Here is a 57671-nt window from a genome sequence, read left to right as displayed (position 1 = left end):
CCTGGCAAAATACTTGCGATAACGACAGAACCATTATTTAAAAACGCGTTAAAAGCAATAGATTTACAAGTGGCACACCTCTTTGTAAAACCCATTGATTTAGAAGTGTTGAAGCAAAAGCTCACTGCTATTTCTCTTCATACACCTCACATTCAAAAGCCTAGTCTTGATGCTAAAGATGAATCTTTTTACTATCAATTATTTTTAGAAAGCACACCAAGCACTTTATCAACAAATATTCAGTTTACGATGATTGAACCTGAGCATTTAGAAACGTTAAATAAATTGTACATATGGCTCCAACAAACACCTATTTATTATCAAATGAGCATTTATCCATTGTCAGATTCAATTATCTGCTTGTTTCAAACAAGCGATTTAAAAATTATTGAAAAGGATATTCGATCATTATTAAAAGAATGGCAAATGACTAATAACGGATCTTTAAATATAGGGATTTATGATGGTACACCAACATCTTTAAAAGAAATGTATGCCTTAACAAAACGCGCCCTTCTTCAAAGCTTTTACGAAGGCTTTGGGCATATTTTTTATGCAACGAAACAATATCAAACACAGCCACTAGATCCTTTACTCACACCAGAGGAACAGCAGCTACTTATTAAGAGTTTAGAGGAAGGAAATATCGAGGCAGTAAAAGCATTTTTATATCGATTATCAAACGGAAGCATCTACTACGAGCAAGATGATTTGCGCATTCACCTAACAAGTGTATTAGCACAAATTCGCCGCTTTATGTTGAAATATAAACTTCATGAGAAAGCTGCTATTGAACAAAACTATCGTCAGCTTTTTCATTTAATTATTGAACATCCGATATTCTATACAATTCTCAATGGCATAATTTTATTCACACAAAGACTTATTGACTTGGCACGAGAAGCTCGAATGGAGAAAAAAGCAGACTATGTAGAGTTAGCTTTAGATATAATCGACCATCAATATCATAACAGCGAATTATCCTTACCTTTTATCGCCCAAAAGTTGGGTATTAGCCCAAATTATTTAAGTACTATATTTGCAAAGAAGCAAGGCCAACCATTTAAACGCTATTTACAACAGGTTCGTATACAAAATTCGACTAAAATGCTTATGGAAACGGATTTTGCTATTAGTGAAATTGCACTTTTAAACGGTTTTGATGATCCAAATTATTTTAGTAAATTATTTAAACAACTAATCGGAACTACACCTAATCGCTATCGCAAAGGTTGGAAAATCTAATGAGAAGACACATTATCGCCATTTTCAATTAGCCAATTATATTTTCAATGTAAATAGAAAAATCAATAAAATTATTATACTTCACACAGGTTGTTACTTATATAATAGTAAATCGTTTTTCCTTACAAAATAGCTAAAAACACTATAGAAACAGTGAAAACATTTTAAAAAACTATGTATAATCTTTAAAAATCCCGCATATATTTATACTTTATATCTTACAAGATAAATTCTTTAACAATAATTATTATAATGTACTAGAAATTCTATTTTATATTTGTTATAGTTATTTACGAGGAGTTTGACTCACAATATTTTTCAGGAGGTAAACTAATATGACAAACGCAAATGATCGTAGCCGTCGTTTTACAACAGCAGGTGGTGCTCCAGTAGTAAGCAACCACGACTCTATGTCAGCAGGTCCTCGTGGTCCTCTTTTACTTCAAGATGTATGGTTAGTTGAAAAATTAGCAAACTTCAACCGTGAAGTTATACCTGAACGTCGTATGCACGCAAAGGGTTCTGGAGCATTTGGCACATTTACAGTAACACATGATATTTCTCAATATACGAAAGCAAAAATCTTCTCTGAGATTGGGAAGCAAACACCAATGTTCGCTCGTTTCTCAACGGTAGCGGGAGAGCGCGGTGCTGCAGATGCAGAGCGCGATATTCGTGGTTTTGCACTTAAATTCTATACTGAAGAAGGTAACTGGGACTTAGTTGGTAACAACACACCTGTATTCTTCTTCCGTGATCCGTTACACTTCACAGATTTAAACCATGTAGTTAAGCGTGACCCACGTACAAATATGAAAAACGCAAATTCCAACTGGGATTTCTGGACTTTATTACCAGAGGCATTACATCAAATCACAATTGTAATGTCTGACCGTGGTATTCCTACAGGTTACCGTAATATGCATGGTTTCGGTTCACACACATATAGCTTTATCAATGCTCAAAATGAGCGAGTATGGGTGAAATTCCACTTCCGCACAGAGCAAGGCATTAAAAACTTAACAGGTGCTGAAGCAGCTGAAATTATTGGTAAAGACCGCGAATCATCACAACGTGACTTGTACGAAGCAATTGAAAAAGGCGATTTCCCGAAATGGAAAATGTACATTCAAGTTATGACAGAACAACAAGCTCGAGAATTACCTTATAACCCATTCGATTTAACAAAAGTTTGGTATAAAAAAGATTTCCCACTCATTCCAGTTGGCGAATTTGAGTTAAATAAAAACCCTGATAACTACTTTGCAGAAGTAGAGCAATCATCATTTGCTCCATCTAACATTGTGCCTGGTATTAGCTACTCTCCAGACAAAATGTTACAAGCACGTATTTTTGCTTACGCAGATGCAGCTCGCTATCGCTTAGGCGTTAACCACCATATGCTACCTGTAAACGCACCAAAATGCCCATTCCGTTCATTCCATCGCGATGGTGCTATGCGTTTTGATGGCAACCTAGGTTCTACTTTAAGTTATGAACCAAACAGCTATGGTGAATGGGAGCACAATTTAGACTATAAAGAGCCACCATTACGCATTGATGGTCATGCTGATATCCACGACTTCCGTGAAGATGACAATAACTACTTCGAGCAACCAGGTAAATTGTTCCGTCTTTTATCTGCAGAAGAGCAACAACGCTTATTTGAAAATACTGCAAACGATATGGCAACTGTTGAAGAATTCATTAAACGTCGTCACATTCTACACTGCTACCTAGCTGATCCAGCTTACGGAGAAGGTGTAGCGAAAGCGATGGGTCTTTCATTAGACGGAATGAATCTTACAAATCCATATGTAAAACAAGAAGTAAAACAAGTAGCAAACATTTAATATTCCACTTTATTGATATCCAATATAGCTTGTCGTCGTCGGCAAGTAGACAAAAGGTACCGAGAAACAATATCTCGATGCCTTTTGTCATTTGTAGTTCTTTTTTATGCTAGTCCCTTTAAGATTTTCAATAATCTTTGTACTATTCCGTTACTATTCAGTTGATTGGAGCCAATTACTACAAATCGCACTGGAAGGTATCTCCCCCATTCACTGACAAAGTAACACAGTGGCATTCATCGTTTTAATTCACCTATAATTATTGTCCCTTTTAAATTGTAAATCCCCCATTGTCATATAGGTGTTTTTATCAACTTTATCGATAAATTCCACAAATATGTATTACACATATTTCTAAATAACCATATTGATATTTGACAACTACAACAAATTGAAATGGAGGAACATTTCCATGTCAATTCGAAAGAAACTATACATTGGATTTGGTACAATTATTCTCTTATTACTAACTATCTCCTCAATCTCTTACTATCAACTGAATCACATTAATAATTTAAATAAAGAGCTATTTGAGAACCGCGTTTATAAACTGATTCAAATCGATAAAATCCTTACCGCCGCTGCTTTGCAAGGAAACTATATTCGTTCATATATGCTCGAACCAGATGACGTAACAATACAAAAGCTTGAGGAACAGGAGCAACTAATCCAAGCTAAAATAACAGAGCTTGATAAAATATTTACTAGTGAAACGACACAAGAGCAAATGAAAATTATTAAAACGAACCAAGCCATTTTTGAAAAAGCAGCATTAGAGATTATTAATACATATAACCCAGATGATTTACAATCTGCTATCGACATTCTTAGGACAAGAGCACATCCTGCAAGAGAAGCAATACAACAGGCAGTCCATGATATTGCCCTTTACGAAGAACAACAAATACAAATAGTCCGTGCTGAGTTGTCCAATGCGGAGAACGTCAGCTCTGTTATCGTTCTAAGCATCTCCGTCATTTCGATTATTTTCTCCTTCATCGTTGTATTCTTTATGACACGAGCTATTACAATTCCAGTTAATAAACTAGCCACAGCGGCAAATGTAATTGCTACTGGAGATTTACGTCAAAAAAATATAGAAGTAAAAACAAAAGATGAAATTCGAAATTTAGCGAACTCATTTAATGTCATGAAATTTAATTTACGCTCGCTTATTAATAATGTTGCAAAAAATGTTGAGTATACTACTTCTAGCTCAGCAGAATTATCGGCAAGCACTGATGAAGTTTCTTTATCTTCTAGCGACATTGCAAAGCGTATACAATTGATGGCAAAGGACGGTAACCAAGCTGTCATTACAGGTCAGGAAACCTCTAGTGCCATGGACGAAACTGCTCGCGGTGTTCAACGCATCGCTGAAGCAACGCAAATGCTCCATTCGAAGGCAGTCGATACACAAAGTGTTGCAAATAACGGTGAGAAAATGTTACAAACAACTGAAAGTCAAATGATGGTTATTCAGCAATCCTCAGATAAGACGAATGAACTTATTAAACAGTTAAGTACACAATCAGCTGAAATTGAAAATATTACAAAAGTTATTACTGATATTACCGATCAAACTAACCTACTCGCCCTTAATGCAGCCATCGAAGCTGCACGAGCAGGCGAACACGGGCAAGGCTTTGCAGTCGTAGCTGATGAAGTACGTAAGCTTGCTGAAGAGTCCAAAATATCCGCTAACCAAATTATCAATTTAACTACAAATATTCAGCAAAACACAAGAGAAGTAGAGAAGGCAGTGGGCGTAACAGTGCAAAAAGTTGATGAAGGCGTTACTTACATTCATGATGCCCAAACGGCTTTTAATAAAATAATGGACGCCATTGAACATATGGCATATGAAATCGAAGACGTTTCCGCTTCCACACAGCAAATTTCTGCAGCTACAGAGGAGGTTGCTGCATCAGTTAACGAAATGTCATCCGTGGCAAAAAATGCGGCCCAGCAATCTGAATTAATAGCTGCTGCCATTCAAGAGCAGGCAGCAATCATTCAAGAGGTTAACGATGTTGCGAAATCATTAAGTGATGAGGCAATAACCCTTCAAGAAGAGATCAATAAATTTAAAGTCTAAAAGCAGGCAAAAAAGAAAAAGTGTTAGATTGATTGCCATCAATCTAACACTTTTTTGCCGTAAAAATGGTTATCCGCTCCGATGAATACTTTTCGCTTCAACTACCGTGCTCTAGTTTCTAGTTCTTTATCACTGATATAGTCTGCTCCCAGCGTCTTGAAATTCTTTTGCCTTTTCCTGCATCCCTTGATGAATAGCTTCTGTCGTATTTAAATCTTTTTCTTTCGCATAGTTACGAATATCTTGAGAAATTCTCATACTGCAAAACTTAGGACCACACATCGAGCAAAAATGTGCCGTTTTTGCTCCTTCTGCTGGTAAAGTCTCATCATGATATTCTACAGCTCGCTCTGGATCTAACGATAAATTAAATTGATCACGCCAACGAAACTCAAAGCGAGCCTTTGAAAGAGCGTCATCTCGCTGCTGGGCACCAGGATGACCTTTAGCTAAATCCGCTGCATGTGCCGCAATTTTATATGTGATAACACCTACACGAACATCTTCTCTATTTGGTAACCCTAAATGTTCCTTCGGTGTTACATAGCACAGCATGGCTGTTCCAAACCAGCCAATCATTGCAGCACCAATTGCTGACGTAATGTGATCATAGCCAGGCGCAATATCTGTTGTGAGAGGACCCAATGTATAAAACGGTGCTTCTTTACAAACTTCCAATTGCTTGTCCATATTTTCCTTAATAAGATGCATTGGCACATGCCCAGGTCCCTCTACCATCACTTGTACATCGTGCTTCCACGCAATTTGCGTTAACTCCCCTAGCGTTTCAAGCTCTGCGAACTGCGCCTCGTCATTGGCATCTGCAATTGAGCCAGGTCGTAAACCATCCCCTAATGAAAAGGCTACATCATATGTTTTCATAATGTCACAAATCTCTTCAAAATGAGTATATAAGAAGTTTTCTTGATGATGGAATAGACACCACTGTGCCATAATCGAGCCTCCCCGCGATACAATGCCCGTTACACGATTAGCTGTAAGCGGTACATAGCGCAGCAACACACCTGCGTGAATCGTGAAGTAATCAACCCCTTGTTCAGCCTGCTCGATTAGCGTGTCCCGATACACCTCCCACGTTAAATCCTCGGCAACGCCATTTACCTTTTCAAGCGCCTGATAAATGGGTACTGTTCCAACAGGCACAGCGGCATTCCGAATAATCCATTCACGAGTTGTATGAATGTGCTTACCAGTAGATAAATCCATAATATTATCAGCACCCCATCGTGTTGCCCATGTCATTTTTTCAACTTCCTCAGCGATGGATGAGGTTACTGCTGAATTCCCAATATTAGCGTTAATTTTTACATGGAAGTTACGACCGATAATCATCGGTTCTGCCTCTGGATGATTGATATTAGATGGCATGATAGCACGGCCCGCAGCAATTTCCGCACGAACAAATTCAGGTTTTAAATTTTCACGAATCGCCACAAATTCCATTTCTGGAGTAATAATTCCTTGTCTTGCATAATGCAGTTGAGTCACATTGCGGCCTTTTTTCGCACGTAAAGGTTTGCGAGAAAGGTTCGGAAAAACATTTTCCTTTATGCGCGGGTCATCCGCGTTGCGGAAGCCATTATCCTCAGGCTTAATGGTACGTCCCTCGTACTCCTCTACATCGCCCCGTTCTTTAATCCACGCACTACGCAAAGCTGGCAAACCTTTTGTTATATCCACTTTGTAAGTAGGATCTGTATAAGGGCCACTCGTATCATATACCCTTACTGGTGCATTCTCCTCTTCACCAAAGCTACCTGTTGTGGGGCTTAGCTTAATTTCACGCATTGGCACTAAAATATCTGGTCGTGTTCCTTCTAAATATACTTTTTTACTCCCGTCAAAGCTTGTCATAATGTTCATGTTTTTTTCGCTAACTGTTGTCATTTACTATTCCGCTCCCTTTTTCGTAAATTATGAAAAGGACCGAATCTAGCCCACTCCAACAAGTAGCATTACAAACAAAAAGCCGAATCCAAAAAATATTGGATCCGGCTGTACATGTAAGGTTACATTTATCGCAAAGTATAAGGAGTGCGAAGTTCATTAACTTTCCCACGCTGGTATGAGCCAGATCAGGTCCAAAGGGTCAAGAAACCTCAATGCGTTTCCCTCTCAGCCCGACTCATCGGACTCCCCTAGTTAAGCTATTCAGTTTGATGCTAGTGTAACAGATATTCCTAATAGATGGAAGTCATTAAGTAAAAAGCATTTCTGCCAAATAAATTACAATTGTTACTGTAATACAGCTAACAATCGTCGAAAAAAGCACTGTTTGTGCAGCGGTTTCTGACCCTAAATCATATTCAAGCGCTAAACTCGAGCTATTACGCGACGTTGGGAATGCACTTGCAATAAAGAGCGATTGGGCCACAACACCCTCTAAGCCGAGAACAAAAATTATAAGTAATGCAACGGCAGGTCCTACTACTAAACGTGTAAAACAGCTGACAAACACAGTTTTATTGAACATTGATTTAATTTCAAGCTGAGATAGCTGTGCACCAAGCGTAATAAGAGCAACAGCGATAAATCCATCAGCAACGTGGTCAATTGGAATACGAATAAATTGGGGAATGCCAATATTAAAGAAATTCATTGCTACACCTATAATGAGCGCATGAATAATCGGCATTTTTAGAAAGTCCTTCACAATGGCCATGCCTGACTTTGTTGAAGAAATTAAATTATATAAACCATATGTATAGGTCGTTACATTTTGAAAAATAACGAGAATAACTTGAATTGCCACCCCAATTGGTTGTGTCACAAAAATCATTTGTGCCACTGGAATACCATAGTTGCCAGAGTTAATAAGGACAACACTATTTTTAAATACAGCTGCCTCGGTTTTCTTTAAGCCTAGTCCCTTAGCTATAAAGTGACCAAGCAACATCTGACTCCCAATAAAAAGCACAATAAATAGCGCCACTTCACCTAGCACCGATAGTTCCACACTTGTTTCATATAAATTTACAAACACAGCTGCTGGCATAAAACAATATGTAATAAGCTGAGATAGTGCTTTTAAGTTAAATTGAAATTTCTTTTGTAAAAACGCACCAAGTACAAGCAACACCAAAATAGGTGCAACAATTTTAAAGAAAATCATACCGAGATACATCATGTGAGGCGACCCCCTTTCATCTTTCTATAGTAAAACTGTTCGCAAACTAGGTCAATGCCACTCTCGGCTCAAGCTGTTGCTATAAAAAGAGGCTGTCCTTAGAAAAGGACAGCCTCAATCTCAACTTATCTACAAAGGATATTAAAGAAGTTTTATCGGCGATTTCCCACAGGGTATCGGCGATTTCCGAAGAAGTATCGGCGATTCCTCCACGTCTATCGGCGATTTCCATGATTTTATCGGCGATTCCTACTACCTACTACAATTTAAAAATCATTAAGCAAGTTTAAATCGGTTCACGACTTCTTGTAGTTCTTTAGAGATTTGGTTCATATTATTAATAGATTCTGCAACCTTTTGCATTTCTGCCTGTTGATCCACAGCAGATGCACTTACTTGCTCTGCAGAAGCCGCAGTTTCCTCTGAAACGGCAGAAATACTTTGAATTGCTGTAATTGCCTGATCTTTTTGCTCTAGCATTTGTGAAAGGTTTGATAATAACTCATTAATTGACGTTGCAATAGAATGAGAAAGCTCATTATTATCTTTAAAAGCTAGCTCTGTATTTTGCACTGATTCATTTTGAGCTTGCATTAAATCTGCATTTGAAGCGATAACAGACACCGTTTGATTTGCGTCTTCTAGAATGCTAGTTACAGTTTTCTTAATAATCTCTGTTTCGTTTTTAGACTGTTCCGCTAGTTTACGAACTTCTTCTGCTACAACTGCAAAGCCTTTTCCATGCTCTCCCGCACGAGCAGCCTCAATACTTGCATTTAATGCTAATAAGTTAGTTTGCTCCGTTATTCCTTGAATAGAGACAATAATTTGGTTGATATTTCTGATGTTACTAGATAAGGATTCCATCTGACCTTGAATACGGACATTCATTTCGTTCGTTTCAGCATTTCGGTCACGTAAACTTTCAACTTCTTTCATGCCCTGCTCTGTAGAAGCTTTTGTTTTTATCGACAGTGCATCCATTTGCTTGGAAAGCATTGTTATTGCGTCAATTTGCTCAGATAAATCAATCATTCGATAATTCGTTTCTTCCGTATCCTCTGATTGTTTCGAAGCACCTTGCGCAATTTCATTGATAGCTACAGATACTTCCTGATTAGAGGCGACAATTTCATTAAATGCTTCATTCACATTATGTGATGATTGATTAAGTATTGTAGAAGAATTTAGCACTGTATGTATAGCATCATTCGTTTTGTCCAGCATATTATTATAGGCTAATGCAACAGCACCAATTTCATCTGATTTGATATGTTTTTCGTCTATTTTTTTCGTTAAATCGCCTTCTGCAGCCGTTTCAATGGATGCTCGTAAAACTTTCAAAGGCTTTAACTGTTTAAAGATAAACATCGCACTGGCAGCAGCCATTAAAACAACCATAATTATTGCAGCTACAATCGTAACGATGAGAACTTTATTATACGTTTCTAATATTTTCGTTTTAGGTAAAACTAATTGTACGGTCCATACTTCATCGATATTTTCTAACTTCATTGGAGCAAAGGCGTTATATGATTTTTCGCCAAGTTGCTTGGAATCTACATAAAGACTATCTGCTACACCATTGTCCATGGACTGTTTAACAGTTTTCCAATCAATAGCGTCCTGCATATTGGTCCCATCTAACTTTTCGTTAATACTATTAACTGTTAACATACCTTGATCTGTAATTATGCCTGCGTAACCACCTTCAGGCTCAATAGAATTGGCTAATTCCTTTAAAAAATCGATAGATAAAGTGGCCGATAAAACACCGAAATATGTACCTTTACTATTAACTAGTGGTACTGCAATAGTCGTCATTGAAATGGTATTACCATTTACATTAAATTCATACGGTTCCGTTAAAATCGCACGACCTTCTTCTTTTGGGATTCGATACCATTCAGCACCATTTTTTTCATCAAGCCCAACTACAGGATTAATAATAGTTTGGTCTTTCCCTCTTGTTAAATAAGGTATAAAGCGATTTTGTTGGTCAACTAAAGCAGTGTCTACAGTTGGCGCAATTTTCACTGTGTTATTTTCTAAAATAGCCCCTACACCTAGTAAATCCTTATTGTCGTCTAGGTTATTTTGTAATATATCCATTACATCCTCTGTCGATAGTTCACCCTTGCCTTGCATTGTTTGAACAATTCGTTTTGTCGTTTGTAATGTATCATTTACTTTCTTAAACCGCTCGCTCATATTTGCTGCTGATAGTTCTGCATTTTGCAGCGTTGCGTCTTCTGAATCATGTATACTCTGATTATAAAGAATCATACTTGTTACCAATGTATAAGCAATAAATAACACGATAAATAACCCTATTATTAAAGATGAGAGTTTTAAAGCTATACTTTTGGATTTTTTCATACCAACACCTCCATTTTCATTAAACAATAATAATGTATGGACCTATGTTTCACAACAAAAAACAATCTTATTTTACCAAGACAATTAAAATTTTCTATTAAAATTCACTATTTTTAGACAATAAATTGATACATACATCCATTTATACTAAATTTTGTTATTATTCTATTCGTTAAACTTCTATAGGCATTTGGAATAACTACATTCTAAATGCCTATAGATAAAAGCTTATATATCTAAGATAATACCTGCTCTCTTTATAACTCCAACAGTTTCGGCAACTCTCCCTTTAGTATTTATGATATAGTACGTTATAAAAAACGAACAACCTTTTTACCTATTAACCTAAAATATGCATAAAAAATCCTTAAGCTATGATAAAATTAATATTATTAAAATAGGAGGTTTGCCCGTATGAAACATAAAAAAAGCCTAGCCTTGCTTGCTCTAGTAGCCGTTCCATCCCTTATTTATACTACACCTATAACGTCTGCATCGGCTGCCGATACTTCGACACATGCAAAGACGGCATACATATACAATAATAATTATTACTATAATTCCAATGTGCAGAATGTTATACAGCTTATTTCGAACATTAATGATACATCATTTGCGTTTCAGGCTTACTTAGAGGCGGCAATTAAAGCCTACAATGCTTTAACAGAAACTGAAAAACAATATGTTACAAATTACTCGACGCTATCAAATCACCAACAAACAAGAGTAAATTATCGTAGACTAGCCGCACAAATCGAAGAAAAATTGGCATCTGTCGACTCTACTTCTGTTAACTATTATCAAAATGTTATTGAAACGAGAGATTGGTACAACACGTTGAATGCTGCCCAAAAAACTTTTGTCAGCGCTGAAACACAAAGAATATTGACGTCATCGATTACACCAAATACTTCAATTGATAAAGTTGTAAATAAAATTCAACTATTAAATTCCTCTCGTCTTAGCTTCCATAAAGATGTAGCTGAAGCTCGCGCAGAGTATAATGCATTAAGAAAATTCTCAAACGTTTCTTTGCCTACAGGTATTGAACAGCTTTTACTAGATGCTGAACACGTCGTTACGATGGATAAAAGCGCTGCCAAAGAAGTCGAAAATGCCATTGCAGCTTTATCACCAAAAACATCTACGACGCACGATGTACAAGCAGTAAAAACAGCCTTCGAAGCATTGACACCTGTACAACAACAGCTAGTGCCAAATGTATGGATATTAGTAGACTATGTAAAAGGAAAGTATAAGCTACCAGCTAAAGGCGGCAACACAATCAAAACACCCGAATTATCAGACTCAGCCGCAATACCAGGTAAAAATACGCTAATGTCGAAAAGTCGAAACACATATAAAGCAAAAATCAATGTCGCTGATTCTGAAAATGACAATGAACGCTTTGTATTAACAACGAAAGCGAATATGGCGGTCATCATCCCACCATTGAATACGCTTGTTAATGAGGATTTTGGCGTAATGGATGTTCAGCTTACAAGAAATTTAAACCGCATTACGTTCCAAGCAGTATTAAACAAAATGCCCGTTAAATTCGAGGCAAATATTGAAATCATTTTAGAAAATATACCAGAGAATGCTTCCATCGTTCGAATCAATGAATTTGGTGACCATGAGCCTGTATCCTATACGGTCAATGGCAATCAATACATCATTGAAACGCAAACTTCTGGTACGTTCCAAATTATTAGAAATTAAATAAAATGAATCCCACACCTCTTTCGAGTCACTTCAAAGAGATGTGGGCTTTTCTTTTCTTCAACAAAAAAACACTAGCTATCTTTGTAATAGCTAGTGTCTTTTTATTGATTTATTGTGTTCTAGGCTGAATTAATACGTAATCTAAAGCTCCTGGATCTGAAGATGCTTTAGCATACACAATATTTCCATACTTATCTTTCGTGAACAGATAAATTCGTTGATCTTTTTGGAATACATTCGTTGAATTTGGATCACTACCTGTTTGGATTGCTGTAAAGGTCTTCGCAGAACTTGCATCCGCAGGTGCTGTAATTTTCCCTTTACCGTAGGAAACAATTGCTCCTCCAGGTATATACGTAAAGTTATTACTATCTGCATTTGCAATAACATCTTGAACATTTTCAGGCGATAAATCATATCCTTTGTTCAGTACTGCGTAGTAATAATGCTGATCCCATGTAATATCGGCATTTAGATTCGCAACGACTTCAAGCTTCTTAGAAATATTTAAATTACTTGGGAATTGCGTATCTGGTAATAATGTAGCAGTAGTAATTGTATTCTCTTTTGTTGGATATTTGTACTCTGCTCTATCCTTACTAAATGTCCAGCCGCCTTTATCTTTCGCAGTAGCATTGACGCTAATGTCAAAGCTTTGTTTTACTTCACTATTGAACGTGATAATAAGCTTACGTGGCTCCCAATCCCTAGTACCTGTAATATCAAGCCAACTTTGTGTGTAAGATGGTGTAATAGCAGTCGTTGTACCTGGTTCTACTAATTTAAAATCAAATCCAGTATCGATTGCCTCTGAAAATGTCACTTCAAATGTTTTACCATCAAGTCGTTTAAAGATAGGATCTTGAACTTTTGGTGGTGTTCCATCCGAGAAGAATGTATATTTCATCACACCATTGCCACCCCCACCAGGCGTCAAGGTTATCGGTTTATTTTGCTTCTCATCAAATGTATAAACTTTTGATTCTGTGCCTTTTTGTAGCATTGTAACGTTATTATAGCGATCTTTTACAGCAACATATAACTCGTACTGTTGATGTGGCGCAAGTGTTAAAGAAATCTCATTTGTATCTTTACGCATGCTGCTCGTAATTCCTTTAGCCATTACCTCTTCTGGAGTTGTAGGTGCAGGTGTGGAGTCGCCTACATTGCGAAGAACATAGTAATAAGAACCGTCCTCGTCTGACATAAATCTGAAGGTTGCTTTTCTGTCCCCTTCCGCCACTGTAATTGACGTATTGTCGATAACTGGTGCAGTTCGGTCATCAATTACATGTTTTGTTTGAATATCTGAGACATTCCCTGAACGGTCTCGTAATACCATATAAATCGAATAGCTCTTAAATGGATCTAAAGGCGGAATTGTATTCGGTAGCGGAACTGTCACCTTTTGCTTTCCTAACTGCGCTGGCTTATTACCGCCACTTCCGATAATCGGTATATCTTTGCCTCCTACATTAAATTCCTTTGAATTTAGTTGCACAGCTTCGATTAATCGTAGTCGGTCATCTCGTGTTAAATTTAGATCCGATTCCATAATTAAATAATGATATGTCCCTGCTTTTGTTGCATTGAATTCAACAAGTGTCTGATCTTTAGCAGCGTTAATAGCAGGCTCACCGATAATCGTTAAATATGGCCACTCACCATCTCTATGAATATATTCGGCCGTATTACGCGGAACACTATTCACTGGTGTATTATTTATATTTTCAAATTCATTATCAGCTAAATCTTTTACATTTGGAGAAATCGTTACGACCAAGTTATCTCCATTAACGAAACCTGTTAAAGAAGGAATTGTGAAAGTTAATCTTTTTTGAGCCTTATTATAGACAACTTTTTCTGGACGGATTGGTTTTTGTAATCCTTGGTTAACTATACCTGTCCCTGTCAGTTCATAGTTTTCTACTTTTTCAGCAGAAGTTATATCTAACTCTTCACTTACCGTTACATAAAATTCATTTTTAATTTCATCTTGTAACACGAGCTCTCCGCCAACAATGTATGGAGGAATATTATCTAAAGCTCCTGTTTTAAACTCTTTGATCGCTTCTTTTGGAATTGGGTCTACGGAATAATTGCCCGACTCATCTTTCATGACTACATAAAGTTGATAGGATTCTTCAGGGTCTAAACCTGTTAGTAATCCGTCAACTTTCAATTTCCCAGCTTCTACTTTCCCCTTACCTGTTGGTTTAGCAACAATATCAGCGGTTGTTGGATCTGCAGCCGTCGTTTTTTTACGTACATAGTAGTAGTACTCTCCTGGTTCACTCGCATTAAATGTAAATTCTGCACGTGTCCCACCATGTAAAGGGTTTACCGCTAACGATTTGACGACTGGTGGCGATGAATCTTTCATTTGGAATGACTGCGATTTAATATCCGACGTATTTTTCGCTCCATCTACTACCATTACATAAACAACATATTCTTTTTTCTCGCCTAAGTTAGTCACTTTAAACGTATTTTTACCATTGACGGCTGCAGCCGTTCCACTTGCTACATTATCAGTAGATATACGATTGACCATCTCGCGTTTTGTTGGGACTTCAGCGCCCTTTTCACGAACAATATAGTAGTATGTTCCGACTTTATCTGAAGTAAAGTCTACTTGCACATCGCTGCCATTCAATACGCTTACATTGGTAATATCGATTAATGGTTTTGTTTTATCTGCTGGCTTCGAATTGTCTATATCATCTTTATCGATTGGTTTACCATCTGGGTCTGTAATATTGCCTATGTTATCTTTATCATCTAAAAAATCATCAAAAATATTATTTGGCCCTTCGTCTTTTGGAAGAATTACTTTGTCAATATACGTGTAGTCACCAATATCAATCCAACCATATGCATTATCTACATAAAGCGTACCTACACGACCATCTATATAAAGCTCTAAATCGGTATAGCTATTGTAATTAATCCAGTCGATATTGCCCGTTCCATATATCGTTAGCTTCGTTTCCGTATCCAAATTTAGCGTACCGATATTGCCTTGTATCTCGAATTCACGTACATTTCCAATAATATCAACACGAGGTAGCTTTTTATTTGTTTCAATTTTTGTACCACTTTGAGACACAACTAGTCGTGATACCGTACTATTGTAAAATTCAATATGCTTTTCAACATTTTTCATCGTTACTTGATCTTTTGACCAGTTTTCAAAAGGCTTGTTTTTATCTGGATTTTGATTTGAATCCGTCCAGTTTTGCAAATCGCTCGACGAGTTGCTATTCGATGAGCTTTCTCCTTCTTGCTTATCAGGATTAGACCAGTTAATAAATGAAAAATTATTGCTTGCTACACGGCCGATTGCTAATGGCTTATAGTAAGAAACATCTAAATGTAACGGTGGGCGTACTGTTTCATTGACTAACATTGTGCCCGTTAATGTTACATTCGAAAATTCAATATAATTCCCATTTACAACGATTGTGCCACCAAAGGATTTATAGTCTCCATCAAAATGTAAAAACCGTGAACTCGTACCACTTGCATTCAACGTTAACTTTGCGACAGAATAAAGTGTTTTGCCTGAGAGGTCTCCCTCAATAAATGCCCCCTTTAGGACATCTGCATTATATTCATTGAAAATATGTGAAAGGCTTTCTGGTACTGTATACGGTTCAGCATTTATGTAAACAATATCATCTTCAACACCCGTAATCTTATAAGTTGATGCATTGCTTTTTTTCTCTTGTGAACGAACAATAAAGGAAGCAATTTGTCCTCGCGTTACTGCATTGAATGGAGAAAATGTGACAGGTGTTGTTCCTTCTGTAATTTGTAAATCTACTAATGTTTGAATATAGTAGGCATTACTCGTTTGGCTATTTACATCTTTGAAACTATGGTTAAAATTCGACGCTACTTCGAATTTAAAGCCAAGCACTAAAATTTTGGCTAATTGTCCTCGTGTAATAACTTCATTCGGCATAAATGAACCACTTGCATAGCCAGACATAATCCCCGCATTTTGTAATGCTGCTACATATTTATAATATTCATTGCTCTTTGGAACATCTTTAAAATATGGATCTTGTACATTTTTTAAATCTAGCTTTAAAACCGTTGCAAGCATTTTTGCTGCTTGACCGCGCGTTACATTTTGATTTGGTCGAAATGTTTTATCTGCAAACCCACTAATTGCACCTTGAGAGTATAATTTCAAAATATTGTCGTAGTGACTTGAATATTGGTTAATATCTACAAATGGTGATGTAGCTGCTGCTACTTTTTGTGGTGGTGGTACAACAACAGCAATCCCGCTAGTAGCAAAAACAGTTGCAATAAGTGCTTTGTTCACTTTTTGGATTTTTGTTTTATCCATCTCACTCTTCCTTTCACATATAATGAGTACGTAAAATCATCATACCCTTTATATCGACAGGTAGATAGTGAACCTTCATAGTATTTCTAAAATTATGGAAGAAAGTCATAGACAAAATAAAAAAGCCAAGAAGCATCGGTGCTCTCTTGGCTTTCCCAAAATATAGGCATACATCATATCATACTTGTTCTGTCATAAGGGAAAGGGGGATAACCTTAAGTCTTGCCAAGTTGATCGAGAGATGTGTCCCGAGTTTACGTATCATTTACAACAATAGCTTGCCCAAATTATCGTTCTATTATTCAAATACCCATAATCTTAAAAGGTAAACATAATTACAATTAGATTTTTTAATTTACAAAAGTTCTATCGGCGATTTATGGGCTCTTGCAGGCGATTACGTAATTTTATCGGCGATTTCCATGGGTTATCGGCGATACACCCACTTCTATCGCTATTACCACCATTAATACCCATCTATATTCTAAATATTTTTACTTTTATTGTTATTGTGACATATAATTTTCTGATAAATTAATTTATAATAAAAATTAACATAGGCAATCTAATGTATCTTCTGTTATAATACTGAATAAAATAAACATAAACTGTATTAATACAGAATTTTATAAAACACGCTTTTCGCACTATGGGGATAATGAGAAAAGCGCTACTAATGCTTCTTACATGACTGCATTGTAGCCTACACAAAAAGGGGTTGGAAGATTTGGGTATTTTAAAGGGGTTAAAAATTCTCGATTTTTCTGCATTACTACCAGGGCCTATGGCAACGATGATTTTTGCCGACCTAGGTGCGGAGGTCATCCATGTGGAATCCTCCAAACGCGTTGATTTAACGCGCATTATGCCTCCCTATGATGAAAATCATGAGGCATATATTCATCAGCACTTAAATCGTTCCAAAAAGTCACTTACATTAAATTTGAAATCGCCAGAGGCTGTAGAAATTGTAAAGTCACTTATACAGGAGTATGACGTAATCATTGAAGGTTTTCGGCCAGGGGTTATGCAACGACTCGGTATTGGCTACGAAGCGTTAAAAGAAGTCAATCCAAAACTAATCTATTGTGCTATTACAGGCTATGGCCAAACAGGTCCATATAGCAACCGACCTGGACATGATAATAATTATTTGGCATTAGCTGGCGTGCTCGACTATTCTCGCCATAAAGATAAAAAACCTGTCTCCATGGGGGTTCAGCTTGCAGATATTGCTGGTGGTACAATGCACGCTGCAATAGGTGTGCTTGCTGCCGCTCTTCACCGAGAAAAAACAGGTGAAGGTCAGTATGTCGATATTAGCATGACCGATGCTGTTTTCTCACTTAATGCCATGTACGGCTCTGCTTTTATTGGCGGTGGCCGTGTACCTCAGCCTGAACAAGAAATTTTAAACGGCGGTAGCTACTATGATTTTTACAAAACGAAGGATGGGCGATTTTTCTCAGTGGGCAGTCTAGAGCCACAGTTTCGTAGGCTACTATGTGAGGCACTTGATATTCCAGAACTTATTGATAATACATTTAATGATTCTTACTATACACAGATTCGATTTAAAGAGGCCGTGCATGACGCCTTTTTGTCGAAAACCTACAACGAATGGCTCGAAGTCTTTAATGAAAATTTCGAAGGTTGTGTTGAACCAGTGTTAACTTTTCCAGAGGCATGCGAGCATCCACAATTACAAGCTCGTGGCATGATTGTGGAAATTCCGAAAAATGATGGTACAACGCAAAAACAAATTGCATCTGCCTTTAAATTTGATGGGGCCAATCCAACGTACAAGCATGTTGGTGCAAAGCTAGGCGAGCATAACGAAGAAGTATTATCAGCACTTGGCTATAGTTCTGAACAAATCATGGCACTTCAAGAAAAAGGGGTTTTAGAATAATAAAGCGTATTGGCTAAAGGTAGCAAGAAGTTCATTCTTGCTACCTTTTGTCATTTTTTTAAGTCATAGTGTCAGGCACTCAAACAATTTATACTAGTTGATTGGAGTGGAGGGCGGCGACTCCTGCGAGAACGCACGCAGTGTAAGACGCAACAAACCGCGCGTTAGCGAGGGTTGCGGCTTACTGTGTGCCCGCGGAAAGCGTCCGCCCGTAGCGGTAATCAACGGTAGCAGGAGTCCTGGACATTTATTCAAATAAAAAAGACTATAGACAAACCCGAATCTGTTCGAGTTTGTCTATAGTCTGGAGTGTCCACTCAAATCAATATTTGCCTTCATAGCACACTCTTTTTCCCGTTATACATACGCACTAATAAATTCTCGCAATTGGTTAAAATGCTCCTCGACGAGTAAATATTTTTTATAAACCTCGATTAATTTCTCAAATAACTCATACTGCTCAGTGACAAACAGGATTTTTAAAATATTAATCATATGCATGGAAGCGCTCTGTGCAACTAAAAAATAAGGGGCATCAGGCTGGCGATAATTTTGGCGCCATTCTTCCACTGATAGACCAATATGCTGTAACGAATTGTTTACTTGAAGTGCTATATCTTGCTGCATCGATGCCTCAATAGCAATTAATTGCTCATTACTGTAGTTTTGCTGTACTAATGCTGCATTTATTTTTTTATTGGATGCAAGGCCATGTTCCTTTAAGAGCACTAACCCCTCTTGGTAACGTTCCAATCTGACATAAGTATCTAGTAATACGGCATACAGATTTTCTAAGTAATTCAAATTATAATTTTTTATTATTGCAGGTGGCGTTGGTTTTCGATTTGGGAGTAAGTCCTTGTACTCTAGCAAAATCTCAATGGCATAATTATTAAGTCGTTCATCTTCTAATAAATATTCACCATAATGAAGGACCTTTTCATAATCCCGTTCTTGATGAGCAATCTGCCATAAAATATAGGCAATCAAAACCTTTTCTTTTTCTGTTAAGGCATACATAGAATAACGCCAATCCGCCTCAAAGGAAGTAATCAATTCTTTAATGCATTGATAATTTCCCTCTGATAAACGGTAATGTGTGACAATTTGATATAGACGAAGCTGTTTTTTCGCTAAACAGGACAAATTACATTTATCCACATGAGTTATACACTTATCCAGAGTTTTTCTATAATTATACACAAAGTTATCCACATGTGCATAAGTAATTGTTGATGATTGTTCAAAATGACTCATTATTTCATGGATAAATGTGAATTGTTCCAGAGGTTTGTGGATAAGCAGTGAATAAACTTTTTTCATAAAAAGCCAGTGCCAAAACAGTGTCTCTTCTTTATAAATCATATGCACAAAATAATCATCTTCAAATTTATATAAAAATATAGTTTGTAGGTCATTTACAGGTAGCTTGACCTGCCATCTCTTTCCGAACACAAGCCAGACTAATCGCTCTAAGTCCATTGTATGCTGGGCAAAAAGTTGCTCAAAAAAAGCTTGCTTCCCTTTTTGGGTATAGAAAAAGGCATTAAGTCGGTCATTCACATATTTTGCATCCAAGCCATGCTCGTTGAAAAATAGCTGCAACTCTGGTGATACACGTCCCCAATATTTTCGAGCTGTCGAAAAGGCAATGTTCATCGCCGCTTCTTTATTTACTAAAAATAATTGAGGTGATAATGCAGTACCCAATATTTTGGGATCTTCTTGTGGAGTGACCTCGGCCTCCGCCCATTTTGAAAGTAACTTTTCAGCGCCATTTTCACCACTTTGTCTATATGTTATGAATAATTGCTCATCACAGTCCAGCAGCATACAACCAGAGCCCCCTATCAATTTCACGCAACAAAGATCTTCCCCTAACATGCAAAAATATATTTCTCAACTTTTTCAACACTCTTCTTTCTTCAATATAACAAATCCTATCCAACATATGCTAATAAGTTACAAATATGCACAAATAAAAGAGCTAAAGTGTTCGACTATACAAACACTTTAGCTCTACTTAGAGCAACATTAAACGATCCACGAAGCTCATTAAATTTTTTACTAAGGCAAGAGCACATCTGATATTTGCCCTTAAGTTGGTAGCCCAGTGCATGGTCTCAGATGGCTCTTTGCCCGACGCTCAACAATGTTGGCGTCATACTATTTATCTCTCTAAGTATTCACTGCTCCCAAGAGCAGCTAACACTACCAATGCAGTAGACGGGCAATAAATAAAATAGTTACACGAAATTAGTGTAAAAAAAAAATTTTTTTTGCTCACCAAAATTGTGGGTATTTTCTAGTCTGTCGTAAGTTATTTATTATTAAACCAAAGATGACAATAATCACTGCACCTATTAATACTGGCATTATTAAATAGCTCCAGCTATAGCCTCCTAAAATAATGATAATAGGGTTAGCTCCCGCTGGTGGATGGATAACGCCCGAAAGTGCCATAAAAAAGATCGTTAATCCAACAGCAAGGCTAATTGAATAGACACTTGATCCTAATAAAGAATACATCACCAATCCGATAAAGGCTGAAATTAAATGCCCTCCAATAATATTACGAGGTTGCGACAATGGCGCATTCCATACGACAAATACGAGTACACAGCTCCCCCCAAGGGATGCCATTAACCATGGTGCTCCTGTATAGTTTGTTAAACAAATCAATACAAAGATACAAAGTAAGCCACCTACTGCACCTGTTATTGCATCGGCTAAATTCGTTCTTGAGGGGGCATGTCCTCCTCCACTCATCTTAGCTATATATGCTTTGAGTCGATGATTTTTCACTTCTTTTTCTTGCAAGCGTACGAAATCTGCCATAGTCACCATCCTTGAAATCAAAAGTTGAAATTATATTAAACGCAATTAAATATATAGATTTAGAAGCTTTTATTATTATATCAGCTTAATACGAGAATTCAATTTTGATTTTTTGTTTGCGATTATGCTTCCACGTTCCTCATCGCAAAGCACGAGCCAATGTATTGTTACATTACACTGGCTCGTGCCTTATTTTTTCCCTTATTTAAAGTTTGTTGTTAAATTTCAGCAGCGCTTAATTTTAATCGTACTGCTTTTTAATAGGTTTATAAATTCGTGCTTTTTTTAGCACCGACTTTGGAACTTGGAAAGTAGCAGTTACAACACCAGGATGGCGGCCGATTTCAATGGATCCCGTAATTGTTGCGCGATTCATCACTTCTGGCTCACTCATCTCAAATAGTTTGGCTGCACGACTAATAGCATTATCTGTCGCATTATTTAATGTTGTACCTGTCCCTACTATGGATACTGGGAACGCTTCTTCTACTTGCTTCACGCCAAATTCCTCTGCTAGTTCGCGAGCTCGGCGTTTTTCTTCCTTCGAAAAAGGTTTCGCTGTGTATGGGAGATCCTCTTCATTTGGTAATAAAATAGGACCTTCAAGTGCTACTTTTTTCAATACACTTACCTGCAGCTGCACAATTCCCGCAACATCCGTCGTATGCCCAGCAATTTCTCCGTCTCCCTGCATCGCATGCATATCGCCAATGTACACACCACCGCCAGGTACTTTGACTGGACAAATAATGGTAGCCCCTTCGCGAACACGGCTAATATCCATATGGCCGTCAGTACGATGTATATCTAGTTCCGCTTCGGTAAATGCATATTCATGCGGCGCTCCGATTAAAAACGAACCAAAATCTCCTGCATTATGTGAATCTGGCATTGCCTTCGAAGGCGTCGTTCCTAGCTGACCTAAAAATGGGCGCATTCTTGCCATTACACCAATCAAATCGCTCGGTGCCAAAGCTACTACTGGGTTTTGCACTGAATTTTCAGGTGTGCGCATATAATTTTTTGCTTCTAACGCAATACGACGTGCGCCTTCGCGTCCAACTGTTAAACCAATAAACCCTTTTTGATCTAGTGCCATCGTGTACCCATTCGTCATTTTAAAAGGTGCCGTTTCTGTATCGCATGTTGAACAGCGTATTGCTTGCGGACCTACCCCACTCACTACGGTACTTGGATGAAGTTTGCCACAGCCCGGACATTTTACTGATACAAACGGATCTCCGATAAAACGATCGGGTATTGCCTCATCATGTCCAGATGCCGTCGCAAGAGATGTCACTTGTATGGATTTAATAGTAATAACAATTGCATCGCCTACTTCAGCGCCTTCAACAAACACGGGCTTCGTTACTTCATGTCCACCACGGATTGTTGGCGTTAGCATAGGACCCCAACATCCAGGCGTTGTATTGGCAATAATCGTGCCTCCATTTTTGACAGGGCCGAGCATTTGTTGCTGTGGATCCAAAATGCCGTCTATGAACTCATTTACGAACAGCGTTTCCACTGCTTCGACCTGCTGTACACTTTCGTCATTTTCTGGTTGTTTAGCTTTTTCATGCATCTGTAATTCTGTAATCATGTTTATCCACTCTCCCAATCCAAAAAATATTTTATGTAATCTACTTAAAGGTAAAAGATAGCTCTCCACATATGAGCAGAGAGCTAGTATTCATAATTTATTCATGTACAAATCAAAAATATGTGCAAATTTTATCATCTTGAAGAAGCCTTCACTTTAGTGCATTTTCTTTGCAATTACTAACAGCTCTGTCGCTGATGTCGATAAATAGCTACACTTTACCGCTTATAAAAATTAAATTCGACATAGAGGTCAATAGTTCCTGCTATTTCGATAAAACCTTTCCAATTTTACACACTGATTAGCAGTATGATTCAAGTAAATCTTGACAGCCTATTTTCACAGACTAAATCTGCCGTTTTCCCTTCATCATGCTTCGTCTTTTTCAGTACTTTCATTTATAATAAGGCTGATAAATAAGAAATGAATGCCAACCTTAAAGGAAAGGGCGTATGAACTTTGCAAGAACCAACAATTTTAATTGTAGAGGATGAAGCAGATTTAGCTAATCTACTAAAGGTGAGTCTTCAAAAAGAGGGCTATAAGCTTATCCATACAGCTAACTCCATCGACAAAGCGTGGTCGAGCTTTCAACAGGTGAAACCCGATATTGTGCTACTTGACGTTATGCTTCCAGACGGTGAAGGCTATGATTTATGCCGACGTATTCGTGAAGTTTCACATATTCCAGTTCTTTTCTTGTCAGCGAAAAACGAAGAGATAGATAAAATTTTAGGGCTCGCCATTGGCGGTGACGACTACATTACTAAGCCTTTTAGTCCTAAAGAAGTTGCCTATCGAGTAAAGGCACATTTGCGCCGAGCAGGCTATCAAATACAGGAAACAACAACTACTACACAAATAAAGACGATACAGGTTGGACCATTTGTGCTTAATAGTGATGAAACAGAAGTACACAAAGATGGTACATTATTAGAATTAACAGCTAAGGAAATCGGCTTAATGGCTTGCTTTATGCATAATCCAAACCGCATTTTAAGTAAGGAAACATTATTTGAACGTGTCTGGAGTGAGGATTTTTTCGGCTCAGACAATACGGTTATGGTGCACATTCGTCGTCTTCGTGAAAAAATTGAGCACGATCCTTCAAAACCTGTTTATATAACAACGGTCAAAGGGCTTGGCTATAAATTAGTCGTGCCAAAAGAGCCACAAACATGAGATGGCGATTAACAGCTCGTTTTTTACTATCTATATTGTCTATAGTCATTATCGTTATTTTCGTCAATACCGCCATTTTTATAGGGTTAATGATATATCAGCAATACAATAAATTTAATGATGCTACTGCAGACACAGAGGAAATCTTTGTGCGTGGATTTCAACAGTATATTGATATAAATAATGGTCAGCCTTCCGTAAGTGAAGAAGGGCTGCAACAGTTACATCAAAGAAATGCGTGGATTCAATTGCTTGATGCAAACGGACAAGTTATCGATGGCTATTTTACTCCTCCCAAGGCACTTTCCCATTATGCTCCCGTCGATTTAATTCAAGTTTATAAATATAAGGAATTCGATGTTGATACGACGGTTTATGTAGGCAGTAAAGATAATATTAGCTATTTAATTGGCATTAAAGGTAGTGGCGTATCAAGGTTAGTTGTTCATCTATCAGGTGCCTCTATACTACAACTTATCGGGAAGTTTGGATTGCTTATAGTTATTGCCGATTTATTAGTCGCAACACTTGTCGGCTGGTTATTTGGTCGTACATTAACGAAGCCTCTTTACGCAATGATCGAACGCATTCAGCATTTAAAAAATCACAAACATATGCCAATCAAAGTGCCAAAAGGTCTTTATCGACCTGTATTTGAAAATTTAAGTGAAGTATCGAGTGAGCTAGCTGCACATGAGCAAGAACGCAAACGACTAGAGTTGATGCGTGAGGAGTGGATTAGCAACGTCTCTCACGATATGAAGACGCCACTAGCTTCCATACGTGGTTATGCAGAGTTACTAAATGATCGGGGCTTATTACCAAATGAGCAAACCGAATATGCACAAATTATTGAAAAGCAGTCATTGCATATGCAAGATTTACTCGATGATTTAAATTTAACAATGCGGCTAAGACATCAGCAGCTCCCACTAGCTTTGACAGACGTCAATATCGTTCAGTTTATGCGGGAAATTGTCATCGACACACTAAATACGCCACCCTATGAACAAGCAAATATCGAATTTGATGCAACAGCAGAGGTCATTGTCCATTCGATTGACGAGCATTTTATGCGGCGTGCTGTGATAAATTTTTTATATAATGCAATACTGCATAATCCTCCAGATGTATGTGTTCACGTGTTAATAGATGCTAACACCATCACAATTACTGATAATGGTCATGGCATTAGTGCTGAAGACCTTACACATATATTTGAGCGTTACTACCGTGGAACAAATACTGAGCAAAAACAAGGGACTGGACTTGGCACTGCTATTGCACGAGATATTATTGAAGCACACGGTGGTACGGTGTCCATTACATCTGAGGAACAAAAAGGGACAACTGTCACAATTCAATTGCATAAAGTGAACGAAAAATAAAGAAGAGCGGTCCAATTATTATGGACTGCTCTTCTCTTATATTTTATTTCATTTGCGCTTGTACTTTTGCAGGCATGTCATCATATTGAATTTCATCATAAGACGTCACTTCATTTTCTTTTTTCACATAAAGCTTTAAATATGCATCTAGTCGCAAATTTTTTTGAGCAGAAAATTTCAACATCATTTCTTCTCCGTTTTCTTTAAAGGCTGGTAGCTCATACCAATACGTTTGGATAATTTGCCCATCATTCGCCTTAAATTCTTCAACTTCCCCATCGGCAGTTATATGCACATAGTAAGTGTCTTTATTTAAGCGATTAAAATCTACTGTCATGAGTACGCAAAGACCTGCTACAAATAAGATAAACAGTGCCCCAATACTTATAAACGTCTTTTTCATATTAATTCCCCTGTCTCACAATTTTATAAAACGACCGTACAGTAAAGAGGTAATACAAGCCGTAAATAACTGAATATGCAACCATCCATAATAGTACAGGCTTCGTTATATCCATATTAAATAATTGTGAAAAAGCTAAAAGCGCAAAAGCACTGTGCACGATGCCAACAATAAGCGGTGCGCTAAATATAACGGCAACCTGCCCTGCAACTGTCTTCAATATTTGCTTACTATTCACACCAATTTTATTTAATACTGCATACTTCGCCTGATCTTCTTCTGCTTCTGTTAACACTTTAAAGTAAATAATACTTCCTGTAGCTGCTAAAAATACTAACCCTAAAAAGCTTCCTACAAATAGTAATGAACCGACAGTACCTAGACTATCCTCATAGCTTTGAGGCACACTTGAAAACCATTCTTGCTGCTCAGTAGATAGCTGCTTATAAATTTGTTTAGAAATACTTTGTTGCTTTAAATCATTGTCCATGCTGACAGCCTGCATTGTAACACCTTCTGCATTTGTTGTATCAAATGCAAGATCGTTTACGACAAGCACCGTACCCGCTGGAATAAAGTTTAGCACACTGTCTGTATACATTTTGTCGATATGGAAGGATTCCCCGCTTAGCAATTTAAAGTTTTCGCCTGTATAGTCATGTGAAAAACGTTCATCATAGCTAACGTCTAGTAGTACAGCTGAACCGTCTGCAACATGCAGCTCACGATTTTTCCCTTGTAATGTCGCTAAACGATTGTAATCAGATTCCTTCAATAATGTATATTCAAAAAATGCAAATTCATTATCGACACGTAAATTTTTGGCATGAATCGTTTCATTGTATATCACGTTCTGTTGGTCAAATTCAACAGCGTCACCTTTCCACATAAATGTGTTTGGTAGCATTTGACGTACGCTTTCTTCAGTATTGTAGTACATCCCAAATACGCCACCACCAGCAGTAATCGTCGTTGCGCTTAAAATCGCGATGATGGATAACGATTTAGCATTTGCTCGTATTCGATATAGTAGTTGTGAAACACCGATTAAATTCAAGCCTCTCCAAGACCAAGATGTTGCCTTTTTCAAAGCCGTCAGTACGAAAACGCTCACACTATGGAATAGTAGATATGTCCCCACAATTGTTACACCGATTACTAAAAGGGGTGTACCGAGGATTGTGAACAGCTTCCAAATAGGACTAGTGAAAATATCAGAAGAGGCCGTATAATAGCCAAATGCAATAAGTACTGTCCCCATAATTGCGGCTAAAAATGATGCACGTGGAATTTTTTCACCCTGCTTCTCTGCGTGGAACAAATCAATTAGTTTAAATTGATAAATAACACGGTAGCCCTGTAAAGAAGTAAATAAGAATAGTACTGCAAAGATTCCCGCTGTCTGTAGCACAGCTTCAGGAGTAAATGTTAAATTAGCTACGACCTGATAGCCCATCAGTCGCACTAAAATTGTTAATAACACCTTTGACATAAAAAAGCCTATTATGATACCTAAAACCAATGATACGAGCCCAATAACTAAATTCTCAAAAAAGAGCATTAGGCCAATTTTTTGTTTACGGACACCTAGTAGTGAATAAAGTGCCACTTCTTTTTTTCGCTTCTTCATAAAAAATGAATTAGAATATGCGATAAATATTACAATGAAAAATAGTAGCACAATTGACGATGCACTCATTAATCCTTTAATTTGCTGTGACATACTCGTTGAGCCTGCAAGATCGTCACTGTATTTTAACGTTACAAATGTAAAGTAAATCACGATGCTAAATACCATTGAGGCAATATATAAAAAATAATTCGAGAAATTGCGCTGAATATTTTTACGCGCCAAACTAAATAACGTCATTTACTCCACCTCCGACGCTTGCAAGCACCTGTAATATTTCCTGGAAAAACTGCTTTCTCGTCTGTGTACTACGATGAATTTCCTTGGAAAGCTTGCCGTCTTGAATAAAGAGAATACGCTGGCAGAAGCTTGCTGCAAAAGCATCATGCGTGACCATCATGATTGTAGCCGCATGGGTTTGATTCAAATCACTTAAACTTTCTAATAAATCCGTTGCTGATTTTGAATCGAGTGCGCCTGTTGGCTCATCGGCAAAAATTAGCTTAGGCGAAGTTACTAATGCACGTGATGATGCTGTTCTTTGCTTTTGACCTCCAGAAATTTGATAAGGATATTTATCTAGTAGCTCACTAATGCCAAACAACTGTGCGATACGCTCTACTCTTATAGCAATTTCCTTCTGCGGCACCTTTGCAATGGCAAGTGGTAGTACAATATTTTCACGAACTGTTAAGGAATCGAGTAAATTATAATCTTGGAAGATAAAGCCTAAGTTATCACGACGAAAATCTGCTAACTGTGTATCTTTCATATGTGCTAAATTTGTATTTCCTATTACAATATCGCCAGTTGTTGGCGTATCAATTGTTGCTAATACATTTAAGAGCGTCGATTTCCCTGCACCAGAAGGCCCCATCACACCGACAAACTCTCCTTGTCCTACTTCAAATGTTATATTCTCAAGCGCTGTAAATGTATTCGCGCCTTTGCCGTATGTTTTTCCTACATTTTGTACTTTTAATAATGGCGTCATATACGCTCACCTCTTTCTGTTTCCAGTATACGGCCCTAAACTTACAGCAAAATTGTCGCAAGCTTACAACAACCTTAAATCAAAAAAAGCATGCACATCATGTGCATGCTTCAAACTAGACATAAGGTAAAAAACGAGTGTCAGGCACTCAAACAATTTACAATAAATTTAATACTCGTCGATTGGAGTGCGGGCGACTCCTGCGGGACAGCACAAAACCTAAGACGCAACAGACGGCGCGACTGCGACGGTTGCGGCTTACGGTGTGCCCGCGGAAAGCGCCCGACCTTAGCAGGAATCAACGAAGACAGTAGTCATCTACAATATATCCCCATCCGTTCTCTATGCTAGTACGTTTTTAATATCCTCTTCCATACTACTTGGCTTATCAGCAGAGCCGTAGCGTTTAATAATTTCCCCATTGCGATCTACTAAAAACTTTGTAAAATTCCATTTCACATTACTTCCAAGGAAGCCTTTAGAATGCGTTGTTAAATAGTTAAAGACAGGATGTGCCTCCTTGCCATTTACTTTCACCATTTCATGCATCGGGAACGTTACACCGTATGTTAAACGACATTGTGAGGCAGCTTCTTCCGCAGAGTCTACCTCCTGCTTAAACTGATTTGACGGGAAGCCAAGCACAACTAATCCATCATCATGATATTTCTTATAAAGCTCTTCTAATTCCTCAAATTGTGGTGTAAAACCACATTTTGTTGCGGTATTGACGATTAACATTGCCTTGCCCTTATACTTCTCTAAGCTATACTCTGTCCCATCCTCTAAAGCTACATCAATATCATAAATATTCATCTTTTATTCCTCCTATTTACCATTATTTTATATACGTGCATTCACTCTTGCCGCTTGCTGTAACGGATCCCAAACGCCATTAAAAGGAGGCGCATAGGCTAAATCTAAATCGAGTAAATCAGGTAATGTCATTTTATTGAATAGAGCTGTAGCAAAGACATCGATGCGTTTATCAACACCAGCAGGTCCAACAATTTGTGCCCCTAAAAGTTGCTGATCTCTCTTCCGCACAACAATTTTAATAAACATCCGTTGAGCTCCTGGGTAATATCCTGCAATATGCCGTGCAGAGATTTTATATGCCTCATACTCAAATCCAAGGTCCTTTGCCGTACGTTCATTAATACCTGTCGTCGCAATTGTTAAATCGAAAAATTTCAGTATTGAGGTGCCGACAATACCACGAAACGGTGCAAATTTGCCAGACATATTAAGCCCAGCTAAGCGCCCTTGCTTATTTGCCGTCGTTCCTAATGGTACATAATCTAAACGTTCTTTAACGATATGAAAATGAGTTGCACAATCCCCAGCCGCATATACATCTTCAACTGACGTCTCCAAATGACGATTAACGATGATTGCACCATTTTTAGCTAGACTAATATTTGTCCCCTCTAAAAATTGTGTATTTGGTTTAATACCCGAAGCGACAATAACTAAATCAGTAGCTAACGCACCTTTATCTGTTATGATTCGTTCCACACGTGATGTGCCCTCAAACGCTTCGGCAGTAGTATTTAATAGTAGCTCAATACCTTGCTTTTTTGCCTCTTCATGGACATGCTTAGCTAGCTCTTCATCTAAAATATTAGCGACCTGATGGCCTCGCTGAATAAGTCGCACGTTCTTATTACATGCCCGAATTGTTTCCGCCATTTCAAGCCCAATATAGCCCCCACCAAGAATGGTCACATGCTCAATATCTGGCGTTAAATCTGCAAGTAAATCCTCTAATTCAGGGATAGTTTTAACTTTATGAATACCTGCTAAGTCAGCACCCTTTTGTACAGGGATGATTGGATTAGCTCCTGTAGCGATAAGAAGCTTATCGTATGCAATCTCAAATGGCTCACCTGAAAATTGTGTGCCTTTAACAAGCTTGTTCTCCACATCGATCTGCTTGACCTCATGCCCCACTCGCGCATCAATACCGTATTTATCTCGGAATGTTTCCACATCCCTTGCAATAAGACGCTTTGATGATGAAATCCGCCCATCTACTACATAAGGTAAACCACATTGTCCATATGAATAGATAAAACCTCGCTCTAAAGAGGTAATTTCCGCCCCTGGTACATTTCGATAAATCTCCATAGCGGCAGACATTCCTGCCGCATCTCCCCCAATAATTACGAATTTCATCCTACAAGCCCCCTTTTCTCATGACCACTTAATTTCAGTATCGTAACTATGTAAATGACATTTCCCACCACAGACATAGCAAATCGTCCCCCCATAGGTGAAAAATCGTCATAACGCTTCCCTACTTTTGAGATGGAGATGGACGTACTGAAATCAAACGATATACACCACTTACTTTGCAACTTTTCAATAATTTAATGTTATCAAAAAGCTAATTACAAATGCACGTTTCCAGTACTACCTTTTTTTAAAAGGTAATGAGCGGTATGGGAACGACTCACCATTTAAACGTATTTTTCTTTTCTACAAAAAACAGGTAAAGAAAAACAACCGTTTTCCTTTACCTGTTTAAGTACTTATGCTTTTGCTATTTCTTCTTTGCAGAACGTTAAAATCTCTTCTAACTCATCATCTTCAAGCGCAAAGTCTAAATACTCTCCCTTTGCCTTTTCCATAATGAAGTAATTTAAAATAAATGGTGCACCTTCTTTTTCGCCAATTAAAACACGGATTTCAATACCCGCTTCATGGTACAGCTCGTCCTCTTCATCAATATCTACATCTAAAATAAACTCATAGCGCTTACCTTCAATAATATTCGTCGGATCTAAAATTTCTTCCACCGAAAATTGTGTAATATCCATTTATACTAGCTCCTTTATCTTTACCTATTCTTTTCTATAATAAATCAATTTCAGCATGGGTCAACTAGAAAACCTGTATACACCTACAAGCAATTATGCCACAATAAAGTAAATCTTTTCGTACTGCAATTCAAATCAAATGACATAAAGGGGGCTTTTTAATGAAAGAGCTACTATATTATCAAGATGCTATGCAACGGGAATTTACTGCAACAGTTGTACGAACTGGCATAGAGGATGATGGACGCCAGTACGTTGTGCTTTCTAACACGGCCTTTTATCCAACAGGTGGCGGTCAGCCGTATGATACAGGAACATTAAACAACACGAACGTAATCGATGTTGAAAAAATCAATGAAGAAATCCGTCATTATATAGAGGGCGATGCCTCCACTTTATCTGGTGAAGTGCATGGTACATTGAACTGGCAACGCAGATTCGACCATATGCAACAGCACGCAGGACAGCACATTTTAACCGCCGCTTTTGTCGAACTTTTTGATGCACAAACAGTAAGCTTTCACCTCGGTAGTGAGCAGGTGACGATTGATATTGCTGTCGACAGCCTATCAAAAGAGCAGCTCGCGGCAGCTGAGGCTCGAGCTAATGACATTATTTTAGAAAACCGTCCAATTGAGACAAAATGGATTACAGAGCAAGAACTTAGTAATTACAATCTACGTAAAGAGGTAGCAGTGACAGGTGAAATTCGGTTAGTCATTATTCCTGACTTTGACTACAATGGCTGTGGAGGTACGCACCCAACATCAACAGGACAAGTTAGCGCTATTAAAATTTTAGGCACTGAAAAAATGAAGGGCAATGTACGTGTGTCGTTTGTATGTGGTCAACGCGTTTTAGCAGAGCTAGCTATGAGAAAAACTGTACTTGCTGATGTTGCAAAACAATTAAGTGTACCTGAAATCGAAGCAGCTACAGCACTTGCAAAGCTACTAGCAACACAAAAAGCGACAGAAAAGGCACTCGTAGCAGCAAAAGAGGAATTGCTTACCTTTGAAGCAAATGCCTTGGCAGCTAGTGATAACAATATAATTACCGCTGCATTTAATAATCGTTCGATACAAGAACTTCAAAAATTGGCTCGTTTTATCGTGGCTGAACGTTCCGATGCCATCGCATTACTCGTTTCAGAAAATGAAGACAAGCTACAATTTGTGGCGACGCGTGGCGCCCATGGACAAACAAGTATGAAAGAGCTTGCCGCGAAAGTTTTACCACTTATTAATGGTAAAGGTGGCGGCAGTGATCAAATGGTACAAGGCGGCGGCGAGCGAATCATCGCCCGTGAGCAACTGCTCACTGCTATGCAAGAAGCGTTGAATTAGTGCCAGTCACTCAAACAATTCTGAACTCTTTCAACAATTTAAAACCCATTGTGAAAAAGCACAAAACGTGCCGTTGAGTAGTAAATATTCTCCGTCTTAGACAACAATGGCATAGAAAAAAGTGTTAGATTGATTGCCATCAATCTAACACTTTTTGTCTTTTGCACTAGCCTCTTAGCGCTCATTTTATAATTTAAATTGTTGAATTGCTCCTTGTAAGCGATTCGCCATTTCAGACATTTTGATCGTTTGTTCGTTCATAGTCTCTACAGTGTTCATTTGCTCGGATGTTGCGGTTTTCACTTCAGATACATAATCACTTGCAGCATGTGCTGTTGCCGCCATTTCTTCCATTGAAGCTGAAACCTCTTCCGTATTAGCAGACATTTGCTCTGCTGAAGCATTCATTTCCTCAATTTGACCTGCTATTTCACCAACAGCATGTACGATTTCTTCAAAACGTTCTCCTACTGCCTCAATAGCATCTAATCCTCGTGCTACATTTACTTCGCCACTCTCTGCAGCTTTCACAACCTCTAATGTGTATGCTTGTACTCGATCAATTAATACATTTATTTGCGCAGCAGAACCCGCTGTTTGCTCTGAAAGTTTTCTTACTTCCTCTGCTACCACTGCAAAGCCTTTACCTGCATCCCCTGCACGTGCAGCTTCAATTGAAGCATTAAGGGCTAGTAAGTTTGTTTGATCGGAAATATCAGTAATCATTTTTGAAATTAGTTCTATTTCTTTCGATTCCTGTTCCAATTTACGGATAATGTCGAGCTCTACTGCTGTTCCTCGCTGTATTTCATCCATACGATTAATAGATTGTTTTACCGCTCCATTACTTTCACTTATTTTCTCGGAAATAAAATCAGTATTAGATGCAATCGTCGAAGCAACCTCTGCCATATTTTGAATTCCTAATGCCATTTGCTCCATAGCTGATGCACCTTCTTCAGCCATTGCCGTTTGACTTTGTGCTCCACGTTCTACCTCACCTATTGCACCTGCAATTTGCTCAGAATGCTTCGTCACAGCATGTACATTCCCCATTAATGCACAAGATGCCTCATTTACCTCTGTTGCTTCCTTACTAACCTGTAATATCATACCTCGCATATTATCTGCCATTCTATCTAATGCACGTGCCATAGTCCCCATTTCATCAATACGCTTCAAATATTTATCAGGAATTTCTTGTGTAAAATCTCCATCTGATAATCCTTCACTAATACGCAGCACATGACGCAGTGGTCTACTGACAGATCGTGAAATCGCAAACGAAATCAACAAGCCCAATATGGAAACGATAATAGTCATAATAATGAAGTTTGTCTTCAATTGTGAAAGCCCTGACAGCATTTCATCTTCTAATGCGACTACCCCCATCTTCCAACCATTATCCAACGTATGATACCCCATTAAATTTGTACCATGATCCTTTGTATCAAAGGCAAAATATCCATTTGAATTACTAATCATTTCTTGTGCTGCTAATGATTCACCTGACAATTCACCAGATTTTTCAGCAGCGGAAATTTCATTGACCTGCTCTTTTACAAGGGCGTGATTTTTATGCCCGATAATAGTTCCTTTCGCATCTAACATTAAGGCATAACCATTTTTTCCAACTTTAATGTCCTCAATGATATTAGATAAGTAATAACCATCTATTCGTGCTAATAGCAATGCTTTTTCACCTGTCATTGTATCAATAGGTGCAACGATTAAAATAACTGGCTCATTCGTTACACGACTAATCGTGATTTCCGACATGACTGTCTTGCCTGTAAAGCCTTCTTTTACGTATGCACGGTCACCTAAATCAGCTGTCGTATTATCTAAATAATGAGCTATTCCATCCGACGTAATAATACCAAAGCCTAAATAATTTTTACTATCATCAATACGTTTCGTTAAATATGTCTTTTGCTCCTCAAAGTCCATATTACGGATAGCTGCTTGCTCCGCAATAGCCTCCACCTCTACTAGTGCAAGTTGGAAGTGTTCTTCTATGTATTTCGATACATCTTCTGCCCTCGATATTAAATTCTCTTGGACCTGTTCCTCAACTGCTTTTGTACTATTCCACCACGTAGAAAATCCGAGCGTACCACATGTCACAAATACTAAAGCGATAATTGCTACAACTAATTTACCACCAATACCTTTAATCCACATATTTGCTTTGCTCATTTCTCCAAATTTTTGTTTAAAATTTTGTAATTTTTTGCCCTTCTCCTTCAGAGTAAGGTCACGAAAACTAGAAGTCAACAAAACTTTTCCATTAACAATAAAAAATGTTTAAAATTGTATTTTTCATCATAAGCATAGTGCTTATAGTCTAATACATTTTATCCACTCCCTTTCTAAATTGTTATTTACTAGTTTATTTAAGTGGATGAAATTAAAACTTTTTCCATGGCAAATTGATTATAATCTGGTTTTTTTGCTGATTATAAAAGATAGAACACAATCTATTTACTTCTTGGAGGGGAGGATTTTTATGAGTACAGATAATAATGTCTCACGTCGTGATTTTTTAAAAACAACAGGTATTGCAGCTGGTACATTAGTCGGTGGTGGATTAATAGGTGGTCTTGTTGGCTATAACATGAACGGTAAAGGTACTTCTACATTAGAGCATGGTAACGGAACTACAAATGAAGCTGCTGCACCTAAAGCTAAAATGTTCTTCATGAACGACCGAGATTTTAAAATTTTATCAAATGCCACTGAGCGTATTTTTCCTAAAGATGATTTAGGCCCAGGTGCGATTGATTTAGATGTTCCTTACTTTATTGATCATCAGTTAGCTGGACAATACGGTAGTAACTCTAAGGAATATATGCATGGTCCTTTTGGGGAGGGTGCCCCAACACAAGGTTATCAAAGTCGCCTAACTCGTGCAGAGATCTTCAAACAAGGCGTTGAAAAAATGGAGACAGAAGCTCAAAGTCGCTTCAAAAAAAGCTTTAACGAAATAGAGGGCAAGCAAATGGATGAAATATTAACAGCCTTTCAAAAGGGTGAAATCCAAATGAATGGTGTAACGTCCGCATTTTTCTTCACTCTTTTACGAGCAGCTACGTTAGAGGGGGCATATTCAGATCCTTTATATGGCGGAAACCGCAATATGGAAGGCTGGCGTATGAAAGGCTTCCCTGGCCATCAGATGGCGTATATCACAATGATTGAAGATGCTAAGTTCCAAAAAATTGAACCAAATCAATTGGGCAATCACTAATTTGAGGGGGGTTTTATAAATGGTAACTACATTACCAAGTGTAGACGTTGTAACAGTAGGCGTTGGGTGGACAGGTGGCATTGTCGCTGCTGAATGCTCGAAAGCTGGATTAAAAGTAGTTGGTTTAGAACGCGGACAAAAACGAGGCACTGAGGATTTTTTAAATATTCATGACGAATATCGCTATGCAATTCGTTATGATTTAATGCAAAATCTGTCAAAGGAAACAGTTTCTTTCCGTAATAATCGTAAGATGCAGGCTTTACCTATGCGTCAACTTGGGTCCTTTTTATTAGGTGAGGGGCTTGGTGGATCTGGAACGCACTGGAACGGCATGACCTACCGATTTTTACCATACGACTTTCAAATTAAAACGATGACAGACGAACGTTATGGTGCTAACAAATTAGGTCCAGATTATTTAATACAGGATTGGGCATTAAATTACGATCAATTAGAGCCTTATTTTGATAAATTTGAAAAAACTACTGGAATTTCAGGCGATGATAAAAATCCATTTGCAGGGAAACGTTCAAGTGCTTATCCAACGCCTCCTATGAAAATGACGCCTATGCTACAACAATTTGAGAAAGCAACAAAAAATCTAAAATTATCACCTTATATGGTCCCTTCTGCTAACATATCAGAAGTCTATAAAAATCCAGACGGTGAAACAATTAATGCTTGTCAATATTGTGGCTTCTGTGAGCGTTTTGGTTGTGAATATGGCGCAAAATCTTCAGCGGAAATTACAGTAATACCTACTGCTTTAAAAACTGGAAATTTTGATTTACGTTACAATTCAAACGTTGTAGAAATTTTAAAACAAGGCAACAAAGCGACTGGCGTAAGATATATCGATACGATATCTGGAGAGGAATTTATCCAACCCGCGAATATTGTCGTATTAACAAGCTATGTCTTTAACAATGCCAAACTACTAATGGTTTCTAACATTGGGCAACTGTATGATCCAACAACAGGCAAGGGAACATTAGGTCGAAATTATTGCTATCAAATTTTACCTGGAGCAACTGGATTCTTTGATGAGCAATATAACACATTTATGGGTGCAGGTTCTCTCGGTATGAGTATTGATGATTATAATGGGGATAACTTTGACCATAGTGAGTTAGATTTTATCCATGGTGGTAATATCGCACTCACTCAAACAGGTGCACGCCCTATTGGATCGAATCCAACACCTCCAGATACGCCTACATGGGGACCAGAATTTAAAAAGCAGTCTATTCATTACTATACACGTTCATTCGGTATTGGTGCTCAAGGTGCCTCTATGCCACATAAGGAAAATTTCCTGTCACTTGATTCCAATTATAAAGATGCGTACGGTTTACCCCTTTTACAATTAACCTACAACTTTACGGATCAGGATCGAGCGCTCCATAAATTTGTTTCTGCTCGCGCTGCTGACATTATGAAAGAAATGGGTGCCAAAACAATTGTGCCAAATGCGGAAATTACTGACTATAACATTGTTCCTTATCAAACGACACACAATACTGGTGGAACAGTGATGAGCACGACACCAGATAAAGGCGTTGTGAACAACTATCTTCAACATTGGGATGTAGAAAATCTATTCGCTTTAAGTTCTGGAAGCTTTGCTCACAATAGTGGCTATAATCCAACAGGTACACTTGGTGCATTAGCTTATCGCTGTGCCGAAGGTATTGTGAAATATAGCAAATCTGGCGGTTCATTAGTGTAAGTTTGTCGTTATTAATGTACTAAAAATTTATATTTATAGGAGGATAACGCTATGGGCGGACTTGGAGCAATCGGCGTTCCTGGGTTAATTATTATTTTGGTTATTGTACTTATCGTTTTTGGTCCAAAAAAATTACCAGAAATCGGTGGTGCCGTTGGTAAAACGTTCGCAGAGTTCAAAAAGTCAACAAAAGGGCTAATGGATGATGACGAAGAGCCAGCGAAAAAAATAGAAAAAAAATCTGACGTTTCGTAGGAGGTTTCCTATGGATCCTTATGAAGAAAAAAATTATTTAAGTCCACTTGATAAAAAACTAGAGGAGCCTCCGTCGTTACAGGAGGCTCCTGTTGAAATTACTCATAATGGCATTGAACAGACAATTGTCGAGGATAAACCGATTCTACCTTTAGATTCCATATTCGAGCATATTGCAGAACTGCGAAAACAAATTATTAAAGGGCTTGCCGTCTTTATTTTATTTTTTATCGTTGCCTTTTCTACCATTAATATTTGGTTTCCATATGTAACCCGTGGGCATTCACTCATTATTTTAGGACCACTAGAGGTTGTGAAATTTTATATGACCATTTCCACTACTTTGGCATTTGGTCTATCTATGCCTTTTCTCGTTCACTTTCTTTGGAGCTTTGTAAAACCTGGCTTAAAGGAAGAGGAAAGCCGCTTTCTCGGGCTCTACGCACCAGTTATGTTTTTACTCTTTTTATTAGGTGTAGCATTCGGTTATTTTGTTGTGAATCCACTTAGCTATTCATTTTTAGTAAGTTTAGGCGCGGCAAATTTCGATGTCATGGTATCTGCCAGTGAATATATGCATTTTTTAATTATGACAACAGTGCCACTTGGATTATTATTTGAGTTGCCCATCGTTGCACTCTTTTTATCGTCAATTGGTGTGCTAACTGCGGAATCTATGAAAAAAATACGCGGCTGGTCCTATATCGCAATGGGGGTTGGCTCAGCGGTCATTACCCCACCTGATTTTATTAGTCAGCTACTCGTATTAGTACCAATGATTATTTTATACGAAATCAGTATTCATCTTGTAAAGCGTATGGAACGGAAACAAATAGAAAGCACTGCCTAAACAACTGCTGTTGATTTCCGCTGTGTGCGAATGTTTCCCGCTTCAATCAACTAAAGTAAATTGTTTGAGTGCCTGGCACCTGCCTTCGGGCAACGGCCCTCCGCTCCAATTCAACTGTTACAGACAAAGGATAAAAAAATGACAAAAGGCATCAAGAGTGAACTTCTTGTTGCCTTTTGTCAACGTCTCTAAGCACTGGGCAACTAAGACCCAGTGTTTATTCTCTTTAAATCCATAATAATAATTTCTGGTCGGTTAAAAATTCGGAAAGGTACGCTACTATTTCCTAACCCCCGACTAACTATCATTTGGGTCTTGCCTTCCTCATAAACACCAGCCGTGAATTTAGGAAACATTCCCTGTCCTGGTGCAACAAGTCCTCCTATACCAGGAATCCGAACCTGTCCACCATGTGCATGACCCGAGAATACTAAATCTATTTCTTGATTTACATACGTACTAAACACCTCTGGTCGATGTGCCAGCAACAGCTTTAGCATGTCTTCTGGAATATAAGCTGTCGCTATGTCCAGCATTTCTTCAGTTGATCTACCCATTAACGGATCTTCAATACCAACAATCGCCAAGCGCTCCCCGTTGCGCTCTAATACGGTCGATTCATTGGCCATCACATGTACACCTAACGATGACAGCGCCTCATAAATTTCACTAACCTTATTCGTTGCAACTTCATGGTTCCCAAGTACATAATATACATCCGCTAATTCGACTAAACCTCTCACTGCCTGTAAGCTCTGCTCCAAATTAAAACGATTGCTATCAATCACATCGCCTGTAATAAATATATAATCTGGGTTTGTTGCCTTAACCTTTGCAATGAGTTTTTGTTGGTTATTACCAAAGAGTGCATCATGTAAATCTGAAATTTGTACTATGCGTAGTCCATCAAAGCTGACGGGCACTTTTTCAGATTCATATACATGCTTACTTACAACCAGCCAGTGATTGTTTACGTACAAAAAAATGACTATAAAAACAAGAAAAAATACTACGTATAATAATTTTTTCAATCGCAATCGCTCACTTTGTGGCTACTTTTTCAGAAAAATTTCTTACCCTTCTATTATAAGCAAAAAACAGAGCGATTGTAAGTAGATGCGCTTTAATTACATAAAATGCACAAAATCCAACAATCCCTACCTATCTTTTATAGGAAATCATGTATATTCCATCTATTCTTAGTTAACTTTCACATGATATAATATAGGTATAATTTCACACTTATGTACAAACAAGAAATGTTAATATTAATACCTTAAATTTTAGGAATGAGAGATCAAAATGGGAATGAAAAAGCTATTACTTATTTTTATGGTCATTATTAGTATCGTGTTAATTGGGTTGACATCCCGTTTACACAATAATGAAAACCAAAATGCTCCTAAAGCTGTTGCAGGCGTTATAGATCTTAGACAATATGATTTGCACAAAAATACTGTAAGCTTAGATGGTGAATGGGATTTTACACCTAATAAATTATTGAATTATTCCGAATTTGACACGCATCATTCTTATTCAGTAAATGTCCCGTCTCTATGGTCTAAGTACAAGCTTAATGGCCAAAATTTCACTACACTTGGTAGCGGTACCTATCGGTTAAAAATATTAATTGATGATACAGATACTATTTTGGGCATCAAAACAGGTAATATCCGAATGTCGAATGCCATTTACATAAATGAAAAACGAATCGGACAAAGTGGAGAACCTGCTGAAGATTCGACATATATTCAACAAAATGTGCCGTATGTTGCTTATTTCGCACCTAAAAAAAATGAGCTTGAGCTCATCATACATGTAGCTAATTTTGATTATGCATCAGGTGGGGGAATTATTGGGTCCATTTTTATCGGGGATCAAGAGAGCATTGGTAAATTAAGGGAAGGTTCACTTTTCTACGATTTAATAACCATTGCTGCTTTTTTTACAATGTTTATTTATTTTGCTGGTTCTTACCTATATGCCAAGCTCGAAATTGAGCAGCTCTACTTTTCATTGTTTTGCTTCATGGTTGGTTTATACAGTTTATCTCATGGGGAAAAAATATTAATGTTGTTATTACCGATCAGCTATGAATTCCTAATAAGAGTCCAAATCATTTCAAGTATCGGCTCAGGTATCTTTATGCTGCTGTATTTTAACCATGCCCTACAGCAATTTTCACATAAAAAGTTTGTGAAAGCACTTTGTATAATTGGTATTTTATTATTAGCTACGGTAATGCTCCCAATATCCATTAGCTCATACTTACAAACTGCACATTCTATTTATATTTTAATAATTATCTTTTATTTGCTTTATATTCAAACGATTGCAATCTTTAAACGATTAGTAGGAGCTATTTACTTATGGCTTAGTTCCATGGCTATTCTTATCTATATGGTTGTAGCAACGTTAAATCTTAATATTAATCTAGAAATTTACTCTTTACCTCCCCTGCTCCCTTTTATTTGTTTAACGATGCTTTCTCTTTATATTTCACATCGTTTTACAGATTCTTATTTGGAAAAAGGAAGGTTAACAAATGCTTTAATCCGAGTAGATAAATTAAAAGATGAATTTCTCGCAAAAACTTCTCATGAATTTCGTACTCCGTTACACGGTGTGATTGCCATATCTCATTCCATGTTAGAGTCTAATGAAAGTTCCACATTAACGATGGAACAAAAAGAAAAAATATCACTCATATTTAATATTACAAAAAAGTTATCACATCTTGTTAATGACATATTGGATTTTTCAAAGTTAAAAGAAGGCGAACTAAAGCTTCGTCTTACAAATGTGGATCTTTATTCTGTGACCCATGTAATCGTCGAAATACTGTCGTACATCGAAAATAAAGATGTAAAAATTTACAATTACATCGAACGAGGGAAAATTATAGTAGCCGACGAGGATCGACTGCGTCAAATTCTTTATAACATAATAGAAAATGCTGTTAAATTTACTAGACACGGAAAAGTAGAGATTTCCTGCTACGAAGAGCAAGGATTCCTTACTATTGAAGTTAGTGACACTGGTCGAGGCATTGCTCCTGAACATATAGAGTCGATATTTGAACCATTCAGACAATTAGAAGACGCTAGTAAAGGTACGGGCTTAGGTCTAAATGTGACGAAGGAACTTGTGAAGTTGCATGGTGGAGAAATTACGGTCCATTCCGTTGTCAATCAAGGCACAACTTTCTCAGTCAAACTGCCTGTGCAAACAATAAAAAAAGTTCAACAAGATACGCAACAAAATAAAATTACATTAACAAAAGATTATTTACCTATAGCATTTCCATACGTTGCTGAAAGAAAAATGGGTAAAAAAATACTGATTGCTGATGATGATCATATTAACCTTAAAGTACTAATTGATATCCTTGCAAAGGAAAACTACTCTATTATCGCTGTTGATGATAGTCGGCAAGTATTTGAACAATTACAAGCGCATCCAAATATAGACTTATTAATATTAGATATTATGATGCCTAACCTTTCTGGATATGAGGTTTGCCAACAAATTAGGAAAAACTATTCTTCTGCAGAGTTACCGATTTTAATGCTTACAGCAGCGTTGCGACCTGAAGATATGCTAGCAGCATTCCAATCTGGGGCGAATGATTTTCTACATAAACCATTAGATACTGCTGAATTGAAGACAAGAGTACGAAATCTTATTTTACTAAAGGAATCGGCTGAAACTGCAATTAAAATGGAAACTGCGTTTTTACAAGCACAAATTAAACCACATTTTATATACAATGTTTTAAACTCGATTTTATCGCTAAGTTATATAGACTTGGATAAAGCCCGTATTATGATAACAGATTTTGCTACATTTTTAAGAAGCAGCTTCTCGTTCGAGAATACAAATAGCCTTATCCCTCTAGAACAAGAGCTCATGTTAATTCAAGCGTATGTCAATATTCACCAAACAAGATATCCAGATCAGCTTGAATGGGAAATTCAGATGGAGGAACCTTTAACTATACTAATTCCCCCTCTGCTCCTTCAGCCTTTAGTAGAAAATGCTCTATTTCATGGCTTAAAAAATAAGCGAGTAAATGGCAAAGTAACCATGACTATTAAAAAGGTTCAACAAATGATTGATATTAAAATTAAGGACAACGGTATAGGAATGTCACAAGAAATAATAGAAAAGGTTTTATCGGAAGAACCAACCGATCATCAAAGCGTCGGAATTCGCAATATTACTAAACGTTTAAAAAAATACGAGAAAGCCACTTTCCATATAGAGAGTGTTGTTGGTGAAGGAACGACTGTCATACTAAAATTCCCGCTTTTTTCGGATGAAAATGAGGTGGAAAAATGTTAAAAGCAATCATTGTTGACGATGAGATTTTAGCCATTAATTTACTAGAGACTATGTTAAAGGATAATGGGGCAATTGATGTTATCGGGACATATCTAAATCCACTAGACGCTATAGCAAACATCCCTACACTTAAGCCAGACATTCTTTTTTTAGATATTGAGATGGCAGAGATGAATGGAATTGATGTTGCTAGTAAATTAGGAGATTTAACACATGTAATGGATATTATTTTTGTAACTGCCTATGAGCATTATGCAATTGATGCCTTTTCCGTTCAAGCTATTGATTATATTTTAAAGCCTATCGACAAAGCTCGCTTAATGAAAACAATTGAAAGAATTTCACAACGGAAGGGAAATATTCAATTAACAGACGGAAATATACGTAATGAGGATGTTCAGATCATTGATAATATTCACTTCCATGTGCACTCAGGGAAAGTTTACATCGATGGGGTAACTTTAATTTTATCCACTAAGGAATTTCATATACTGTACTTTTTAGCACAGCGTCCAGGGGAAATTTTCCACCCTTCTGACCTGTATAAGCTCATTTGGGCGGAAGATAGTATTGGACAAACACAGGCTTTAAAAGTACATATTAGTAATTTGCGAAAAAAACTGGAGTCCATCTCTGGACATCGAGCTAAAATCGTAACTGTAAGAGGTTCCGGCTATTTGTTTCTCTTTGAGTAGCAGAGGCAGTGACTCTTATGGAATTGCTAATATAAGTCAATGTATCGCAACTAAACTTATGGAAAGTATCCGCAGTAGCGACCAACTACCGCACAATAAAAAAGTGTTAGATTGATGGCCATCAATCTAACACTTTTTCACTTTGGTTCTAGTACGTTTTATTTTTTTGCCGCTTCTTGAATTTCATAAAATGCCCAATGATTACTTGGCACATCATTAAATATGGGGCTATCCGTTTCTGTCGATACTTGACGCTCAAATAAGCGATTTAAAACCTTCACTGCTTGCGCACGTGTTAGATAGCCTTCAGGGTTAAATATGTCTGCTGTTACACCAGTCATAATGTCTAATGCATTGACGGTATTAATCGCTTCTCTAGCCCAATGACTATCACGCACATCTTTGAAAATGATGTCCTCTGTTAGTAGTTTACAATTGGCTGCATTTGGATTGGCCGCACACTGCTTTTCTATCCAACGAGCTGCTACTACTGCCATTTGTGCACGTGTAATGAAGCCGTTCGGATGAAAGCTTATCTCCGTAACACCTCTAAATAAACCTGTTTCCTTCACAAATTCGATCGCATCTTTTGCATCATGCTGAGCCGTATCTGTAAATGTCGCAGTAGACTCTGGAATCGTATTACCTGTTAGTTGTCGTGCAAACATACTTGCCATTTGTGCGCGAGTGACAAATGCATTCGGTCGGAATGTCCCATCTGCATAGCCTTGAATATATGGTGTATGTTTAACATCGTCTACCTGCTTTGGCAAATAGAGCATGGAGAATGTAGAAAATTTCTGCACTTCAAATTGCAAGCCTAGCATATCTTTTTGATAATCTACAATTATCCCACGTAATAACTCTTTTGTGCCATCGCTATGCTCGATATAAATAGCTAGATTATGAAGCTGTTCTTGGGATAAATCATTAGGCAAAGGTAAGGTTAATGTTACTGGGCGATTTTGCATATTGGTCTCAATTTTCATTGGACGCCCTATTAACTTACTAATTGAACTACCAGTTATATCTTGATCAATCAATTCATTTTTTGCACGCTCTTCAATTTTTATTTGCTCGTTTTGTTCATTTAAAGGTATTAGTCGGAAATATAAATTATCATTAAATGTTGCCAATGAATCTTTTGACACATCGATGTTTACATTATAAGCCTGGATAGTTAGATTTAATTGATTGTTTTTCAACAGGCTAATAATATTATTAGGTATTGATATATCAACCTGTTTTACTTTATCCTGTGAATCTGGAATAACAATACGTGCTTGATCTGATCCTGCTTCTTTTAACTTAGAAATAGTTTCCAATGCACTTTTTTCTGTTAAAATCACTTCATCTCTCATCGATCCATCTTTACTAATTATACGTTTAATTGTCGTTTTAGAGACAGCTTCTCCACTACTTGTCTCTATATTTACAGTAAAACTTTCTGTAGATTCAGAGACAGTTGTATCCCCGCTATCAATAGGGGCATTTTCCCTAGTAACCAAAATTGTATATTCCCTAGAGCTACCATCTTCAGCAGTCACTAAAATCTTTATTGTATTCATACCTGTTACTAGCTTTAGTGCTTCAGTACTTACCTTACTATTTATTGTTACAATTGCTTTATCGTCCTCCGCAATAGCTTTAATATTTATACTATCAACTATATGTGGAACTTTGGCTGTATAAGACATTGTGTTCTTATCAAATGCTGTATTGAAGTTGCCCGATGAAATCGTTAACTCCTTTAAAAAAGCATTATGACTCAGTGAAAATGCTTTTACATTAATAGTGAAGACTTTAGTTTCCACATATCCACCGATGAAAATTTTAGCAGTCAATGTAACCTTTTCATTTCCTTTGCCTGCCGACGGGCGTATAACTTCGCCATTCCCTTTAACTACCTCTGGCTTGTCAGATGACCAAGTGATTGTCGCACCATTATCCCCAATAATAGGTAGAACAAGGTTTTTCGTTACATTTTCTGGAGTATCATCTTGAGCATATTGAATAGTAAGAGCATCTTTATCAAGTTGTACTTTGTTAATAAAAATACCATTAACTTCACTGTCAAACACAGATTGTAAAGTTTCTATAGAATCAAAACCTTGACTAGGACGTACCATAATCACTTGCTGACAGACTTTATCTTGCTCTTCTATCGTTATTCGATTGAAGTTACTATAATTTAAATGATAATCATCAATAAAAATTGTCCATAGCGTAAGTGCATCTGTCGCATTGTTAACATTTATAAGATAGGATCGATTTTCGACTGCATTTAAATATACTTGTCGTAATGCACTTGTAGATGTATACCCTGTCTGTGGCCGCTCGATTAGTAATTTATTTGCCAAATAATTTTGATCTGCTATTTTAAAATTTTGAAATAATTCATTTCCTTGAGCTGAGTAATGTACTACACTCCAATCTGTAGTCATTGCTAATTTCATTTCTTCTTTATTAGTTGCGGTATTAAATGAATAAAAATCACTTTTTGCAGATACAAAAGTCACAGGCATCATAATCATTATTAAGATAGGTAGCATACATAAATTTATTACTTTTCTTTTAGAATATTGAATAAAAATCGCCCTCTCTTTCTAATAGTGACCAATTGTAGAATAATCGTCTTTAGGTAATACTATCCATTCTGATTTGTTAAAATTGGATGAACCAGATTGGAGCCTTTTATCTCTTATATAACCACCGCTACTTTCTACTATCTGGTTGATTGAATCCCTAACCCCAACCGTATCTACTACAATGCCATTACTATCTTTTAATGTCATTGACACCGTTATTTTAGAGGCATCTCTAAAAATAAAATCATCATTGAAGTATTGAGAAGTAGTAATATCAAAAAAATCATAAAAATAAGTATGGATTAATACAAAGTTTGTGTTTGGATATACTAAAGGTATATTTATTGTTTTGATACTATGTTGCTTTAAAATTAGATTATATTGCTGAATTTCTATTTTATAATTTGATAGAGGCACCATTGTTGCATTATATATTTCTAGCACATCATTATATTCTCCATTTTGCACAAAATCCGATATAAAAAGTCCTGGGGCTTCTACACTGAAAAGAAAGCTTGTTGATACTAGTCCACCTTTTCCATCATCTGCTGAAATAGTAATTACGCTTGTACCCAATGCATTTTGTGTAATTTTAAGAGACGATCCATTCAGACTAGCAGTTGCTACTCCGCTATTACTAGAACTTACAGTTAACGTTAAAGTATCGTTATCTTCGTCTGTAAACACATCACTTACTATCATCTCCCAAGGCTTCCCACCTATTGTTGCTCTTTGATTACTAATTGTTTTAGCAACCATTGGGGTATGGTTAAACGTTGGGTTAGATACAGTAACTATAAAGCTTGTAGATACTTGCCCACCTTTTCCATCATCCGCATGGACTGTAATAGTACTTATGCCTGCTGCAATCGGCAGAACAGTAATTGTTTGTCCATTAATTTGAGCTGTAGCAATAGATTCATCACTGGAATTAACATTTATCATAAGAACGTCATTGTCTGCATCTGAAAAAATACCACTACCGTCTATAGTGATGACATCATTCACTATTCCTGATTTATTACTAATTGATTGCGCAACCACGGGAGGTTGGTTCGGTGGACTAGTTACGGTAACAGCAAATGTTGTAGTTTCACTACCCCCGTTACCATCATCCGCTTTTACTGAAATTATACTTTGGCCTATGCCTACAGGTACGATAGTGATCATTGGAGAATTTAATTGAGCTGTAGCAACAGATTCATCACTGGAACTAACTTCTAACGTTAAAATATCATTATCTACATCAGCAAAAACATTACTTGCATCAACTAGAATTGGCGCATTTCCAACATGCCCAGTTTGATTATTTATTAATTGAGTAACTATTGGTATGTTATTCAACTTAGGTAAGACTTCTACTTCAAAACTACTGCTTGCTCTCCCTAACTTTCGATCATCAGCACTAATCTTTATTCGTGTCTTCCCAGGTGAAAGTACCTCAATCGTTAATAAATTTGAATTTAAATCTGCTGTTACAATACCAACAGTTTCAGTAACAGCTTTAAGTATTAACGGATCATTATCAGCATCATAAAATAACTTACTTAAATCAATAACAATTTTTTCTTGTCCTAGTGTCATTGATTGCTTTGGAATTATTTCAGAAGCTACAACAACAGGTGGATGATTACCAGAAGCTGCATAGGCTGATTTTTCTTGAACACAAAAACTAAAGATTAAAGTTAGTAAAATGGCTATCATAAGACATTCTCTTTTTCGATACAAAGTGACCCCTCCTTTTTAACAATTATGTAATGACTTATAACTCACCCCTCATTATATATCAGTACTAAAATCCTAACTACGACATATCACAATATCAAAAGTTAATTTTTCTTAACCTTTATTTGATAAAATAGAGGCTATTACATAAATTATTTTTTCTGTTATATAGTTGAAATTTACTAAACAATAAAACAGAAAACCCGAACTTTATTAAAACACTAAATTAGAGTGTTTTAATAAAGTTCGGGATGTTCATTGGCTAAAATTCTTTCATCCAGCCTTCTAATTCTTTATTTATTATGCGTATGTTTTACTGCAGCTTCTTGAATCTCATAAAATGCCCAATGATTACTTTGGACGTCTTTAAATATTGGGTTTTGATGCTCTGTTGGCGCTTGTCGTTCAAACAAGCGATTTAGTACCTTCACTGCTTGCGCACGTGTTAAATTACCATCTGGATTAAATGTGTCTGCTGTTGTTCCCGTCATAATGCCCAATGCATTGACAGTAGCAATCGCCTGAACAGCCCAATGATTATTACTAACATCTTTGAAAGTATTACCTTCTGATTTTGTTTTACAAAAATCTGCATTCGGATTGTCAACGCAATGCTTTTCTATCCAACGCGCTGCAACTGCTGCCATTTGTGCACGTGTAATAAAGCCGTTCGGATTAAAGCTTGTCTTCGTAACACCGTTAAATAAACTAGCATCCTTCACAAATTCGATTGCATCTTTTGCATCATGCTGAGCCGTATCTGTAAATGTCGCATTAGACTTTGGAATCGCATTACCAGTTAGTTGTCGTGCAAACATACTTGCCATCTGTGCGCGTGTTACAAATGCATTCGGTCGGAATGTACCATCTGCATAGCCTTGGATATAAGGTGTATGTGTAACATCGTCAGTTGTTGGTTCCTCTACATTTTCATCCTCTGGTAAATAGAGAATGCTGAAGGTAGAGAATTTTGTAACCTCAAATTGCAAACCTAGCATATCTTTTTGATAATCTACAACTTTCCCACGTAATAACTCTTTTGTACCATCGCTATGCTCAATAAAAATAGCCAGATTATTGAGTTGTTCTTGCGTTATATTTTTAGGTAATGGCAATGTTAAAGTCACTGGGCGATGCTGCATATTCGTTTCAATAGTCATTGGACGACCAATTAAATTTACTTTTTCACTTTGTAATGTTTCTTTAATTAATTCTTCTTTTAGTATTCTTTCCTCCACTTGATGTTGCTGTTCTAATGACTTGATAGGAACCAATCGGAAGTATAAATCATTACTAAAATTCGACATAGATACATTAGGAATAGAGATTATAGCATTCATAGTAGCAATTTCTAACTGTATATTTCCTGCATGAATTTGAGCTAATGAAGATTTAGGAATATCAACGACAACTTCACTAACTTTATCGTTTGCATCAGGAATAATAATACGAGCAGTATCATTACCTAGTTGTTTTGCTTTTTCAATTGTTTCCTTAGCGATATCCTCCGACATCGAAACATGATCTTTAATTACTCCATCTGGCATCGTCGTACGAATAATTGGTGTTTTCGTTAAATTCACACCATTTTCTCCGTCGACATCAACAACAATGTGTTCAGTGTTTGTTGATGGAGTAGAGCTTTCGTTACCATCATTGCTAGTAGGTGGTGATACAATGCTAACCCACTTTGCATAAATAGTAACATTTCGAGTTATAGAACTACTATTAAAGTCAAATAGTTTATCTAATGTACTGCTTGTGTACCAACCTTCAAATGTGTAGCCTGCTTTCGTTGGAGCTGACGTTGGTTTACTTACTTTTTCACCATGTGCTACCGTTTGATTTGGGACTAGACTTCCGCCATTTACTTCAAAATTAACCGTGTAAGTATCCAGTTTCCACTTCGCATAAAGTGTTGTATTCACTGTAATGACATTGTCGGTAAAATCATATTGATTTGTTCGCTCATCATCTGTATACCAGCCTTCAAATGTGTAGCCTGCTTTCGTTGGAGCTGACGTTGGTTTACTTACTTTTTCACCATGTGCTACCGTTTGACTTGATACTACACTTCCACCGCCCACTTCAAAGCTAACTGTATACTTCAGTGGTTCCCACTTCGCGTAAAGTGTCGTATTGGCTGTAATGACATTGTTGGTGAAATCATATTGTTCTGTTCCCTCATCATCTGTATACCAGCCTTCAAATGTGTAGCCTGCTTTTGTCGGGGCGGTTGGCACTGTTGCTTTTTCATCATGTGCTACCGTTTGATTTGGTACTACACTTCCACCGCCCACTTCAAAGCTAACTGTATACTTCAGTGGTTCCCACTTCGCGTAAAGTGTCGTATTGGCTGTAATGACATTGTTGGTAAAATCATATTGATTTGTACCCTCATCATCTGTATACCAGCCTTCAAATGTGTAGCCTGCTTTTGTTGGGGCTGGTGGCACTGTTGCCTTTTCGCCATGTGCTACCGTTTGATTTGGGACTGCACTTCCGCCACTCACTTCAAAACTAACAGTATACTTCAGTGATTTCCATTTCGCGTAAATTGTCGTATTCGCTGTAATGACATTGGTGCTGAAATCATATTGATTCGTACCCTCATCATCTGTATACCAGCCTTCAAATGTATAACCCGCTTTTGTTGGTACTGGTGGCACTGTTGCTTTTTCACCATGTGCTACCGTTTGACTTGATACTACACTTCCACCGCCCACTTCAAAGCTAACTGTATACTTCAGTGGTTTCCACTTCGCGTAAAGTGTCGTATTGGCTGTAATGACATTGTTGGTGAAATCATATTGTTCTGTTCCCTCATCATCTGTATACCAGCCTTCAAATGTGTATCCTGCTTTTGTTGGGGCTGGTGGCACTGTTGCTTTTTCACCATGTGCTACCGTTTGATTTGGGACTGCACTTCCGCCATTTACTTCAAAATTCACTGTGTAACCAACTGGTTCCCACTTCGCGTAAAGTGTCGTATTGGCTGTAATGACATTGTTGGTGAAATCATATTGTTCTGTTCCCTCATCATCTGTATACCAGCCTTCAAATGTGTATCCTACTTTTGTTGGTGTTGTTGGCACAGTTGCCTTTTTGCCATGTGCTACGGATTGACTTGGTACTGCACTTCCACCATTTACTTCAAAATTCACTGTGTAACCAACTGGTTCCCACTTCGCGTAAAGTGTTGTATTGGCTGTAATGACATTGTTGGTGAAATCATATTGTTCTGTTCCCTCATCATCTGTATACCAGCCTTCAAATGTGTATCCTACTTTTGTTGGTGTTGTTGGCACAGTTGCCTTTTTGCCATGTGCTACGGATTGACTTGGTACTGCACTTCCGCCATTTACTTCAAAATTCACTGTGTAACCAACTGGTTCCCACTTCGCGTAAAGTGTCGTATTAGCTGTAACGACATTGTTGGTGAAATCATATTGTTCTGTTCCCTCATCATCTGTATACCAGCCTTCAAATGTGTATCCTACTTTTGTTGGGGCTGGTGGCACTGTTGCCTTTTCGCCATGTGCTACCGTTTGATTTGGGACTGCACTTCCGCCACTCACTTCAAAACTAACAGTATACTTCAGTGATTTCCATTTCGCGTAAATTGTCGTATTCGCTGTAATGACATTGGTGCTGAAATCATATTGATTCGTCCCCTCATCATCTGTATACCAGCCTTCAAATGTATAACCCGCTTTTGTTGGTACTGGTGGCACTATCGCCTTTTCACCATGTGCTACGGTTTGACTTAGGACTAGACTTCCGCCATTTACTTCAAAATTAACCGTGTAACCAACTGGTTTCCACTTCGCATAAAGTGTTGTATTCGCTGTAATGACATTGTTGGTAAAATCATATTGATTTGTTCGCTCATCATCTGTATACCAGCCTTCAAATGTGTAGCCCACTTTTGTTGGGGCTGGTGGTTCACTTGCTTTTTCTCCGTGTGTGATGGATTGTTCTGGTACTAGACTCCCCCCATCTACATTAAAGCTGACCTTATGCTTCGCTTCTACAGGTGGTGATGTATCATAATCAATTATTGAAATGTTCCCAAAAACTGCATAGTCATCCATCATAGTTGGCGAAGAAAGAATTAGTGTAATAATATTTTCACTACCAATATCATTTATATTCTGGTTAGTAAGTAAATCACCGATGGGTAAAGAAATAGGGGTATCGAATTGATTAAATATATAGAAAGGTTTAGAAAAATCTTTTCCAATCCCTATATGTTTAGTCGGTAAAATAGATAAAGGTTGATCAAAACCTTCATTAACTACCCAATTATCCGAGCTGCCTATATTAACTTTCAAATTAGAAATATCCCCCGTAACACCCGAATCCATTGGTGTAAGGCTTAACTTTGCATTCGAATAGTCAGTGCCAGATGGTAAATAAAATTTAAGATAAGCCGTGTTTGTCTGATCGCCTGAATCATAACCACCTGCCCCAGCAAGTCCTCCTAAAATATCAACGCTATTTGGTGTACCTTGATAAACAGTCCCCGTTACAATATCAATAGGTTCAATAGGTTCAATAGCTGGAATTGCTGCCCTCGCAACTTGTATATCCAAAAATGGTTGTACAATGCTGAGCAACATTGCAACCAACATAAGTACAACATTTATCCGTTTATAGTTTCTCATCTATATCACCCTTCTTTTACTGGGTATTCACCATACAAACAAATAATAAAGTTTAATGCTACATATGGTTGCATGTTATTGTGTGGCATATTTCCTCCAGTTGTTTCAATCGCTTGCTGATGAATATTTACTTTTGTAGTTGGTGTAAATTCTTTATATAACTTCTTAGGATTCAATCCTCCTAGAGCGCCCCAAACGGCACCTTCGGGACTACTAGCTCCACCCGTTGTTTTCGTGCTCCCTTGTATTTCATGCTTATGGGCAGGCATTTGCTCACTACTTAATGACACACTTACTTCACCTACTTCTGTGGCAAATTCCCTTGTTGTAAGTCCTGTACCAGTTCCGTAATGCATTGGTGCTTTACCTCTTAAATCTGGCAACTTAAAGTCTGTTTTGCCATCGCCACCAAATCTATTACCGATAATTGAAAATAACACTTGATGCTGATTAACAAGTAATGTACTCCCATCACAAAAAGCCCAATCAATTGGTGCATAATTGCCAGCGAATATTCTAATCTCTCCTGTATAGGCTTCTGCCATTTTCGTTCCTCCCTAACCTCGTGGTGGAAAAATCCCCATTGTTGCAATACAAAACGATACGACTAGATAAGGCTGCATATTATTATGGGCCTGATTTTGGCCAGTGGCTGTCATCGCTATTGCATTCATTGCAGTATTTGGATTACTAGCAAACATATTATTACCATTCACTTTTCCCCATACGTTACTCTTTGGTGTTGCTTTATTTGTTTCATCCTCATCAGCATAAACTTCATGAGTATGATTAGGCATTTCATTTATCGTTAATGCGTGTGTGGCTTCACCACCTGTTGATGCATAGGCAATTTCGTCACTTTTATGTAACGGTACTCTACCTTGCAAATTGGGTAAGGCAAATGTTGTTTTACCATCTCCTCCGTATTTATCTCCTATCAAAGAATAAAGTGCTATGTATTGATTTACCGACAATAAGCGCCCATCACACGGTAACCAATTTTGAGGTATTCTGTCGAAACTAAAAAGTCGTACTTCTCCTACAAACGGTTCTGCCAATGTACTTCCTCCCTTTTAAGAAAAATATGGGTACAGACCTTGTGTTGCAATAATAAAATTAATAACCAATGAAGGCATGACATTTTCATGTGGCTGATTGCCACCAACTGATGACATTAAATTACTATTCATCTGGACAACATCACTCGCTATATTTGTTTGATAATTCTTTAAATCAGCTACTCCCCATACAGTATTAGCTGGTGAGCTTTCTGTTGTTTCCGCTTTTACATTATTTGCTGTAACAATATGCGTATGGGCTGGTAAATCGCCCTCTGTTAATGTTACTTTTTCCGTCCCTCCATTACTTGCAAAAGGATATTCGGGACTTTTATGTATTGGGATTCTTCCACGTAAATCAGGTAACGCAAAATTTGTTACCCCATCGCCACCATATTTATTTCCTATTAACGAAAAAAGAGCCTGGTACTCATTAACCGATAACAGTTGACCGTTACAAAGGGCCCAATTCATCGGGGCATACTTCCCACTAAACATCCGAATCTCGCCTAAATACGCTTCTGACATATCAACACTCTCCCTAACTTTTATTTCCATAACATTTTCATATAAATCTCGTCTTCTTGAATGACTTGAAACCCTAATCTTTCGTAGAGATATCTTGCTATGTTAGTTTTATGAACGTGTAATACAACTGCTTTTCTTTGTACTTTTGCCTTTTTCTGAAGTTGAACAATAATATAGGTCCCAATGCCTCTTCCCTGATATTTTGGCAATATAGCTATATCAATCAGACGATGATATTCAGGAAGTTCTTCCGTGAGAATCCTGCCGACACATTCAGCATCTTCCACAATAATCCAATGGTTTGCCCTTGGAAATTGCTGATTATACGAAACTTGTTGTGCGCGCCACTGCATTGCTAAAAAATCTGCCCTCTGTTCAACAGACCATCCCCATGAATCTACTTCTTGATGTCTTGTAGAAGCAAAAATTTCGTAGAGAAATACCTCATCTTCCTTTGTGATAGATTTAAGCTTTATTTTCATGACATATGTTCCACTTTCTTTTAGACATTCTTATTGGTCACAATGATTGATCGTACAAAGTTATGTCCTTTGTCAGGCAAGTCTTCCCAACTATCGACATACAATTGATGATCAGCTAAACATTCAGCTCGATTTTTGCTTTTTTGTGGAACGTCTAGCGCTATCGAGATTGTGCCATATGATTTTTCGCCTGGTGGGACTATATCTCGCCATGAGCAAGAGCATTCATATCCATTGGGACCTGTCGATGCTTTTATTCCCAATGCCTGTAATGTTGTGTTAGGAGGAATATTTACTGGCTTCTTGTCTTCCATATCATCGGTATTCCAGATACCCCACGCTAGCTGCGATTGAAAAACTTCAAGCTCACGGTCTGTTGCATTTGTAATCATTAGTGAAAATGTCCAAGTCGCCATTTTAGTGCGCTCCTCCTGTCGTTACTTTATTTCTCGCATTATCCATTACATCGTATAGATGCGTACGATGTAATACGGCATAATCCCATTCAGAAGCACCAATCAACGTTGTTACATTATTGTTGTCCGTTCGATAAAGAAGAATCATTTTGCTAAAAATCCAAGGTACAACGTCCATATCTTTATCACTTGGGGCTTCAAAAACTCTTTCTTTCGATTTTTTCTCAGTTTGCTGTTGTTCTGTTGTAACAGCATTTAATATATTAAACTTTGCCTTTAATTCCGCCTGTAGTTCCTGTGCCACACTTGCCTTTACCACTTTTTCATCAGAAACAGAGATCTTTTCTGTAAATTTAAAGGCCGTTTCAATGGTACTAACTTTCTCTTCCACCACTTTACTTGTAGTAGATAATCCAAACTCATCTTTCACTGTAATTTTTCCCTTTTTCGTAACAGTTTCGATTTTAGACGCATCTGCTCTTAAACTAGTCACTTCTACGGAATAATACTGTTGCACTTCACGTTGCTTTAAATAAAGACTATCAAACGTTAAATCATTGACCCCATCAAATAATCTTTTTGGAATAGTAAAGATAGGTGTTTTGAATAACGACATTTTTTCAAAATGAACACCACTAGGAATATATTGATTTAAATCAATATCTCGCACATCTTCGATTTCAACTAATGTATTAATTTTGGACCAATCTGTTTCTAGATTGTTCTTTGTATCATTTTGTCTCAATTTATCTAGCTTGTTCGAAATTCGGATATTTCGAACAAAGCTATGGCCATCATGTGGAATGTCTTTCCACTCAGCTACTTCAAAATATCCATTTGCTCGACATCTAGCTTCATTAGGATCATTATAAGGAACATTTACATATAGACTGATTACCCCGTACGGTGCTTGCGTTTCACTATTTTTATCTTTCCAAGAGCACGAAAATTCATAACCATTTGGTCCAAATGCTGATTTGGCACCAACAGCTTGAATTGTCTGTCCCGCTTTAATAGTTTGAGGTTTTTTATCCTCTTCACCATCTGTATTCCAATAGCCCCAATGTAATTGCGATTCTATTAGCTCTAAATCTCGATCTGTATCATTTGTGACATTTAAATAAAAAGTCCATGCCATCGCTACCCCTCCTAATATCAGAATTTTCAGAACAATAAATACATATTTATTTTAATTGCTATCTCTTACTACCTAATAAACGGTGTCGAATATTGTATTTTTTTAGGTCTCACTTACTGTTTTTTATTATATTATAAATTCCCTATATTCCTCTACGATATTTAAGTTAAGTTTTCTTAACCTTTCTATCTACTATCTTGTAAGAGTGCAAAAAAAATCTGCTCATGTTCTCATAGAGGAACATAAACAGATTAGTGGGATTCTTTATTTAATTAAAACGAGTAAATAACTTCCAAATCAATTCATTTCGATCATGTACATCTACCTTTTGAAAAATTAACTTTAAATGATCTTGAACGGTATAACTGGAAATACCGAGATTATGTGCAATATCTTTTGTCGGTATCCCTTTCATTATTTCAGTTATTACATCCTTTTCTCTAGGTGTAAGATGGTAAGCTGTCAGTAAAAAAGTGAGCATTTCTTTTGGAGATGCTTCATTTAATATAATCACTATTTGTTCTTGTAAATCAGCCGTCATAAGAACGGACGCTTGAATTGTTATATAACCTTTGTTTGGAATTGGCACTAATAAGGAATTATTAGTGTTCGTTCTGTTTGCCAGTAGCTTCGCACAAATAGCCTGTATCGGTTTCGGTAATTGCCAATCAACCATTCCCTCATTAAGAGAAGGGAAAAAATGAAAATAAAAAATATATTAATCGTTGGGGGTTATGGCGAGGTTGGGGGCAAAATTGCTATTACAAGACTATCCTAATAAAGTTTGGATTGCTGGTAGGGATATGCAAAAGGCTGAACAGTTTTGCATCCAACTAAATCATCTTGTTAGCCCTATGCAATTGGATGTGCCTGTAAACACTATCCTTTGTGAATTATGATGAATCATTAGTTACTGCGGAAATAGCTGCAACCGTCGCTACTGAGCTATTAGAAAAAGAGCATCCAGCTGGAACCTATCATATAGAGGAGTTATTCAAGCTTGATGCATTTATAAAA

The 57671-nt window shown here is 37.4% G+C and carries 41 protein-coding genes and 1 riboswitch (2 of these 42 only partly in view); of the genes, 16 read left to right on the top strand and 25 right to left on the bottom strand.

The genetic code is table 11. From position 1 onward, the window contains the following. The 3 genes from FH508_RS01045 to FH508_RS01035 all read left to right on the top strand — a co-directional run. A protein-coding gene (locus FH508_RS01045; RefSeq protein ID WP_228134341.1) for a helix-turn-helix domain-containing protein crosses the window boundary here: on the top strand, positions 1-1245 show its 3' portion. Its footprint begins 219 nt before the window's first position; only the last 1245 of its 1464 coding nucleotides appear in the window; its start codon lies beyond the left edge, outside the window; it ends in the stop codon at positions 1243-1245. A gap of 335 nt (positions 1246-1580) precedes the next feature. Next, positions 1581-3098: a catalase gene (locus FH508_RS01040; RefSeq protein ID WP_139860268.1), complete on the top strand. Its 1518-nt coding sequence runs from the start codon at positions 1581-1583 to the stop codon at positions 3096-3098. 412 nt (positions 3099-3510) lie between these two features. After that, positions 3511-5196 (top strand): methyl-accepting chemotaxis protein, encoded by a 1686-nt coding sequence (locus tag FH508_RS01035; protein ID WP_228134340.1) that lies wholly within the window; start codon positions 3511-3513, stop codon positions 5194-5196. 129 nt (positions 5197-5325) lie between these two features. On the opposite strand, the gene thiC is transcribed toward FH508_RS01035, so the two are convergent. The 3 genes from thiC to FH508_RS01020 form a co-directional block, all read right to left on the bottom strand. Then, positions 5326-7104, bottom strand: a complete 1779-nt coding sequence (thiC, locus tag FH508_RS01030; RefSeq protein ID WP_228134339.1) for a phosphomethylpyrimidine synthase ThiC — start codon at positions 7102-7104, stop codon at positions 5326-5328. Between the two features lie 148 nt (positions 7105-7252). Next, a riboswitch (TPP riboswitch) is annotated at positions 7253-7367 on the bottom strand. A gap of 47 nt (positions 7368-7414) precedes the next feature. Continuing rightward, positions 7415-8344, bottom strand: coding sequence for an AEC family transporter (locus FH508_RS01025; RefSeq protein WP_228134338.1), 930 nt, complete (start codon positions 8342-8344; stop codon positions 7415-7417). Between the two features lie 276 nt (positions 8345-8620). Further along, a complete protein-coding gene (locus FH508_RS01020; RefSeq protein WP_228134337.1) occupies positions 8621-10723 on the bottom strand; it encodes a methyl-accepting chemotaxis protein in 2103 nt (700 codons plus the stop codon). 414 nt (positions 10724-11137) lie between these two features. Here FH508_RS01020 and FH508_RS01015 point away from each other — a divergent pair, with 414 nt between their 5' ends. After that, entirely contained in the window at positions 11138-12445 is a 1308-nt protein-coding gene (locus FH508_RS01015; protein ID WP_228134336.1) for a hypothetical protein, read from the top strand. A 112-nt stretch (positions 12446-12557) separates the two neighbouring features. On the opposite strand, the gene FH508_RS01010 is transcribed toward FH508_RS01015, so the two are convergent. Continuing rightward, positions 12558-16808 (bottom strand): S-layer homology domain-containing protein, encoded by a 4251-nt coding sequence (locus tag FH508_RS01010; RefSeq protein WP_228134335.1) that lies wholly within the window; start codon positions 16806-16808, stop codon positions 12558-12560. Positions 16809-17535: 727 nt separating this feature from the next. On the opposite strand from FH508_RS01010, the gene FH508_RS01005 reads away from it, so the two are divergent. After that, the gene (locus tag FH508_RS01005; protein WP_139859538.1) at positions 17536-18720 is read left to right on the top strand and encodes a CaiB/BaiF CoA transferase family protein; all 1185 of its coding nucleotides are present in this window, start codon (positions 17536-17538) and stop codon (positions 18718-18720) included. A gap of 357 nt (positions 18721-19077) precedes the next feature. Here FH508_RS01005 and FH508_RS01000 read toward each other — a convergent pair whose 3' ends face one another. The 3 genes from FH508_RS01000 to FH508_RS00990 form a co-directional block, all read right to left on the bottom strand. Further along, a complete protein-coding gene (locus tag FH508_RS01000; protein ID WP_139859536.1) occupies positions 19078-20553 on the bottom strand; it encodes a hypothetical protein in 1476 nt (491 codons plus the stop codon). Between the two features lie 450 nt (positions 20554-21003). Continuing rightward, positions 21004-21558 (bottom strand): HPP family protein, encoded by a 555-nt coding sequence (locus tag FH508_RS00995; protein WP_139859534.1) that lies wholly within the window; start codon positions 21556-21558, stop codon positions 21004-21006. A gap of 241 nt (positions 21559-21799) precedes the next feature. Then, complete coding sequence (locus FH508_RS00990) at positions 21800-23161, bottom strand: acetamidase/formamidase family protein (RefSeq protein WP_228134334.1); 1362 nt, start codon at positions 23159-23161, stop codon at positions 21800-21802. A 459-nt stretch (positions 23162-23620) separates the two neighbouring features. On the opposite strand from FH508_RS00990, the gene FH508_RS00985 reads away from it, so the two are divergent. Beyond that, positions 23621-24343 carry a response regulator transcription factor gene (locus FH508_RS00985; RefSeq protein ID WP_228134333.1) on the top strand — a complete coding sequence of 241 codons (723 nt, stop codon included), beginning with the start codon at positions 23621-23623 and terminating at the stop codon, positions 24341-24343. Further along, positions 24340-25731: a sensor histidine kinase gene (locus tag FH508_RS00980; RefSeq protein ID WP_228134332.1), complete on the top strand. Its 1392-nt coding sequence runs from the start codon at positions 24340-24342 to the stop codon at positions 25729-25731. The genes FH508_RS00985 and FH508_RS00980 overlap by 4 nt, the downstream gene beginning before the upstream one ends. 43 nt (positions 25732-25774) lie before the next feature. Here the strand turns inward: FH508_RS00980 and FH508_RS00975 are convergent, their stop codons facing one another. The 6 genes from FH508_RS00975 to FH508_RS00950 form a co-directional block, all read right to left on the bottom strand. Then, on the bottom strand, positions 25775-26134 hold the full coding sequence (locus FH508_RS00975; RefSeq protein ID WP_228134331.1) for a YxeA family protein: 360 nt from the start codon (positions 26132-26134) through the stop codon (positions 25775-25777). A 1-nt stretch (position 26135) separates the two neighbouring features. Then, positions 26136-28004, bottom strand: coding sequence for an ABC transporter permease (locus tag FH508_RS00970; RefSeq protein ID WP_228134330.1), 1869 nt, complete (start codon positions 28002-28004; stop codon positions 26136-26138). After that, the gene (locus FH508_RS00965; RefSeq protein ID WP_228134329.1) at positions 27991-28758 is read right to left on the bottom strand and encodes an ABC transporter ATP-binding protein; all 768 of its coding nucleotides are present in this window, start codon (positions 28756-28758) and stop codon (positions 27991-27993) included. The genes FH508_RS00970 and FH508_RS00965 overlap by 14 nt, the downstream gene beginning before the upstream one ends. 342 nt (positions 28759-29100) lie before the next feature. Further along, positions 29101-29574 (bottom strand): glutathione peroxidase, encoded by a 474-nt coding sequence (locus FH508_RS00960; protein ID WP_228134328.1) that lies wholly within the window; start codon positions 29572-29574, stop codon positions 29101-29103. Positions 29575-29601: 27 nt separating this feature from the next. Further along, positions 29602-30936 carry an FAD-dependent oxidoreductase gene (locus FH508_RS00955; RefSeq protein WP_228134327.1) on the bottom strand — a complete coding sequence of 445 codons (1335 nt, stop codon included), beginning with the start codon at positions 30934-30936 and terminating at the stop codon, positions 29602-29604. 356 nt (positions 30937-31292) lie between these two features. Beyond that, positions 31293-31580 carry a DUF6509 family protein gene (locus FH508_RS00950; RefSeq protein ID WP_228134326.1) on the bottom strand — a complete coding sequence of 96 codons (288 nt, stop codon included), beginning with the start codon at positions 31578-31580 and terminating at the stop codon, positions 31293-31295. Between the two features lie 161 nt (positions 31581-31741). Between FH508_RS00950 and FH508_RS00945 the strand changes: the two genes are divergently transcribed. Next, positions 31742-32926 carry an alanyl-tRNA editing protein gene (locus tag FH508_RS00945; protein ID WP_228134325.1) on the top strand — a complete coding sequence of 395 codons (1185 nt, stop codon included), beginning with the start codon at positions 31742-31744 and terminating at the stop codon, positions 32924-32926. A gap of 186 nt (positions 32927-33112) precedes the next feature. Here the strand turns inward: FH508_RS00945 and FH508_RS00940 are convergent, their stop codons facing one another. Next, a complete protein-coding gene (locus FH508_RS00940) occupies positions 33113-35125 on the bottom strand; it encodes a methyl-accepting chemotaxis protein (protein ID WP_228134324.1) in 2013 nt (670 codons plus the stop codon). Between the two features lie 310 nt (positions 35126-35435). On the opposite strand from FH508_RS00940, the gene FH508_RS00935 reads away from it, so the two are divergent. The 4 genes from FH508_RS00935 to tatC are packed head-to-tail and all read left to right on the top strand — an operon-like array spanning position 35436 to position 39013. Then, a complete protein-coding gene (locus FH508_RS00935) occupies positions 35436-36176 on the top strand; it encodes a gluconate 2-dehydrogenase subunit 3 family protein (protein WP_228134323.1) in 741 nt (246 codons plus the stop codon). A gap of 19 nt (positions 36177-36195) precedes the next feature. Beyond that, on the top strand, positions 36196-37908 hold the full coding sequence (locus FH508_RS00930) for a GMC family oxidoreductase (RefSeq protein ID WP_228134322.1): 1713 nt from the start codon (positions 36196-36198) through the stop codon (positions 37906-37908). A gap of 51 nt (positions 37909-37959) precedes the next feature. Beyond that, on the top strand, positions 37960-38163 hold the full coding sequence (gene tatA, locus FH508_RS00925) for a twin-arginine translocase TatA/TatE family subunit (protein ID WP_139860418.1): 204 nt from the start codon (positions 37960-37962) through the stop codon (positions 38161-38163). Between the two features lie 10 nt (positions 38164-38173). Beyond that, the gene (gene tatC, locus FH508_RS00920) at positions 38174-39013 is read left to right on the top strand and encodes a twin-arginine translocase subunit TatC (protein ID WP_139860416.1); all 840 of its coding nucleotides are present in this window, start codon (positions 38174-38176) and stop codon (positions 39011-39013) included. A 203-nt stretch (positions 39014-39216) separates the two neighbouring features. Here tatC and FH508_RS00915 read toward each other — a convergent pair whose 3' ends face one another. Next, positions 39217-40044: a metallophosphoesterase gene (locus FH508_RS00915; protein WP_139860414.1), complete on the bottom strand. Its 828-nt coding sequence runs from the start codon at positions 40042-40044 to the stop codon at positions 39217-39219. 271 nt (positions 40045-40315) lie between these two features. Between FH508_RS00915 and FH508_RS00910 the strand changes: the two genes are divergently transcribed. Further along, a complete protein-coding gene (locus FH508_RS00910) occupies positions 40316-43357 on the top strand; it encodes a hybrid sensor histidine kinase/response regulator (protein WP_228134321.1) in 3042 nt (1013 codons plus the stop codon). After that, positions 43351-44052 carry a response regulator transcription factor gene (locus tag FH508_RS00905; protein ID WP_228134320.1) on the top strand — a complete coding sequence of 234 codons (702 nt, stop codon included), beginning with the start codon at positions 43351-43353 and terminating at the stop codon, positions 44050-44052. Before FH508_RS00910 ends, FH508_RS00905 begins: the two co-directional genes overlap by 7 nt. 158 nt (positions 44053-44210) lie before the next feature. On the opposite strand, the gene FH508_RS00900 is transcribed toward FH508_RS00905, so the two are convergent. From FH508_RS00900 to FH508_RS00855, 10 genes are all read right to left on the bottom strand, one after another. Further along, on the bottom strand, positions 44211-46604 hold the full coding sequence (locus tag FH508_RS00900; RefSeq protein WP_228134319.1) for an S-layer homology domain-containing protein: 2394 nt from the start codon (positions 46602-46604) through the stop codon (positions 44211-44213). 54 nt (positions 46605-46658) lie between these two features. Further along, on the bottom strand, positions 46659-48368 hold the full coding sequence (locus FH508_RS00895; protein ID WP_228134318.1) for an RTX toxin: 1710 nt from the start codon (positions 48366-48368) through the stop codon (positions 46659-46661). A 290-nt stretch (positions 48369-48658) separates the two neighbouring features. Then, a complete protein-coding gene (locus FH508_RS00890) occupies positions 48659-53032 on the bottom strand; it encodes an InlB B-repeat-containing protein (RefSeq protein WP_228134317.1) in 4374 nt (1457 codons plus the stop codon). Positions 53033-53037: 5 nt separating this feature from the next. Next, positions 53038-53577 (bottom strand): phage tail protein, encoded by a 540-nt coding sequence (locus FH508_RS00885; RefSeq protein WP_228134316.1) that lies wholly within the window; start codon positions 53575-53577, stop codon positions 53038-53040. Positions 53578-53589: 12 nt separating this feature from the next. Beyond that, positions 53590-54090, bottom strand: coding sequence for a phage tail protein (locus FH508_RS00880; RefSeq protein WP_228134315.1), 501 nt, complete (start codon positions 54088-54090; stop codon positions 53590-53592). 15 nt (positions 54091-54105) lie between these two features. Continuing rightward, positions 54106-54618: a phage tail protein gene (locus tag FH508_RS00875; RefSeq protein ID WP_228134314.1), complete on the bottom strand. Its 513-nt coding sequence runs from the start codon at positions 54616-54618 to the stop codon at positions 54106-54108. A gap of 20 nt (positions 54619-54638) precedes the next feature. Beyond that, entirely contained in the window at positions 54639-55100 is a 462-nt protein-coding gene (locus FH508_RS00870) for a GNAT family N-acetyltransferase (protein WP_228134313.1), read from the bottom strand. A 20-nt stretch (positions 55101-55120) separates the two neighbouring features. Next, positions 55121-55516: a hypothetical protein gene (locus tag FH508_RS00865; protein ID WP_228134312.1), complete on the bottom strand. Its 396-nt coding sequence runs from the start codon at positions 55514-55516 to the stop codon at positions 55121-55123. A gap of 1 nt (position 55517) precedes the next feature. Next, positions 55518-56654, bottom strand: a complete 1137-nt coding sequence (locus FH508_RS00860) for a hypothetical protein (RefSeq protein WP_228134311.1) — start codon at positions 56652-56654, stop codon at positions 55518-55520. A gap of 268 nt (positions 56655-56922) precedes the next feature. Then, positions 56923-57330, bottom strand: a complete 408-nt coding sequence (locus FH508_RS00855; protein WP_139859997.1) for a helix-turn-helix transcriptional regulator — start codon at positions 57328-57330, stop codon at positions 56923-56925. 67 nt (positions 57331-57397) lie between these two features. Here FH508_RS00855 and FH508_RS00850 point away from each other — a divergent pair, with 67 nt between their 5' ends. Both FH508_RS00850 and FH508_RS00845 read left to right on the top strand, forming a co-directional pair. Next, positions 57398-57553, top strand: coding sequence for a hypothetical protein (locus tag FH508_RS00850; RefSeq protein ID WP_228134310.1), 156 nt, complete (start codon positions 57398-57400; stop codon positions 57551-57553). After that, on the top strand, positions 57543-57671 hold the 5' portion of the coding sequence (locus FH508_RS00845) for a hypothetical protein (protein ID WP_228134309.1). It continues 27 nt past the right edge of the window; 129 of the gene's 156 nt are visible here — the first part of the coding sequence; its start codon is at positions 57543-57545; its stop codon lies off the right edge, out of view. Before FH508_RS00850 ends, FH508_RS00845 begins: the two co-directional genes overlap by 11 nt.

The sequence above is a fragment of the Lysinibacillus sp. CD3-6 genome (genome assembly GCF_006351725.2).
In the GTDB taxonomy this organism is placed as follows: Bacteria; Bacillota; Bacilli; order Bacillales_A; family Planococcaceae; genus Lysinibacillus.
The sequence above is the reverse complement of the archived record's forward strand: the minus strand, read 5'-3'. Positions and strand labels throughout refer to the sequence as shown.

Excerpts from the sequence above, each read along its gene's own strand:
- FH508_RS00935 (WP_228134323.1), top strand. The coding sequence starts at position 35,436 with ATGAGTACAGATAATAATGTCTCACGTCGTGATTTTTTAAAAACAACA.
- FH508_RS00875 (WP_228134314.1), bottom strand. The coding sequence starts at position 54,618 with ATGTCAGAAGCGTATTTAGGCGAGATTCGGATGTTTAGTGGGAAGTAT.
- FH508_RS00870 (WP_228134313.1), bottom strand. The coding sequence starts at position 55,100 with ATGAAAATAAAGCTTAAATCTATCACAAAGGAAGATGAGGTATTTCTC.
- FH508_RS00905 (WP_228134320.1), top strand. The coding sequence starts at position 43,351 with ATGTTAAAAGCAATCATTGTTGACGATGAGATTTTAGCCATTAATTTA.
- FH508_RS00945 (WP_228134325.1), top strand. The coding sequence starts at position 31,742 with ATGAAAGAGCTACTATATTATCAAGATGCTATGCAACGGGAATTTACT.
- FH508_RS00990 (WP_228134334.1), bottom strand. The coding sequence starts at position 23,161 with ATGATTACAGAATTACAGATGCATGAAAAAGCTAAACAACCAGAAAAT.
- FH508_RS00855 (WP_139859997.1), bottom strand. The coding sequence starts at position 57,330 with ATGGTTGATTGGCAATTACCGAAACCGATACAGGCTATTTGTGCGAAG.
- FH508_RS00960 (WP_228134328.1), bottom strand. The coding sequence starts at position 29,574 with ATGAATATTTATGATATTGATGTAGCTTTAGAGGATGGGACAGAGTAT.
- FH508_RS01010 (WP_228134335.1), bottom strand. The coding sequence starts at position 16,808 with ATGGATAAAACAAAAATCCAAAAAGTGAACAAAGCACTTATTGCAACT.
- tatC (WP_139860416.1), top strand. The coding sequence starts at position 38,174 with ATGGATCCTTATGAAGAAAAAAATTATTTAAGTCCACTTGATAAAAAA.
- FH508_RS00865 (WP_228134312.1), bottom strand. The coding sequence starts at position 55,516 with ATGGCGACTTGGACATTTTCACTAATGATTACAAATGCAACAGACCGT.
- FH508_RS01000 (WP_139859536.1), bottom strand. The coding sequence starts at position 20,553 with ATGCTGCTGGACTGTGATGAGCAATTATTCATAACATATAGACAAAGT.
- FH508_RS00970 (WP_228134330.1), bottom strand. The coding sequence starts at position 28,004 with ATGACGTTATTTAGTTTGGCGCGTAAAAATATTCAGCGCAATTTCTCG.
- FH508_RS00940 (WP_228134324.1), bottom strand. The coding sequence starts at position 35,125 with ATGAGCAAAGCAAATATGTGGATTAAAGGTATTGGTGGTAAATTAGTT.
- FH508_RS00995 (WP_139859534.1), bottom strand. The coding sequence starts at position 21,558 with ATGGCAGATTTCGTACGCTTGCAAGAAAAAGAAGTGAAAAATCATCGA.
- FH508_RS00910 (WP_228134321.1), top strand. The coding sequence starts at position 40,316 with ATGGGAATGAAAAAGCTATTACTTATTTTTATGGTCATTATTAGTATC.
- FH508_RS00890 (WP_228134317.1), bottom strand. The coding sequence starts at position 53,032 with ATGAGAAACTATAAACGGATAAATGTTGTACTTATGTTGGTTGCAATG.
- FH508_RS00885 (WP_228134316.1), bottom strand. The coding sequence starts at position 53,577 with ATGGCAGAAGCCTATACAGGAGAGATTAGAATATTCGCTGGCAATTAT.
- FH508_RS00975 (WP_228134331.1), bottom strand. The coding sequence starts at position 26,134 with ATGAAAAAGACGTTTATAAGTATTGGGGCACTGTTTATCTTATTTGTA.
- FH508_RS00900 (WP_228134319.1), bottom strand. The coding sequence starts at position 46,604 with ATGCTACCTATCTTAATAATGATTATGATGCCTGTGACTTTTGTATCT.
- FH508_RS01015 (WP_228134336.1), top strand. The coding sequence starts at position 11,138 with ATGAAACATAAAAAAAGCCTAGCCTTGCTTGCTCTAGTAGCCGTTCCA.
- FH508_RS01025 (WP_228134338.1), bottom strand. The coding sequence starts at position 8,344 with ATGATGTATCTCGGTATGATTTTCTTTAAAATTGTTGCACCTATTTTG.
- FH508_RS01020 (WP_228134337.1), bottom strand. The coding sequence starts at position 10,723 with ATGAAAAAATCCAAAAGTATAGCTTTAAAACTCTCATCTTTAATAATA.
- FH508_RS00965 (WP_228134329.1), bottom strand. The coding sequence starts at position 28,758 with ATGACGCCATTATTAAAAGTACAAAATGTAGGAAAAACATACGGCAAA.
- thiC (WP_228134339.1), bottom strand. The coding sequence starts at position 7,104 with ATGACAACAGTTAGCGAAAAAAACATGAACATTATGACAAGCTTTGAC.
- FH508_RS01035 (WP_228134340.1), top strand. The coding sequence starts at position 3,511 with ATGTCAATTCGAAAGAAACTATACATTGGATTTGGTACAATTATTCTC.
- FH508_RS00950 (WP_228134326.1), bottom strand. The coding sequence starts at position 31,580 with ATGGATATTACACAATTTTCGGTGGAAGAAATTTTAGATCCGACGAAT.
- FH508_RS00980 (WP_228134332.1), top strand. The coding sequence starts at position 24,340 with ATGAGATGGCGATTAACAGCTCGTTTTTTACTATCTATATTGTCTATA.
- FH508_RS00930 (WP_228134322.1), top strand. The coding sequence starts at position 36,196 with ATGGTAACTACATTACCAAGTGTAGACGTTGTAACAGTAGGCGTTGGG.
- FH508_RS01040 (WP_139860268.1), top strand. The coding sequence starts at position 1,581 with ATGACAAACGCAAATGATCGTAGCCGTCGTTTTACAACAGCAGGTGGT.
- tatA (WP_139860418.1), top strand. The coding sequence starts at position 37,960 with ATGGGCGGACTTGGAGCAATCGGCGTTCCTGGGTTAATTATTATTTTG.
- FH508_RS00860 (WP_228134311.1), bottom strand. The coding sequence starts at position 56,654 with ATGGCATGGACTTTTTATTTAAATGTCACAAATGATACAGATCGAGAT.
- FH508_RS00955 (WP_228134327.1), bottom strand. The coding sequence starts at position 30,936 with ATGAAATTCGTAATTATTGGGGGAGATGCGGCAGGAATGTCTGCCGCT.